This window comes from Enterobacter sp. 03-F-07-AD-ECC (assembly GCF_047530935.1).
In the GTDB taxonomy this organism is placed as follows: Bacteria; Pseudomonadota; Gammaproteobacteria; order Enterobacterales; family Enterobacteriaceae; genus Enterobacter; species Enterobacter cloacae.
The window spans coordinates 305948-363618 of record NZ_JBLKBZ010000004.1; the positions used below are offsets into that span (position 1 = coordinate 305948).

Genomic DNA, 57671 nt, shown 5'->3' on the forward strand with positions numbered 1-57671 from the left:
GGGGGGGCGGTGGGCGGCCGTCAGGCCGCCTTGGGCTTGCTGCGCGACCAGATGAGGTCGTGCGTGTCATTCTCGCCTTCGATCAGGCGGGCATAGACCGTCGCCGGGAATGAAGGATCGTCGATGGCCACCGACAGGTAATCCCGCCCGGCCTCGCTGGTTTTCTTCCACGCCGCGCCGAAGTCGTGGCCGGCCGCTTGCAGGCGGAAGTCCGGGGCGCTTTCGTTCTCGCCCTTGTCGTTGGGAACCAGCTTGACCTTGAAGTTGAGGGTCAGGGTGCGGAGCTGGCCGGTGAAGCCGTCTTTCTCTGCGGTGAAGGTGCCGATGTTAGCCATGATGATTTCTCCTTTCGGGTTGAACAAGGTCGCGCCAGTGCGTCCTTGTTGTGATCCGTCCGGCGGGGATGGGCTGGCCGCACCGCTTGCGGTCGGAACGAAGTGGAGAACCTGGAAGCAAAAATAATTTGTCCCGCGAGGAATGCGCGCAGCGCAGGGGAAATTATTTTTGCTGGAAGGTTGCGGCCATGAAGCCCAAGGCGCAGCCGCGCCACCGCCAGGATTCACAACAAGACAAGGACGTACAGGCCGACCGCTCCCGAATGGAGACATGGCCGACTCGGCATCCCCGCGTGACGGCTTCACCGGCTTGCGCCCTGACGCGGGCCAGGTCAATGCCCCGACGACAAGGCCGGAGCGCCCCTGCCGCAGCTCGCGGCACATGCTTGAGGCGTGGCGTGGAGGCTCCATCGGGCGAGGCCGGGCGGTGTGTCGGTGAACCGTCCTTCGTGACATACAGGCAACGAACCGCCAGCGTCGAGGACGGCACGCTTTCGCACAACCTGCCGCAGCAAGCCGGGGCGTAGCCCCACAAGCCCCGCCCATTGCGGCGGGGCGCAGTCCAAACACCGGCGGCGGGGTGCGCCGCCGCACTTGTGGGCTTCGTGGTTTCTCGCGCACAAGGCCGCGTGTGCGCGGCCCCCGCCGCGCCCGGATTTTTGACCACCAGCCCCAGGGCGGAACGGACTGGGGCTGGCGTGAATGATGGGTTAGTCCTTGGTTTCGATAATCCACCACACGGCACGCGGCAAGGCGCGGCCCGTGATGGGGTGAAAGTCGGTCAGGTCGGCTCGGGCTGTCCAGCCGCGAGGCGGACGGTAGCCGCGCACGTCGCCTTCGCCGTGCCAGCGGCGGGCGCGTACCGTACCGGGGGCATAGGTCGCCGCCATGCGTGGGCGGCTGGTCGTGGTGCGGGTCATTGGGGTTTCTCCTTGCAGCGAAGCGCCCCGGTCGAGGCCGGGGCGCTTGCCTTCCGTGCGGGTCAAGCGGCCAGTGCTTCGGCGGGTTCATCCGCCATTGCCTCGGCATCCTCCGGGGCGTTTTGCTCCGGGCCTTCTTCCTGCACGGCATCCTGCGGGCCTGCGGCCTTGAAGATGGCGGGCATCCAGCCCGTGCCATCGGCCAGCCGCTCGGCCTCGCTGGCAATGTCGGCCTTCTTCAACTTCGCCAGCCGGGTTACAGAATCCGGTGCAAACACGGCCACGGCATCCAGAATCACGGCCTTGGAAACATGCTTGAAGTAGCCTTCTGCGGTCGGCTTCCACCATGCGGCCATGTCGAGGCCCACGGCCTGCGCCAGTTCTGCGCCGCGCTGGTGCGGCGTGGCGCGGGGTGTCACCACGTCCACCGTGGAAGCCACGCACACGGCCAGCAGCCGCACCAGTTCATCTTGCGGCTTCGCCAGCAGCACGGCGAACAGTTCGGCGCTGTCCTCCGGCAAGGCTTCGCCCGCCACCTGTTGCAGTTCGCGCAGCGCCACGGCGGCGGGCGATTCGGGCAAGTCCGGGGCCATGCCTTCCAGCCGGTCTTGCACTTTGAGGCTTACGCCCAGCGGCAAGTCGTGGCCGTAGTGGCTGCCCTGCAAAACGGTCTGCACCATGCCATGCACCACGGCGGCCAGCGCGGCTTGCGGATGCCGGGCGACTTCGATTTGCAGCGCGGCGGTGCGGTGGGCGCTCAACTTCTGCGCCAGCCGGTCGGACATGGCGGCGGCCTTGGGCTGCCTGTCGTCGTCTCCGTCCTCGCCTTCCTCGTCGTTCGCGGCTTCGCCTTCGCCGCCGAAACCCTGCCGAATCCTTTCCAGTGTGCGCAGCGCCTTGGCTTCGGCTTCGCGCATCAGGCCGCGATGAATGACGGCCTCGCCGTTGCGGTCGATGGTGACGATGGCTCCGGCTGCGGCCTTCACGTTCGCGCCGTAGTCTTGCAAGCCATCTTCTAGCGCTTGCAACTGCTCGCCCACGGCTTCGCCTTCCTCCTGCAAGGCATCGGCCTTTTCCTCGTCGTCGGCGTCCAATGCGGCATCCACGGCTTCGGCCAGTTCGTGCATCCGGGCTTGCAGCTTCTCGATGCGTGCGGCTTCGCGCTTGTTCGGTTCGCGGCGCTCCCTCGGGGCGCGTTGGAAGGTGTGCAGGTCGGCATGGGTCGCGCCCGGCGTGGCATCCACCCACGCCCAACCTTCGGCGCGAACATTGGCGGCAATGCCTGCCAGCCGGGTTTGCGCCAGTCGTTCCAGCAGCGCGGCATCGGTCAGATACACGCCCGCATCGCCTTCCGCAAACAGGTCGCGGCGGATGCCACCGCCTGCGGCTTCGTAGGTGTCCAGCCCTACGAACCGCACCAGCGGATGCCGGTAGGCGTCGATTTCGCGCTCGGTCAGGCGTTCGCGCAAGTGGGACGGATGCCGCTGCCACTGCGGGGCATCGTAGAACGCGGCTTCCTGTGCGGCGTGGTCATCGGTGATGGCAAGCGCCATCAACTGATCGAGCGTGACGGCATCGGCGCGATAGTCGGCCATCAGGCGCGGCGACACGTTCGCCAGCTTCAAGCGGCGTTGCACCACCAGCGGCGTGACGCTGAAATCCGCCGCAATGTCCTCGATGGGCCGGCCTTCGGCCACCAGCGCGGCGAATGCCTCGAACTGGTCGGCGGGGTGCATGGCTTCGCGCTGTACGTTCTCGGTGAGGCTGGCCGTGCGGGCGGTGCCATCGGCTACCAGCAGGCAAGGAACCTCCCATTCCTTGCTGATGCGGTGCTTTTTCGCCAGCAGCTTCAACGCGGCGAGGCGACGGCCACCGGCGACGACTTCGTAATGCTCGCCATCGGCGGATGCAATCACGATCAGGTTTTGCAGCAGGCCGACACGCTGGATGGATGCGGCGAGTTCGGGGATGGACATGCGCGGGGTCTTGCGCACGTTGCGGCCCGTGGGGCGCAACACCAGCCGCGACAGCGGAACCAGAATCAGGTTCTTGGTCGGGTCGGCAGCTTCCAGCGCGGGGGCTTGGATGGCGCGGGCTTCGGTAGTGGTAACGGCGTTCATGGTGTATCTCCAATCAAGTGAAACAAGGGAATGGAGGGGAACCGCCCCTCCGGCGGGTAAAAGATCGGAAGGGTTCAGGCTTTCAACTGGCGCAGGCCATCGGCCAGCATCCAGAGGGCGCGATTGAGGCGCACATCGGAATCAATGCCTTGCACCGGGCGGGTCTGCTGGCGGCGCCCGTTGGCGCTGCGGCCATGCAATCCGCCTTTGGTCAGGTTTTCTTGGGTGCGGTTGAACACGCTCCACAAGTCCGGGCGGCGGTCGTCGAACCGGCGCGGCATCAGGATTTGCGATTCGGTGATGGGCGCTGGCTTGTTGTCGGTGGGGTCGTACTTGAGGGCCAGCGCGGAACGGGCGAACACTTCGGCCTCGCCTTCGTCCAGCGTGATCGCGCGCATGGCATCGCGGGATTCCTTCACCCGCTCGAAGCCGCTCAACACCTCGAAAGCGCCTTCGATGACGGAGCCGGCTACGTCGCCTTTGTGGGGCACGCGCACGTCCGCCACGGTGTCGCCGCAGACAAGACCATTGCTGCACACGAACCGGAACATGCCGGCCAGCATCTGATAGCTGCTGGTGCCGTCATGCGAGTTCAGCAGCACGATTTCGTTAGCCTCCGCGCCGTTGATCTGGCTGGCGTGGCGCAGGCGAATCATGTGTTTCGTGTGCTCGCGCTTGCCTTCATCGCGCACGCGGGTCTGCGTCACCATGAAGGGCTGGAAGCCTTCTTTCCGAAGCTCGGTCAGCACGGCGGCGGTGGGGATGTAGGCGTACCGCTGCGAACGGCTCTCATGCGGGGCGTCCGCGAAGATGGACGGCGCGACACGGTGAATCTGGTCATCGGTCAGCGGGTATTCGCTGCGCAGTGCCGGGGAACGGGAAGCGAAACGGGATGCGAGTTGCATGGTCTTTCTCCTGACAAAAAGAGGTTTGCTGTTCACACCGCACACCGGATTCCTAGATTCGGAGCCCAGCCTTTCAGCTGTTCGGTGCGGTCGGCACGAGGAACCCGGTTAGCCCTGTTGCCACCGTCTTTCCTGAGTTCATCGCCCGCGACGGTCAGGAGCGCGCGAACGGGTGCCGTCAAGGAGGCAAGCGCAGGGTTGGTGCGGCCCGCAGGCGCAGCCGAGGACACGGCCCTGCGTGCCTTGACGGCACACGGGCGCGGGCTACAGTCGCAGACAAGGTGATGAGGTCAGGGAAGACGGCTGGACATGGCAACGGCCATCCCTATGTGCCGAACCGCACGGCAAGCGAAGCGCGCAGGCCCGGATCTAGAAGCCGGGCCGGAGGCGTCAGCCGAGCGGAGCGAGGGAACGATGGAAGCCCGTCAGGGGCGAGACGCCGCAGGCGGCTCGATGCGCAACGCGCACGACAGCGCGACCGGCCATGTCTTCTTGGCCGGGGACGCCCTGACTTCGATGCTCGATGAACATCACGCCCAGGACAGCCCTCATGCACAAGGCATCGAGAAATTGCTTCTGCTGCTGGGACTGCGATTGGCTTCTGGCCGATCCGGCGCAGCCGGTTCGGCGGTCTTCCAGGGGCGCCAAGCATCGCGCGGCGGGGATAGCCCGCAGGGCTTTCCCCTGGAGGCAAGCGAAGCGCCGCGGGCGCGAAGGCATCGGCATCGGGCGCAGCAAAAAGAATGGCGCGTCGCCCGAAAGGACGACGCGCCGGGTTGTTAGCGCGATCAGCTCGTCGCCGGCGACACCATCGCTTCAAGCTGCTCTATGACGCCCGGCTTAACGAAGACGCAAGGCTGGTTGGCCTCGATCGGCACGTTGAACACCTTGGCGAACACATGATGCTTCAGGTGCGCCAGCCGGCCCGTGCGATAAGCCTGCTCGGGCTTCAGGCGGCCACCCGGCGAGCCGCTGCGCTGCGGGTCGCATTCGACTAGCGCGACGAAACCATCGTCGGCCAGCTTCTGGTGCTCGGGGCATAGGCCCCAGCCCGTCTTCGTATGGTGCTCCATGCTTGCACGCAGGCGCTTGTCGAGCAGGATGGTGCCGGTATCGAACGCTTTGCCGCAGACCAGGCAAACGTGCTGTTCGAGGGAAACATGTGATTTATCGTTCATGACGATCTCCGGTTACACAGGCGGAATTGCCCGGAACCGTCACCAGCACGGCGCAGCGCAAGCGGTCAGGGGTCAAGGACGGCCGGGAGGCCGCAAGCGTGCTTGCACGCGCAGCCCTTGACGGCGAGAACGCCGTGATACGGTGAAGGGAACAGCAAGACCGCCTCACACCACCACCTACGCACACCTGTCTTCAGCAAGCGCAGGCCCGCGAGGGCCGTAGCTGCGCCACCGGGCGCAGCAAAAAAGGGGCCGCAGCCCCCCTGTGTCAGATCAGGCCACGCTCAGCGAATGACGTAGTGGCCTCGCCGCCGACGACGATGTGATCCAGCGTGCGCACGTCCACCAGCGCCAGGGCTTCCTTGAGGCGTTGGGTCAGCAGCTTGTCCGCCTGGCTCGGCTCGGAATTGCCGCTCGGATGATTGTGCGAAAAGATCACGGCCGCTGCGTTGTGTTGCAGTGCCGTTTTCACGACTTCGCGCGGATACACCGATGCCTGGTCGATGGTGCCGCGAAACATCTCCACGTATTCGATCAGACGGTTCTGGCTGTCGAGGAACAGCGTAGCGAAAACCTCATGCTCGAAGTTGGCCAGCTTGGTGCGCAGGTAGTCCTTGACCAGCGCCGGCGAAGTGAACAGCGTCCCGCGCGGAGTTTTCTGGTCGATAACGTACCGCGCAGCTTCCAGAATTTGGTCGGCAGTCGCCGGCAGATAGCGCCCCTGGTCGTCACGCACCAGCAGCGAGGAATCGAGAGACAGAGAAAGTTGCGACATGATCATGCTCCGGTTGCTCGGGCGGAATTGCCCGGAACCGGCCTCAGCACGGCGCAGCGCAAGCGGTCAGGGGTCAGCGACGGCCGCCAGGACGCAAGCGCGCAAGGCGCGCGCAGCCCTTGACGGCGAGAACGCCGTGATACGGTGAAGGGAACAGCAAGACCGCCCACACCCCGCCCGCAGAGACGACGGATGGGCAAGCGCAGCGCGCAGGCCCACAGGGCCGGAGGCGTCAGGGATCAAAGCCGGATGGCCATGACTCGGTACGAGGCATGGGGCGTAGCCCGCGAGCCCGACGGCGGAACGCCGGGACGCTCTTTTGTCGCTAAGTTCCTATGAAATGTGGAGCTTCAACTCGCGATCTATAGGTAACGACGTGACCACACGCATTTAGAGCATCGTCAGCAGGTTGGAGATGAAAATTGCTTTGTCCATAGAGCCGTCGATTCAGTCAAGAACCGCTGTTGCGCAGTCAGCGCTTCCCTCAAATCATTGCCCAAATCGTGGTGCCCCTGACTCAATAGTTCTGCCATCACGGACTCGGCGATTTGCGAACCCCGGGGGAATGCCAAAAGCGTGCCTTCGGCCAGTACAGGCGGGAACTCCATGTTCGAACCAGAACCTACCAAGCTCTTCACAGTCCATAGCATCTGTCCGGCCAAATCCTTGGGGAGCAATACCAGATGAAATCCATCGAGCAGCCATTGCACAGTCAAATGGTTGAGCTGGTAGAGATAGAGTTTCGAGGCGAGGTGAATGCGCGCGCCAATGCGCTTAGCGACATGCACGGCGCCCGCAAGATGGTGAGATCCGCCACTGTTGTCAAGGAACAAACGGCCATCCCAAGCTCGCACGCTAAACGTGTCGGAGCCACGTCCGTGCAGTAGCCGAATTTCGCCATGAGAACAAAGCTCTTTTAAGCTCGCATCATCCAGTCCGAGCGGGGGCTTTCCTTTTCTGGCATATCGATTCTGCTCATCAATATAGTAGGCACCAAAGACATCCACACTTTCGTGTGGCATATCTGCCGACTTGCTTGCGGAGATGCCCTCTATATCGCTTGCGTCGCATTCAAAGTGAGGCACCATCGTCACTTGCACTAGCGATCCATGAGGACTTTGGAAAGCCTCCTTAGCGCCCGAGGCTAAGCCCGAAAATCGGCTCCGCAAAGTAAAGTTGCTGCGATTAAGATTGTCCAGGATGTCCCATCGACGGCGTGAGTCATCAAAAATCTTCGATTTTGCGGTGTTGAGGAGCACATTTTTTCCTGCCGACTCCTTGAGCCCCAATAGCTCACGCCAAGCTTCACACCGCTTCCGTACAAGCGCCGGCGGTCGATTCCAAAATCTTCGCCACCACGGCCATGTGTGGAGTTCAAGCACAGAAATTGGAAACTCAGAGAGCGACATCGCATGCATAGGTTGCAAGTACCTGGTAGTTAGGCAAGCGCAGGCCCGCAAGGCCGGAGGCGTCAGGAATCAAAGCCGGGTGGCCGCGACTCGGCATGAGGCGCGGGGCGCAGCCCGCGAGTCCGACGGCGGAACGCCGGGACGCTCATAACGTAGGCGGCAGAAAGCCAATGAACAGCACGTCACGCTCAAACTGCCCGCTCAACTCTCTTGCTCTTCGGGGTACTCTGCTTGAGGAATTGATACCCAGCCATCGCGGGTAATGCCCGCCCCAATGCGGAGATTCTTGCTTTCGGTTGCCGCCCAGTGCCCACCCCGGTGCAATACAGCGCGAATTACGGACTTCCGCGGGTGATCCTCATCGGCTTTGGCAGAACTGCAAATGGCATTCCAGGTATGCTTGTCCGGCATGCTGTCCAATCGTGGACCAACCAGTTGATCCAGAATTTCAGTCGAGACATTGTGTCGCCCGCCATGATGAGGCACCTGGAAATACCGAATGCCTGGCAACGCGAGTCCGGCAAAAGGCGCGTAGTCAATAACCTCTTGCAGCGCTTCACGCCCGGCATCGCCAGTAAGCATGACACGATGACCGTTCAGAACAGCCGACTGGACCACACTCATTTCATTTTCACGGCTGGTAGGCTCCGGCGGAAAATATTCCTCGCCCCACAGGGACTTGATGTAGGCGGTCGCGGCCTTCACCACCCGGAATATGCTGCTCAGCGCGCTATCCAAAGCACTTTCTTCAACAGCTTCCGGTGTCTTCGCGGAGTCCACGATCAGGTCGAAGTAGCGATCTAGTGTGGGTGCCATCACCATGAAGGGACCGATGTTCTGCCCCTGAAGAGGGGCATGGATTGGAATTCCCTTCTCCACCGCAAGATCCTCAAGAATTGCCGTGGCATCGTAGATGGAGCGCAATTTCCGTCTCAGTGCTTCAACTGATTCATAGGTCTCGAATCGATCAATCAACTGATCTGCATAGATCCACGGCCTGTTGATCCAGAGATTTTTGACTGTGCATTGCTCCAGGACTTTTCGCAGCCCATTGGCGTGATCGCGATCGGGGTGTGTGAGGATCACATGGTCGATGACTGTTGTTCCATAGTACGTCTTCAGGTGCTCGACGAGCTGATCTCCCGTATCCAGATACCCACCGTCAACGACGTGCACGCCCTCTGTGCCATTCACCGAATAGCGTAGCGTGATTGCATCCCCGCTTTTCGCTGTTTCGACGCCAAGAAAATCGATCTCGAAGTAGTCAGCCATACATCCCTTTCGTTTTATGCCAAGAAAGTGCCGGCGGCTTTGCCTTTACCAGCGATCCACCGCACACCTGAGTCCTGTCGGAGTCCATACCAACGACACGGCGGGAAGGCCGCCAGCATCCTCGGCGATGCCGCGCAACGTATTTCGGTCTATGCCCGAATGTGCGCCGCCTTTCGGGTGGCTATGCCAAGTGCCGATGAAGGCCAGATACCCCAAAGAGGTTCCATTCGCTGTGCGCAAATTTTGAACAAGCCCATTCGTCCCAAGGACGAAGCGGGCGGCCTCCCGAATGCTGTCAGGCGGCGCATCCACGAGGCCAGCAATGGTGATGGTTCGATTCTCAAACGAGATACGACCGACCAAGGCTCCACCTGTTTCCAGAGCGCCCCAGCGCAGCGCATCAGCATGGATCGCTTGCACGACAGGGTGCAGAATCCGAATGTTCCAGCCACCATCGTCTGCTACGTTGAGCACAGTGGTCGGGCCGAGGCTGGTGCTGGTCCATGCCATGCCGAGGCCTTCGGTATCCGAGACCCCGGCGCAAAGCGTCGCCTCCTTCGGGAGTCCGCCAACGAGCCAGCGTTCCAGTTGCAGGCCAGCTAATGAAGCAGAACGCGAAACAACGGCATCGGACATTGGCATCGTCAGTGAACGGCAGTTGTCGCCCACAAAAATACGCGTCGGCTCAGACGTATCGCCAGCAATCGACGCCCGCAGTTCCGGCACAAACCGACAGCACTCGAACAAGAATGCCGTAAGATCGTCAACCCGACCGGCGCGACCAGGCCCTTCAAGCAAAACCGCGACACAGCGCCCCTGGCCATACATGACGATCCGTGCCAACCGCGCAGGGGATTGGTTCAGCGCCGTTGATTGCGTTTCTGCGGCCAACACCTGAAGTGAGGCTGTCGCATCCACGATGAGGGCCGCATCCTGCGGAACGGTTGCAGCAAACTGCGCAGCATCGACCAAGAGAGTCACTGCGTCGGTGTCGAACGCTTGCGATTGAAGATGCGACAGCGACTCAAAGGCCGTCTTCATCAGCGCCGACTTCCGAGGTGGGACCAGCACCGATGCCCGCTCAATGAGTGCATGCCGGGCCGCGTTGTGAGGCGACATGGACTCGTTATCGACGAAGGTCATTGAGCCGAAACCCGCTCGCCCCAGTTGCATCGCGATTTTCGACCCCACGCTTCCGCAGCCGAGCAAGACCAGCGGCTGCGATGTGGCCGCAGATGGAATGCCGGACGTTCTTGCCAGCAGTTCGGGAGACAACGCATGTGCGTGAAAAGCCGGGTGAACCGTGGCGTTTCGCTCCAGGAGCGATTGAGCGTTGAGTTCATAGCGCACCACGTAGGGCAATACCTCGATACTTCTCCCCGGTGAGCCCACAAGCGACGCTGGCCTTTGAACAGTCAGAATCACAATCGCATACAAGCCATGCGTCCAGCCACGCGAGTCTTGCTGCATATCCAGAATCGAACGTCCATAGTAGCCGTCCAAGCCTTGAGCCAAAGCGTCACGATCGACGCCGAGTTCCGCTGCTCGATCAAGCAACGTCGCGAGATCGACAACCGTCTCGGGTTGATAGTGGCCGACCACATGCGGGTTGCCGTCGGTTATTGGAGCCCGCGCAATGAAGGCTGCGGTATGGCCATTTCCCCATTTACCCAACTTGTCGTTGTGAACCTCCTGATAGAACACAGGATCGACTTGAGCAGTCAGTTCGGCATTGACGATGGCGTATAGCCCGCCATCAATCGTCACGTAGCCTGCGGGAACCACCAAAATCGTGCCGTCAGCGGGAGCGGCGGCCGCGACATTCTCGGCACTGAATACAAGGGTCGAAGGACAACTGTCTCGACGAGTCGGCTCCCACCCCTGTTCAAGGTCCAGCAACGTCCCGGCTGCGGCCTTGTGCAACCAAACGATCAACTGATCGACGATGGCGTCCAGACCAAACCGATGCAGCAGCTCGTCCAACGATCCCTCGAACAGACAAGGCGAGACCAACTCGCCTTCGCGATGAGGATTGATGTGCGGCAAGTTGAGTGGGAAGTCCGCACGCAAGAAAGGCTTGGGTGCAGACATGGGCCAGTCACTGCCGAATACCAGAACGCATGTCTCGACCGAGCGCACTCCGGTCCCGGATACGCCATTGCGCCGAGACCTGCTCGGCAATTCAACAGCAACATCGACTTCAATCTGCGTCGATTCACCACTTTTCCTTGGCTCGCCAACGCGGACAAGGCCCCTGTGCCGCTGAAGTTGATGCAGTGCGTCCGCGATGGTGCCCGTCATGATGCCCCGTGTGGCATGGGCGCGCGCGCGGAGGTCACCACGGCAGCGGCCTTCGATCCGGACTCCTTCTTCGAGGGAGGTTGCACACCCTGAGCGGTTACGGTGAAAACGAGGGGCTCCACGGATTTTTCGCTCGGATATTCGCCCGTGCAGTAAAAGTCGCCTTTTACTTCGTCCACGATTGCTACGTATTCACGCTTTGCGCGGATGCAGGGCGGATCGCTGTCGTCGTCTGCGATCGGCTTGCAACTGGCGACGATGACGGCGCCGTCACGGGTCTGCGAAAGCGCCTTGCGAGCATCAGCATCGAGCTTGGCTTTTTCACGGTAGTCGGACCAGCTGTCATAGGACAGCGAATGCCAGGAACAATGATGAGGCGCCTGCATGATGTCGTACTCAAGCACATCTGCTTCAGCCTTGTGGCGTTGCCACTGGCGGTTCCAGATGAACACCTCAGCATCGCCACCAGTAAGGAATTTCGCACCATCCGGCGTCTGCGCGTCAGCCGCCAACGTGATGTTCAGAATAACGCTGGACTGGTTCTTGACCAGGCACTCTTCCTCTTCCTCGTCATCCTGGGCGTCCAGTGGAGCCAAAAGAAACGCAGAAAAGAATGCGGAACTCTTGCCATTGATCGTTGAAAAGCGCGTGTCCACCTTCCGCACAATCGAAGTGAGATCATCGGTTTTTCCGTCGATGTCCTCGCCCATGATCTGAATGCGGTCACCGTTCCCGACGGCGAAATTCTTGTCACGGTTCAGTTGCACGCGCCGACGCGCCTCCGTGTTGAATGCCTTGGCGTCGTCGCTCAAGGTGTGCGTCTTGCTGGCGCGTCGAAACACGATCGGGGACGACCACATCTCGCGGATCACGATTTTCTTGTCCTTGTCGTCCTTCTTGTCGTCCGGGTACTTGTCGAGTGGCCCTAGGTAGAAGTGTCGCTTCAACCCTCGGCAATGGTCTTGATCCGGGTGGCTCAGCAGGAACGCATCGACATACGGCCTGCCGTTCTCATCCTTCTTCAGTCGTTCGCGCAAATCCTTGGCGACATCGCGCGCCTCCCCGTCAGGGTCGTCGGCGTCTTGCCTGATGTTTACGTCGATCAGCAGAGTCGTCGCGTCGAGATCGCCGAACTTGATGAGGGTCATGTCCCCGTTGTCGACGGGAAAAAACGTGATGGTTGTAGGCACTGGGGTCTCCGGGTAGACGACCGAAGGATGATCGCGTATAGTTAATGTACGACGATTTTTTATATCCGTCTACTTTTTAGGCGTGACTGATGCAAAAACCTTCCTTTCCTGCCGCCGAACCTGCTGAGCCTAAGGGGCTAAGTTGGGGGCTGGAGAGCAGACTTCAATTCATCGATTTCCGTCTGCGCTGGGAGCGGCGCATCAACCGGATGGATCTCACCGAGCACTTTGGTATTTCGGTCCCGCAGGCATCGCTGGACATTTCCAAGTACATGGAGTTGGCGCCGAGCAACCTGACTTACGACCGCAGCTCCAAGACCTACACGGCAGCGCAGAGTTTTCACCCGCTTTACCAACGAAGCTCGGCGCAACGCTATCTAGCAGAACTGCTAGCGACAAAGATGGGAATTGTCGAGCCGACGGCCAGCTTCATCGGCTCCGCGCCGGAGACAGATTGGGCCCCGTCCCCTTGGCGCACGATCAATGAGCAGACCGTCGAAGCAGTGGTGCGCGCAATCCGCCAGCAGGAATCCATTCTGGTGAGCTACCAGTCCATGACGTCGTTGGATGAATCGGTTCGCTTGCTGTCTCCCCACGCCCTTGGCAATGACGGTTTTCGCTGGCACATGCGCGCGTTTTGCCACAAGCGCCAGCGCTTCAGCGATTTCGTCCTTGCTCGAATCCTGCGCATCGATGGCTTCGAGGCGACCCAAGTGGACTCCAACCAAGATTCGCATTGGCAAACTGTATTGACGCTGGTACTTGCACCGCATCCCGATTTGCCTGCAGCCAAGAAACGAGTCTTAGAGTTGGACTACGGCATGGAAGATGGAGAGGTCAAACTTCCATGCCGCCAAGCGTTTCTGTACTACACGCTGAGACGTTTGGGTTTGCATACCAAGGAAGCACCCGACCCTCTCGCGCAGCAGATCACTTTAAAGAACCGCGATGAAATTCAACCCTATATTGATGCCTTGTCGGCCCAAAGCTGAACGCCCATGACAACTATTTTTGAACTGGTCAAAGACCCCTATGAGCGCAAGGCGCGCGTAATCCCAGGACTTCTTGTAGCGTTACCGCTGCTCGTTCCTTTGTTGTGCGTCTACGGCGCAAAGCACCCGGTACTTACAGGCGTGATCGGCTTGCTTGGTGGCTGCGGTGCCATTTATGCGCTTGCGAGCGTAGCTCGCGGGCGCGGGAAGAAGCTTGAAGAGATCCTGGTTGCAAGGTGGGGCGGTATGCCGACAACCATCGCGTTACGCCATCGCGACAAGTTTCTCGATGGTGTCAGCAAGCAGCGCTACCACACGGCGATCACGGCCAAGCTGGGCATCGCCATGCCAACGGCAGAAGAAGAATCAGCAAGCCCTGACAAGGCAGACGACATCTACATCGGTGCCACTAAGCGGCTTCGCGAACTCACGCGTTCCAACAAGCAGCTCTTGCTGAAAGAGAACATCGCCTACGGATTTCACCGCAATATGCTGGCAATGAAGCCTGCCGGCATCGTGTCGTGCCTCCTGGGCATCGTCTACGGATTGCTGATTGCAAAGATTCTGCAGGTAGTACCTCCTCATTTTAACCTAGAGCACCTTGCCGATCCGGGGCTTGCCGCAGGCTTGACACTGCTCATTTCGCTGGCATTACTTGCCGCTTGGCTGCTGTATTTCGATCAGGGCGCGGTCAGACGGATGGGGTTCGTCTATGCAGAACGCTTGTTTGAGTGCTTGCCGTCTTTGCCTTCTTCGGCCCCGCGGAAAAGAGCCTCAAAACCGACTACGGACTGAGATTCAATGCTCTTTGCAAATAGGCGCGTAACTCCGCAGGAATGCTTGCCTATCGGCTGACTTCCGACGGGGGATGGTCACGCCTCTTGGCTGGCAGCCGCGTGATTGCGATGCAGGTCCGAAACCACCGCGATCAATCTGTTGATCGGTTCAGCCAGCCGCTTCGGCAAGACGCGATGCTGGGTATGGGTTTTCAAGTCGGCGATCCAGCGATGCGCAACCCACACGTCTTCTTCAGGGTGGTGGTTGTCTACGCCGTTGCAATACTTGTAGCCAACGAGCGAATCAGTGTGCGACAGCAGGATGCGCGCCATCGTCATGTGGAAGCGATGGGCCTGGAGATCCGCCGGGCCTTTGGGACGCGGCAGGGTCAGTCGTAGGCATCGCTGGCCGTTGAACTCGCTCCAGTCGGGGCCAACGACTTGTCCCGCGCGTTCCAGCATCTTGCGCGACTGTTCGTTCTTGCCATTGACCAAGGCAACGGCGACCGTACCCTTCGGGTACTCCAGCTTTTCGGCGAGCAGGTTCATCCAGCGCACCAACTTGTTCAGGGTCTCATCGTCGGCAAACACAAGGAACTGATGGCGCTGCTCGTCGTCCAGAAACGCCGGCAATTGCGCGTAGAGGGGGTACAGCAGGTCGTGGAGATAGATGTAGGTCTGCCGGCGTCCTTGCTCGTGGCTCCGCGTGGTCGCAGTCAATACCTGCCGTGCCCACTCGGGCGTGAGTTCGTCCAGCGTCATCTCGGTGATGTCGATGGAGATGAGCGGGAATCCGAGCGACTTCCCGATAAGAGCCTTGCGCCCGTCGAAGGCGTGGCCGAGTTCGATTTCAACGCCGCCCAGCACCATCGGTTCAGCCTGGACCGGGGGGCCGAGCACGGCAACGTCGAGCCGGAATTTGCTGCCGAATGGCGTCTCCAGGGGATGCTCGGTTGCCACCTGGTCGGCGCCGAGCAACAAGTTGCCTTCCAGCGGATAGTCCGACGCATCCATATCCTTGAACGCCCACGGCATCGCAAGCCCGGCATTCAAACGTCGTGAGAGTTCGGCCGCGACAAGTTCTTTCGCCCGCCGGTGTTCAGGACTTTCCTGCACGGCGCGCCATCGGCTGGCTTCTTCATCGTCGAAGTGCGCTTTGGGGTTAAAGGTGTGCTGGGCAGGAAGTACGCGGAAATGGGATCGCCGACGCAGCTTCCCGCTTTCAAAGGAGGGGCTGACCCATGTCACCATCTGGCGCTCTGCGCCTGGAGACACCAAGGGCCACAGCTTGCGCGCATGTTCCCGGCTGCGAACGTCGCGCGCGGCAATCGTGGTCTGGAAAATCCCTTTTCGAGAGAAGACAACGATCGCCTCGTCCATTCCTGTCTCTCACTTACGGCGATACGGCCGCTAATTTCGTGGTGCCATCCAGCTTGCGGTGAATCAGCGATACCAGCGTCAGGATGTCCAGTGCGTCCTGTTCGGACATGGGCCAATTCGTCTTGGGCGCATGGGCCAGCGGATTGCGCACGGCGCCAAATAAGCCGATCAGCAGGTTGGCAAAGCCTTTCTGCTCGCTCTTTTCGGACTCGGTGGTGAGCGGTCCCAAGGCGAGAACGGGTTGCTGGCCTGCGAATGCCTTGTTCACCAAGTCCGCGCCGTCGCCGTTCAGGCCCGACAGCAGGCGAATCCGCTCCGCAACACCTTTCGTTGCCTCGAACACGGCATGGAAGTAGTTTTCCTCCAGCAACTCGGCGCGGCAGTAGTTCAGCACTTCCGCATGGACGACGCGGCTTTCCAGTGCGGCCTTGAGTCGTCCCGCGCGGGCGCGGGCGGCATCAAGCGTCGTGGCCTTATCGGCGTGAGCAACCTTGCCGTCATCGCGCACGTAGAAACCGGAGAAGGCAAGGACGACATTGAGTTCGTCGCGCCGCCAAGCGAACGTCGCGGGATCGCGGGCGTAGTTCACCGGGTTCATCGCGCGGTTGATGAACATGATGAGATGGTTGCCGATCTGGTGGTGGTTCTGCGCACCGGCCAGCGCATTGAACAACCGCTTCCACTTTGTCATGCCGGGCGACGTGTCGGCAACCTCGATTTCCTGCAGCAGCCGCTCGATCTGTGTACCGCTCAGACCGCGTTCGGTATCGGCGAGCACGCGGCAGGCGGCTTCAAGATGCTGTGAGTTGAAAGGGGTAATTCGCGTCGCCAATGCCTGTCTCCCTCGTCAGGCATCAGATGATGGCCTGCAGGCCCTTGTCGGCGATGACGTTGAGCAGTTTGAGCGCTGGCCCCGTGGGATGGGTTTCGCCTTGTTCCCACTTGCGCACGGTCGAGGCCGACGTGTGTAGATGAAGAGCGAACACCGGCTGGCTAAACTTCAAGGCTTCACGCAGCCGCTTGATATCGAAAGCACTGAACTCCCGCACCGGCGGCGGGCAGATTGCGTCGAACTCGCGCATCGTTACCTTGCCGATCGCTCCCGCTTCGTGGAGCGCGGCCAGATCGCCACGCAGGGATTCAATGATCTTGCTCACAATGCACCTCCAATAACACGCCTGACTGCAACGCCTTCGACAATGCTTCGGCGGACAGTTCCAGGAACACCTTGCCGGCGAATTGCAGTGCCTTCTTCTCGTCCTGCGTAATGTTCGCCTTGTCGCTCTTGGGGAACCCATGCAGGAACACATAGCGGCTGCCGATCCGGGCCGACAATAACGTGCGGTAGCCGCCACTCTTGCCACCACCAGGGCGGGCAACCCGTTTCTTGTAAAGGAAGCCGCCCAAGTCCGCGTCAATCAGACCGCTTTCCATCTCCTGAACCGCTTTGCACAAGGCGGCATCGGACAGCTTTTCGCCCGCCTGCCACCGCGCAAAATCCTTTCGTTTGAGGATGCGCGTCATCTTGACCTTCAAACTATACCCGAAACGGGCACACTTTTCCAGTGCTTAGTACGATACGCAGGCGGTGATGGCCACTGAGCCAATTGTCGTAGCGGTGATACGACAATTGGGGCGGCAAGGTGGATTGCTGGCCTCTGATCATGCGGTCACCTCTTTCGGTTCTTGATGCATGCTGACGACCGACTTGCGTCGATTCGCCACCAGTTCGGCGGCTTCCCGCACGGGCTTGTCCTCGGTGTGGACGTAGCGCATGAACATCACCACGGTCTTGTGCGCCGTCAGGGCCATGCCGACCTTGACCGGGATACCCGAATTGGCAATGTCGGTCGCCGAGCGGTGGCGGATGCCGTGCGTCCCCACATGCGTTGCCCCCGCCGCTTTGAGCGCACGGCTCCAGCCGCCGTAATACTCGCCCGTGGTCAGGTGTTGCCCTGGATGGCGCGGCGACGGCAGGACGTAAGGATTGCCTTCCTGCCTCGGCGCCGTCGAAAGCAGCCGGTAGGCTTCCTCGCTGATGGGCTTGGACATACCGCCGGTCTTGCTGTCAGGCCAGACGACGCGGCGGTTTTCCAGATCGATCCATTCCCATTTGAGCGAGACGATTTCGCCACGGCGGCCGGCAAACTCGAATTGCAGGCGGATCGCCAACGGGATGACGTAGTTCTCCAGCCCCTCGGCCTCGATCTTGTCGAGCTGCCGGAAAAGTTTTCCCATGTCCTCGTCGCTGATAAGGTGGGTGGACTTGCCGGCAGGGAACATTGGGACATGGCGGCAGGGATTGGTGCCGTCAGGCCGATAGCCCCACACCTCAGCCAAATTGAACATCTTGCGCAGGATGCTGAACGCCTTGTTCGCCTCGGTCTGCTTGTAGGAAAGCTTTTCCATCAGTCCGGCAATGTCAGGCCGCTTCACGTCGTGGACCTTCTTGCGGCCCAACAACGGGATGATGCAGCGGTCGATGACACCTTGATAGCCGACTCGGGTGCTGGGCTTGTTGCGCTTCTTGGAGTGGTCCTCCATGAACTTCTTGCACAACTCTTCGACGGTGGGCGCTTTGCGTGCTTCCGTCTTGGCTGCGCCGGGATCACCACCCCGGCGTACCTGGGCCAGCCATTCTTGCGCGAGCGAACGGGCCTGTTCGACGGTCAGTTCCCCGTACTGACCCAAGGCGGGCTTGCGGCGCTCGCCAGCGTTCGTCCGGTACTGGAGCATGAACACCTTGCGGCCCGACGGGGTAATCTTGCACAAGAAGCCGGGAACCAACGTATCCCGGAGTTCGACGGCCTGCGCCTGGGGGTGTGCCGCATCGACAGCGGACTTGGTGAGTTTGATTTTTGCCATGATGACTCCTTGGAAAGACCCGGTTCCCAGGAGCCTTCTAGGGGCCAGTAGAGGGAAAGTCAGGTCAAGTTTCGGAAAGCACCGGCATATGATGAACTCGCCTAAGTCATTGATAAACCTGCTGTATCAAGCCTTGGCGTAGTCCAGCGCAGTACCGGGCTGGAGTCATGGTGAAATAAAAAAGCCGGGTATGGCGGCTTCGCCATACCCGGCCTACGTTACTACATCAACACGATTACTGGTATTCGCTCATTGGTACGCAGGAGCAGAACAGATTACGGTCACCGTAGACGTCATCAAGACGTTTCACGGTTGGCCAGTATTTGTTTGCCACACCGGCCGGGAAGACCGCCAGTTCACGGCTGTAACCGTGATTCCATTCCGCCACCATTTCATGCTGCGTGTGCGGCGCATTGACCAGCGGGTTGTCTTCCAGCGTCCATTCGCCGTCCTGCACGCGGTCGATCTCCATGCGGATGGCCAGCATCGCATCAATAAAGCGGTCCAGCTCGGCTTTGCTCTCGGACTCCGTTGGCTCCACCATCAGCGTACCCGCAACCGGGAACGACATGGTTGGCGCATGGAATCCATAGTCGATAAGACGTTTGGCAATATCCAGCTCGCTAATGCCGGTCTGCTCTTTCAGCGGACGAATATCCAGAATGCACTCGTGCGCCACGCGGCCATCACGACCGGTGTAGAGCACCGGATAGGCTGACTTGAGGCGGGTCGCGATGTAGTTAGCGTTCAGGATCGCCACCTGGCTTGCCTTCTTCAGCCCTTCCGCGCCCATCATGCGGATGTACATCCAGCTGATTGGCAGGATAGAGGCGCTACCAAACGGTGCCGCTGACACCGCGCCCTGACGGGTCAGCATCCCTTCTATCTGCACCACGCTATGGCCTGGAACAAACGGTGCCAGGTGCGCTTTCACGCCGATTGGCCCCATACCCGGGCCGCCACCGCCGTGCGGAATGCAGAAGGTTTTATGCAGGTTCAGGTGCGAAACGTCCGCGCCGATGAAGCCCGGCGAGGTGATGCCCACCTGCGCATTCATGTTCGCACCGTCGAGATAGACCTGGCCGCCAAACTGATGCACCACTTCACACACTTCACGTATGGTCTCTTCGTACACGCCGTGAGTCGACGGGTAGGTCACCATGATGCAGGAGAGCTTATCGCCCGCCTGTTCGGCTTTCGCACGCAGGTCAGCGAGGTCAATGTTGCCGTTCTTATCGCACGCCACCACGACCACTTCCATCCCCGCCATCTGGGCGGAGGCCGGGTTGGTGCCGTGGGCAGAGCTTGGGATCAGGCAGATATCACGGTGGCCTTCGTTACGGCTCTCGTGATAGTGGCGGATCGCCAGCAGACCGGCGTACTCACCCTGCGCACCTGAGTTTGGCTGCATGCAGAGCGCGTCATAACCCGTCAGTTTCACCAGCCAGTCGGAGAGCTGGTTGATCATCAGGTGATACCCTTCCGCCTGTTCGGCAGGGCAGAACGGGTGCAGCTCGGCAAACTCAGGCCAGGTGATAGGGATCATCTCCGCCGCCGCGTTCAGCTTCATGGTGCAGGAACCCAGCGGGATCATCGCCTGGTTCAGCGCCAGATCCTTGCGCTCCAGAGAGTGCATGTAACGCATCATCTCGGTTTCGCTGTGGTAGCGGTTAAAGACCGGGTGCGTCAGGATCGCATCGTTACGCAGCATGCTTTCCTGAATTGAACGGCTGTCGAGCGCGACCTCTTTGTCCAGCGTATCAATATCCAGACCGTGCGCGTCGCCCAGCAACACGTTAAACAGGTTGACGATATCTACACGGGTGGTGGATTCATCGAGGGTGATGCCGACCGCGTTATGGATGTCGCTGCGCAGGTTGATTTGCGCCGCATCAGCACGCGCCAGCACCGCCGCTTTGTCCGCCACTTCAACGCACAGGGTGTCGAAGTAGTGAGCGTGACGCAGTTTGAGGCCTTTCTGCTGCAGAGCGCAGGCCAGAATATCGGCCAGACGGTGAATGCGGCTGGCGATGCGTTTCAGGCCAACCGGACCATGGAACACCGCATACAGGCTGGCAATGTTAGCCAGCAGAACCTGCGAGGTACAAATGTTGGAGTTCGCTTTCTCGCGGCGGATATGCTGCTCACGCGTCTGCATCGCCATGCGCAGCGCAGTGTTACCGGCAGCGTCTTTTGACACACCGATAATACGGCCAGGCATGGAGCGTTTGAATTCATCTTTTGCCGCAAAGAATGCCGCGTGCGGGCCGCCGTAGCCCATCGGCACGCCGAAGCGCTGCGCAGAGCCGAAGACGATATCCGCACCCTGTTTGCCAGGCGCCGTCAACAGTACCAGTGCCATAAAATCAGCGGCGACGCTGACAACGACTTTGCGGGATTTGAGTTCGGTCATCAGCGCGCTGTAGTCATGCACTTCGCCGGTGGTGCCCACCTGCTGTAGCAGCACGCCAAAGACATCCTGGTGATCCAGTACTTTGTCGGCATCGTCGACAATCACGTCGAAGCCAAAGGTTTCCGCACGAGTGCGTACCACATCCAGCGTCTGCGGATGAACATCCGCCGCCACGAAGAAGCGGTTGGCGTTTTTCAGCTTGCTCACGCGTTTCGCCATTGCCATGGCTTCTGCCGCGGCGGTCGCTTCATCCAGCAGAGACGCAGAGGCGATGTCGAGACCGGTCAGATCCAGGGTCACCTGCTGGAAGTTCAACAGCGCTTCCAGACGGCCCTGGGACACTTCCGGCTGATAGGGGGTATACGCGGTATACCAGCCCGGGTTTTCCAGCATGTTGCGCAGGATCACCGGCGGTAACTGCACGTTGGTATAACCCATGCCAATGTAAGACTTATAGCGCTTGTTAAGGGCTGCAATGGCCTTTAATTCTGCCAGCGCAGCAAATTCAGTCGTCGCCTCGCCCACCTGTGGTGGCGTGGCAAGCTGGATGTCTTTTGGCACGATCTGGCCGATCAGTGCGTCTAATGAATCCGCGCCAACTGTCTTCAGCATCTCCTGCTGTTGCTGAGCATCCGGCCCTATGTGACGTTCAATGAAGGCGCCACGGTTTTCAAGCTGGCTTAAAGTCTGTGTCATGAGCGATGGTTCCTGAAACGTGCAGTGAATATAAGTTCCCTCTCCCACCGGGAGAGGGTTAGGGTGAGGGGAAGATGGGCACCCTCACCCCTGTCCTCTCCCGAAGGGAGAGGGATAATGGCTTACTCGTCTTCTAACAGGGCTTCGTATGCGGTGGCATCCAGCAGCGCAGCAACCTGTGATTCGTCGCTGGCTTTGATCTTGAAGATCCAGCCGCCTTCATACGGTTCGCTGTTGACCAGTTCCGGGGAGTCGCTCAGCGCGTCGTTGACGGCAATGATTTCGCCGCTCACCGGTGCATAGATATCGGATGCCGCCTTAACAGATTCCGCGACAGCGCAGTCATCGCCCGCGCTAACGGTCGCGCCCACTTCCGGCAGGTCAACAAACACCATGTCGCCCAGCAGCTCTTGCGCGTGCTCGGTGATCCCAACGGTATAAGAGCCGTCCGCCTCTTTGCGCAGCCACTCGTGTTCTTTGCTGTATTTCAGTTCTGCTGGCACATTGCTCATTGAAGTTCTCCTGATAAAAATGATTAGGCGACCGGCTTACCGGCGCGAACAAAAATCGGTTTGGTCACGTGGACCGGCATTTCGCGGTTGCGGATCTGTACCACCGCCGTTTCGCCAATGCCGGCCGGCACGCGTGCCAGTGCAATACTGTAGCCCAGCGTCGGGGAGAAGGTACCGCTGGTGATCACGCCTTCACGCGGATTGCCGTCTGCATCGGTAAAACGTACCGGCAGTTCGCCGCGCAGCACGCCTTTTTCCTTCATCACCAGGCCAACCAGCTGTTCAGTGCCCTTTTCGCGCTGCATCTCCAGCGCTTCACGGCCAATAAATTCGCGGTCAGCCGGTTCCCACGCGATGGTCCAGCCCATGTTAGCGGCCAGTGGAGAGACGCTTTCGTCCATCTCCTGACCATAAAGGTTCATGCCCGCTTCCAGACGCAGCGTATCGCGCGCGCCCAGTCCTGCTGGATTGACGCCCGCTTCCACCAGCGCACGCCAGAAGTCGGCGGCTTTTTCATTCGGCATGGCAATTTCATAGCCCGCTTCACCGGTATAGCCGGTGGTGGCGATAAACAGATCGCCCGCCTGCACGCCGAAGAACGGCTTCATGCCAGCGGTGGCTTCACGCTGCTCGTTGTTGAACAGCGTGGCGGCTTTCGCCTGCGCGTTCGGCCCCTGCACGGCGATCAGCGACAGATCATCACGGACGGTGATGTCGATGGCATACGGTTCAGCGTGTTGGGTAATCCAGGAGAGGTCTTTTTCGCGGGTGGCGGAGTTTACAACGAGGCGGAAGAAATCTTCAGTGAAGTAGTAGACGATAAGGTCGTCAATCACGCCGCCAGAGGCATTTAGCATGCCGGTATAGAGCGCTTTACCTGGCGTCTTCAGTTTTGCGACGTCGTTTGCCAGCAGATAACGCAAAAACTCCCGGGTGCGGCTACCGCGCAGGTCGACAATTGTCATGTGGGAGACGTCGAACATACCGGCATCGGTACGCACTGCGTGGTGTTCATCAATCTGGGAGCCGTAATGCAGCGGCATCATCCAGCCATGAAAGTCCACCATACGTGCACCGCATAACACGTGTTGTTCGTACAAAGGAGTCTGTTGAGCCATCTTTTCCTCGTTGAAAAATTCACCGTGAATCCCGGTATCGGCCCCGTCATTCGGCGCCGACGCAAACGTTCTCTTTTACCTGAACTTACCACCGAAACCGACGGTTAACCATAAGGTAAAACAGGTCATCACATTAGCTTATGACCAAAAAACGCTGAAAAGCCTACAGAGTTATTCACTAGTAAAATGCGATTCAACCCGCATAAAATTAACAACGATCTAACAATATTTAGCACATGGTGATATTTCATGCGGAAAAACGGGCCAAATTTCCGTAACGTAAAAATAGCCAGATTAGATTATCTAATGCGAAAAATGGCGTGAAATTAGATTATTTCAAACGAGGATATTTACCCGGCGCAGAGGCCGGGTAAATAAAGTGTGACGGGGATCGAGATTAACGTAACCAGTCGGGAAGATCGTTAAGACCCATCGCCTGACGAAGGAGTTGAGGTTTTACGCCCGGAAGGGTGTCGGCCAGTTTCAGGCCGATGTCGCGCAGCAGTTTTTTCGCCGGATTTGCCCCGGCAAACAGCTCGCGGAAGCCCTGCATGCCTGCCAGCATCACCGCCGCGCTGTGCTTGCGGCTGCGTTCGTAGCGACGCAGGTAGAGATGCTGGCCGATGTCTTTACCTTCGCGGTGCAGACGGCGCAGCTCATTCACCAGCTCTGCCGCATCCATAAAGCCAAGGTTAACTCCCTGTCCGGCCAGCGGATGAATGGTATGCGCCGCGTCACCCACCAGCGCGAGACGGTGCGCCGCAAACTGGCGCGCGTAGCGGCCGGTCAACGGGAATACCAGGCGTTCGCTCTCAAGGGTGCACAGACCAAGACGGTTATCAAACGCCATGCATAGCGCCTGATTAAACGCCTCTGGCGTCGCCTCGCGCATCAGCTGTGCTTTTTCCGGCACCAGAGACCAGACGATCGAGCACAGGTGCGGATCGCTCAGCGGCAGAAATGCCAGAATACCGTCGTTATGGAAAATCTGGCGCGCAACGCCGCCGTGCGGCTCTTCAGTACGGATGGTTGCTACCAGCGCATGATGACGATAATCCCAGAAGGTCAGGGGAATATCCGCCTTGTTACGCAGCCACGAGTTTGCGCCATCCGCGCCCACCACCAGCCGCGCGGTGAGCATGTCGCCGCTCTGCAGGGTGAGAAACGCTTCGTTTTCGCCCCATGCCACCTGCTGGATTTGCGCGGGCGCCATCAGGTTGATATCGCTGCAGGATTGCGCTTTTTGCCATAACGCATGGTGAATGACGGCATTTTCGATGATATGACCCAGATGGCTATAGCCCATGCTTTCATCATCAAACGCGATATGGCCAAAGCTGTCTTTGTCCCACACTTCCATTCCGTGATAGCAACTGGCACGCTGCGCCACGATATCTGACCAGACGCCAAGGCGCGTCAGTAGTTTTTCGCTGGCGGCATTGATTGCCGAGACGCGCAGTTCCGGCGGCGCATCGTGCGCAACGGGCTGAGGCAGATTTTGCTCCAGCACGGCCACGCGCAGACCGCTGCCCTGTAAACCACAGGCCAGCGCCAGCCCTACCATTCCGCCGCCCACAATGGCGACATCAACATTTTGCACGATGATAACTCCTTAACGCGCGACCCAACCAAGGGTCCGCTGCGCCAGCACGTCACGTGCCGGAATGAATAATTCCATCGCCATCAGCCCAAGGTTGCGGCCTGCAACCAGCGGTGCCCAGCGATTGGCAAACAGATGTACCAGGCCATCGGTGACGCCGATAGTCGCTTCTTTATCGGCCCGGCGTCGCTTCTGATAATGGCTGAGCACCGGATACGCGCCGCAATCTTTTTGCTCATGCCACGCCTGAGACAGAGTCTCTGCCAGGCTCATTACGTCGCGTAGCCCAAGGTTGAAGCCTTGCCCGGCGATTGGGTGCAACGTCTGCGCGGCATTGCCGACCAGCGCCACGCGATGGGAGATGGACTGAGATGCCGTGGTCAGCGACAGCGGGTAAACAGCGCGTTTTCCCGCATGGGTAATACGCCCCAGCCGCCAGCCAAAGGCTTTTTGCAGTTCGGTACAGAAACGGTCGTCGGACCAGGCCTCAACGTCAGCCGCTTTATCCTGAGGATGGCACCACACCAGCGAGCAGCGTCCGTTTGACATCGGCAGCATGGCCAGCGGGCCGTGCTGAGTGAAACGTTCAAACGCCCTGCCGTTGTGTTCTCCCGCCGTAGAAACGTTAGCAATAACGGCGACCTGTCCGTAAGACTGGGCGCGCCATTCCACGCCGCACTGGGTGCCAAGCGCAGAACGTGAACCATCGGCGGCGACCAGAAGCTGGCCATCCAGAACCGTGCCGTTTTCCAGCGTCACGCTGACCGCCGCTTCGCTGCGGCTGAAGCTGGCGACGCGTGCCGGGCAATGGAGCGTTACACTCGGGGCATCCTGCAATAAACGGAACAGACGCAGCCCGACGTCGTGAAGTTCAACCACCCGACCTAAGGCATCAATGCGGTAATCCTGCGCATCCAGCGTCACAAACCCGGCATGGCCACGATCGCTGACGTGAACGGTGTTAATTGCCGTCGCACAATCCGCAATCGCCTGCCAGATGCCAATTCGAGCGAGCTGCTGGCAGGTCCCCTGAGCCAGGGCAATGGCGCGGGCATCAAACCCGGGATGGTCGGACGCCTCTGGCGCCACGGCCTCCACCAGATGGACCGGAAGTTGCCCTTTCGTCAAATGCGAGATGGCCAGCGCCAGCGTAGCTCCCGTCATCCCCCCACCAACGATAATCACGCTCATGGGCGTGCCGCTGCCATCAGCGCCTCAATGTCATCGGCGTTTTTTACCACGCCCGCGGTCAGGTTTTCGTTACCGGTTTCGGTGATGACAATGTCATCTTCGATGCGAATACCAATTCCACGGTACGCTTCCGGCACGTCGGCATCCGGCGCAATGTAGAGCCCCGGTTCAACGGTCAGCACCATACCCGGCTCCAGCACGCGAGAACGTTCTGAACCATACGCACCCACATCATGCACATCCAGCCCCAGCCAGTGGCTCAGGCCGTGCATAAAGTAGGGGCGATGCGCATTTTCAGCAATCAGGGTATCCACATCACCGTTCAGAATCCCGAGCCTTACGAGGCCAGTAATCATGATGCGCACCACTTCGCCGGTTACTTCCTGGATGGAGGTGCCGGGGCGATAGAGCTTCAGCGCGGTTTCAAGAGATTCAAGAACGATGTCATAAATTTCGCGCTGCGCGGGGGTGAACTTACCGTTCACCGGGAACGTACGGGTGATGTCGCCCGCATAGCCCTGATATTCACAGCCTGCATCAATCAGCACCAGATCGCCGTCACGCAGTTCACTTTCGTTTTCGGTGTAGTGCAGAATGCAGCCGTTTTCACCGCCGCCGACAATGGTGTTGTAAGAGGGATAACGCGCGCCGTGGCGGTTGAATTCGTGGTGAATCTCGCCTTCCAGCTGATATTCAAACAGGCCGGGATGGCACTTCTCCATCGCCCTTGTGTGTGCCAGCGCGCTGATTTCGCCTGCACGACGCATCACGTCCAGCTCTTCCTGCGATTTAAACAGGCGCATCTCGTGGACCACCGGGCGCCAGTCCGTCAGCGTGGCCGGGGCGGAGAGATTCTGCCGGGAGCCTTTACGCAGCTTATCCAGCGCGGTGAAGACTATCTCATCGGCGTACGCATACTCACCCTGCGCGTGGTAAAGCACATCCAGCCCGTTCAGCAACTGATAGAGCTGCTGGTTGATTTCGCTGAACGCCAGCGCACGGTCCACACCCAGTTTCGCGGGCGCGGCCTCTTGCCCCAGGCGGCGACCAAACCAGATCTCCGCGGTGAGATCCCGTACGCGGTTGAAAATCACGCTGTGGTTGTGGGTGTCATTGCTCTTGATCAGCACCAGTACCGCCTCCGGTTCATTGAACCCGGTGAAGTACCAGAAATCGCTGTTCTGGCGATAGGGGTATTCACTGTCGGCACTGCGCGTCACTTCGGGCGCGGCAAAAATCAGCGCAGCGCTTCCGGGCTGCATTTTTGCCAGCAGCGCCTGACGACGACGGGAATACTCTTGATGCGAGATAACCATGACACCCTCCTGTGCGTTATTTTTCTTAATGTAAGGTTGGCTTACGAACTTCCGGTGCGGTTGGCTGCGAGCGGGTGAAGTTATCGTGGCACAGCAGTGCCGCCACGCGAACGTACTCGATAATCTCTTCGAGAGACATCTCCAGCTCTTCCTGATCTTCTTCTTCGTCGTAACCCAGCTGCGCGATGTTACGCAGATCGTCGATCGCTTCACCCGCTTCGCCGGTCACTTTATCAAGCTTAGGCTGCGTTACGCCCAGCCCCAACAGATAGTGGTTTACCCAACCGGCCAGCGCATCGGCGCGATCGAACACGCTGACATCGTCGCCTTCAGGCAGATAAAGCTGAAAAAGGAAGCCATCGTCCTCCAGCGAATCGCTGATTGCCGAGTGCATTTTTCGCAGCGCTTCCGCCAGTTCATGACCAAACGCCAGCCCTTCGTTCGTCAGGTCGTGGATCAGCGGCTGCCATGAGCTGTCGCTGTTTCCGCCGCATAGCATGCCACTGATCAGACCGTGCATTTCGGCAGGGGTTAAACCCACACCCTGCTGGTTCAGTAACTGGTTTAAATCGTTGTAACCAGGCATTTCGTTCTGTATAGACATGAGCTTTCGTCATCAAAGGGAGGAATATTCATGATATGCTACCACTTTGGACCCTGGTGATACCAGAAAAGGGCTTGTATCTTCACATCAGGGTAGCTATAGTGTCGCCCCTTCGCAGCCCCTGGGGCAGTAAGCGAAGGCAGCGCAGTCAATCAGCAGGAAGGTGGCATGTCTGCACAACCCGTCGATCTCCAGATTTTTGGCCGTTCACTGCGAGTGAATTGTCCTCCTGAACAAAGGGATGCTTTGAATCAGGCTGCGGACGATTTGAATCAGCGGTTGCAAGATCTTAAAGAACGCACTAGAGTCACAAATACTGAGCAGCTGGTTTTTATCGCCGCGTTGAACATCAGCTATGAACTGACTCAGGAAAAAGCGAAGACCCGCGACTACGCGGCAAGCATGGAGCAGCGCATTAAAATGCTCCAGCAGACCATAGAACAGGCGTTGCTTGATCAAGGTCGCAATCCCGAAAGACCGGGACCAAAGTTTGAATAACACTTCTCAGTTGACTATGGTAGAGTAACTTTGAAGACAAAATTTCTCTGAGATGTTCGCAAGCGGGCCAGTCCCCTGAGCCGATATTTCATACCACAAGAATGTGGCGCTCCATGGTTGGTGAGCATGCTCGGTTCGTCCGAGAAGCCTTAAAACCATGACGACACATTCACCTTGAACCAAGGGTTCAAGGGTTACAGCCTGCGGCGGCATCTCGGAGATTCCCTCACTCTTCTTCTACCACTACCATGACTCAATTCCCTGAAGTTTGTGCCTCACGCCAGGATATTCGTCAACTCATTCGACAACGTCGCCGGGCGTTAACCCCTGAACAGCAAGCGTATTTTGCCCAGCAGGCCGCGGCACGCATGATGGCGTATCCGCCTGTAGTAATGGCGCATACCGTCGCGCTGTTTCTCTCTTTTGATGGTGAGCTTGATACGCAGCCACTCATTGAACAACTCTGGCGAGCCGGAAAGCGGGTTTATCTGCCGGTGCTGCATCCCTTTAGCGCAGGGAACCTGCTGTTTCTGCACTACCACCCGTACAGCGAACTGGTTGTGAATCGTCTGAAAATCACCGAGCCGAAGCTGGATGTGCGCGACGTGCTACCGCTGTCACAGCTGGACGTGCTGATTACGCCGCTGGTGGCGTTTGATGAACAGGGCCAGCGTTTAGGAATGGGCGGGGGGTTCTATGACAGAACGTTGCAAAACTGGCAGCAGTACGGGTTGCAGCCGGTGGGTTATGCGCATGATTGCCAGGCGGTAGACGCCTTGCCGGTCGAGAAGTGGGATGTGCCGTTGCCGGCGGTGGTGACGCCATCGAAGTTGTGGGAATGGTGAAACAGGCGTGCAGCCTGATGCCCTCACCCCAGCCCTCTCCCACCGGGAGAGGGAGAAAACATAAAAAACGGTAACTATCGTTACCGTTTTGCATTTACCTCACACCCTCAGTACAGCAGACGCGCGCGAATCGTCCCCGGAATGGCCTTCATGCTCTGCAGCGCTTTCTCGGCCACATCTTCATCTGCTTCGATATCAATAACCACATAGCCCATCTGCGAGTTGGTTTGCAGATACTGCGCGGCAATGTTGACGCTCTGCTCAGCAAAGATCTGGTTGATGGCGGTCAGCACGCCCGGACGGTTTTCGTGAATGTGCAGCAGACGACGGCCACCGTGCAGCGGCAGCGACACTTCCGGGAAGTTAACGGCAGAGAGCGTTGAACCGTTATCGGAGTATTTGCTCAGTTTACCCGCCACTTCCAGACCGATATTCTCCTGCGCTTCCTGAGTAGAGCCACCGATGTGTGGCGTCAGGATCACGTTGTCGAACTCGCACAGCGGAGAGTTAAATGGATCGCTGTTGGTTGCAGGCTCCGTCGGGAAGACGTCGATAGCCGCCCCCGCCAGATGCTTACGCTTCAGGGCATCGCACAGCGCGGGAATGTCGACAACCGTACCGCGTGCGGCGTTGATCAGCAGGGAACCCGGCTTCATCAGCGCCAGCTCTTCCGCGCCCATCATGTTTTTGGTTGAGGCGTTTTCCGGCACATGCAGGCTTACCACGTCGCTCATGTTCAGCAGGTCAGAAAGATGTTGAACCTGAGTGGCGTTCCCCAGAGGCAGTTTGCTTTCAATGTCGTAGAAGTAAACATGCATGCCCAGGGATTCAGCCAGGATACCCAGTTGGGTACCAATGTGGCCGTAACCAATGATACCCAGTTTTTTACCGCGCGCTTCATAAGAGCCCGCGGCCAGTTTGTTCCACACGCCGCGGTGGGCTTTGGCGTTGGCTTCCGGAATACCGCGCAGCAGCAGCAGCAGTTCGCCAATCACCAGCTCCGCCACGGAACGGGTGTTGGAGAACGGGGCGTTGAAGACCGGGATACCGCGTTTTGCGGCAGCATTCAGGTCAACCTGGTTGGTACCGATGCAGAAACAGCCGATAGCGACCAGCTTTTCCGCCGCAGCAATAACATCTTCAGTCAGGTGAGTACGGGATCGCAGGCCGATGAAGTGGGCATCACGGATGGACGCTTTCAGCTCTTCAGTATCCAGCGCGCCTTTGTGAAATTCGATGTTGGTGTAACCTGCCGCGCGAAGGCTATCGAGTGCTTTTTGATGCACGCCTTCTACTAGCAGGAATTTAATCTTGTCTTTCTCCAGTGATACCTTTGCCATTTACCCGACCCTGTTTTTTTGTCTGAACTGATGTTGTGCTGGATTGAAATCCTCTTAGCCAACATATCAAAAAAAACTATTGCAGCAATATGAACGTTTGCGTCGGCACTCTGAAGAAAAGTCATACAGCGCAAAATAGCAGAGTAAAATGCTGTAAATATTTGTGAATGCGGAAGGTTCAGCAAGAGAGGGGCAAAAAACGTGACACAAGTCACCGAATTTAGCTTTTCAAAATTTTTTTAGCGGGGGGAGTACTCCCCCCGTCAGATCATTTTACGATGGTTTTCACGCCATCAGCCGTGCCGATCAGCGCAACATCCGCGCCACGGTTGGCGAATAACCCTACTGTTACCACGCCCGGAATGCCGTTGATGGCGTTTTCGAGCGCGATCGCATCGAGAATTTCCAGGCCATGAACATCGAGGATCACGTTGCCGTTATCGGTGACCACACCCTGACGGTATTCAGGACGTCCGCCCAGTTTTACCAGCTCACGTGCCACGGCGCTGCGCGCCATTGGGATCACTTCAACCGGAAGCGGGAATTTACCCAGAATATCAACCTGCTTGGAGGCATCCGCGATACAGATAAATTTATCGGCCACGGAGGCGATGATCTTTTCACGCGTCAGCGCTGCGCCGCCGCCTTTGATCATCTGCATATGCCCGTTGATTTCATCCGCGCCATCAACGTAGATCCCCAGACGGTCCACTTCGTTCAGATCGAAAACGGTAATGCCGAGGCTTTTCAGCTTTTCCGTGGAAGCATCGGAGCTCGAAACCGCGCCCTCGATCTGCCCCTTCATCGTGCCCAGCGCATCGATAAAGTGTGCCGCCGTAGATCCCGTACCCACACCGACGATAGTACCCGGTTGCACGTACTGGAGCGCGGCCCATCCTACTGCTTTTTTCAGTTCATCCTGCGTCATGATCGTTTTGCCTGTGGTATGAAAACTTAGGGCGCATTATAGAACACGTGAGGTGGAATTCGTCTGCCACAAAGGGAAAATTGTGTCATAGTGCAGATTAAGCAAAATTAAGGAGTAAGCCAGAGCAATGAAACGTCCGGACTACAGAACACTACAGGCACTTGATGCAGTTATTCGTGAACGCGGTTTTGAGCGCGCAGCGCAAAAGCTGTGTATTACTCAGTCCGCCGTATCACAGCGTATCAAACAGCTTGAAAACATGTTCGGGCAGCCACTGCTGGTGCGTACCGTGCCACCGCGTCCAACAGAGCAAGGACAAAAGCTCCTCGCCCTGCTGCGTCAGGTTGAACTGCTGGAAGACGAATGGCTGGGTGATGAACAAACGGGTTCTACGCCGTTGCTGCTGTCGCTGGCGGTGAACGCCGACAGTCTGGCAACCTGGCTGCTGCCCGCCCTCGCCCCGGTTCTGGCCGATTCCCCTATCCGTCTGAATCTTCAGGTTGAAGATGAAACCCGCACCCAGGAACGCCTGCGTCGCGGTGAAGTGGTCGGGGCAGTCAGTATTCAGCCTCAGGCACTGCCAAGCTGCCTGGTCGATCAACTGGGCGCGCTGGATTACCTGTTTGTCGGTTCAAAAGCCTTTGCGGAGCGCTACTTCCCCAATGGCGTCACCCGCGCCGCGCTGCTTAAGGCACCTGCCGTGGCGTTCGACCATCTGGACGATATGCATCAGGCTTTCCTGCAACAAAACTTTGACCTGCCACCGGGCAGCGTGCCTTGCCACATCGTGAACTCGTCTGAGGCCTTCGTGCAGCTTGCGCGTCAGGGAACCACCTGCTGCATGATCCCGCACCTGCAGATTGAAAAGGAGTTGAAAAGCGGTGAGCTGATTGATTTGACGCCGGGGCTGTATCAGCGCCGGATGCTTTACTGGCACCGTTTTGCGCCGGAAAGCCGCATGATGCGCAACGTCACCGACGCGCTGCTGGCATACGGGCACAAGGTGTTGAGACAGGATTAATCGCTTGAATTCCCTCTCCCACAGGGAGAGGGTTAGGGTGAGGGCAAATTACTGCGCCTTAGCCGTCTCAGTTTGCTGAGTTTGCGTCGGCTCCAGCTGGAACACCACATCAACCTGATCGTCGAACTGAATGGTCGGCTGCTCATAACTTTCCTGAGCAGATACCGGCGCCGCATCGGCTTTCATCATCCGTACCATCGGGCTTGGCTGATAGTTAGAGACGTGGTAACGCACGCTATACACCGGGCCGAGCTTACTCTTAAATCCAGCGGCCAGCTGCTGCGCCTGATGCATCGCATCGTCAATTGCCGCTTTACGCGCTTCGTCTTTGTATTTCTCCGGTTGCGCAACGCCCAGTGAGACGGAACGAATTTCGTTCAGACCCGCCTTCAGCGCGCCATCCAGAAGGGAATTCAGCTTATCCAGCTGGCGGACGGTCACTTCAACGCTACGCACAGCGCGATAGCCTTTCAGGATACTTTTGCCGTTCTGGTAGTCGTAATCAGGCTGAGTACGCAGGTTCGCAGAGCTGATGTCTTTTTTGGCAACACCGTTCTGCTCCAGGAAAGAGAGGTATTGCGCAACACGATCGTCAGCCTGCTTCTTGGCGGAAGCGGCATCCTTCGCGGCCACGTTGACTTCAATTGCCAGCGTCGCAACATCCGGTACCGCATCCACGCTGGCGGTGCCGGAAGTGACGATGTGCGGACCATTTGGCAATTCATTCGCCTGAACAGACACCGCACCCAAACTTACTAATGCCGCCAGGGCCATCACGTTAAACTTCACTGTCATTCCTCCATGTTGCGAAGAGTGCCCCAACAATAGGGCGCATGCCAGCAAGCTTAGCGGGTCCTGCTCAGTTGTCCATAAGACAACGCTTAGTTGAACAATCCCTGAACATGATGAATCCCCTCTTTCGCCAGCTGAAAGGCAATGACCCACATCACCACGCCCACCAGCGTGTTGATGATCCGCTGGGCTTTGGCGGTACGCAAACGGGGTGCCAGCCACGCCGCCAGAATGGCGAGGCCAAAGAACCAGAGGAAGGAGGCACTCACCGTGCCCAGGGCAAACCAGCGCTTCGGCTCAACGTCCAGTTGCCCGCCCAGGCTCCCGAGCACCACAAACGTGTCGAGATAGACGTGCGGGTTAAGCCACGTTACCGCCAGCATGGTGACGATGATCTTCCAGCGCCCCTGCTTCATCACTTCTGCGCTCGCCAGCTCCAGGTTACTGCTCATGGCCGTTTTTAACGCACCGAATCCGTACCACAGCAGGAAGGCGACCCCGCCCCAGGTCACCAGCGTCAGCAGCCAGGGTGACTGCATCAGCAGCGCACTCCCGCCAAAAATCCCGGCACAAATCAGCAGTAAATCGCTTACCGCGCACAGCAGGGCAATCATCAGATGATACTGGCGGCGAATCCCCTGGTTCATGACAAACGCATTTTGCGGACCGAGGGGAAGGATCATGGCTGCGCCTAACGCAAGACCCTGAAAATAATACGATAACATGACATTAATCTCGCTGAGTTGTCTTTGGAGCAGACTATACTGCGAGAAGAACATTAGAGGAAATTGATAATATTAATTGGGTATTAGCATAGCTAATAAAATAAAAGCCCGGTGGCGCTAGCGCTTACCGGGCCTACGGGTGACGTTATTCGGCTTCTTTTACTTTTTTGACGTTTACATCCATCTGCGGATACGGGAAGCTGATGCCGTTGGCGTCAAACTCGCGCTTAATGCGCTCCAGCACGTCCCAGTACACGTTTTGCAGATCGCTGCTTTTGCTCCAGATACGCACCACGAAGTTAATAGAGGAAGCACCCAGCTCATGCAGGCGCACGGTCTGCTCTTTGTCCTTCAGAATGCGATCATCGGAGGCGATGATGTTAGCAATCAGCGATTTCACCTGATCAATATCGGAATCATACGCCACGCTGATAATTAACTCGTTACGGCGCACCGGCTCGCGAGAAAAGTTAATAATGTTGCCCGCGATGATTTTCCCGTTCGGGACCACAACGATACGCCCGTCAACGGTACGCAGAGTGGTAGAGAAAATTTGTACCTGCAGTACGGTACCGGCAATGCCGCCCAGATCAACATACTCACCGGAACGGAATGGACGGAAGGTGACCAGCAGAACGCCTGCCGCCAGGTTCGAGAGCGAGCCCTGTAACGCCAGACCAATAGCCAGACCCGCGGCACCAAGCACGGCGATCACCGATGCGGTTTGTACCCCCACGCGCCCCAGTGCAGCAATCAGCGTAAACGCGATGATGCCATAGCGCACCAGCGCAGAGAGAAAGTCAGCCACCGTAGCGTCAATGTGTCGCGCTACCATCACCCGGTTGACCGCATTCGATACAATACGCGCCACGATCATCCCGATGATGATGATGGCAATCGCCGCGACGATATTCACGGCGTAGCTCAGCAGCAGCGCCTGGTTGCGCACCAGCCAGTTACCGGCGTTATTGATGCTGTCTACAACATCGAGTTGTTCCATTTATTCTTCCTTTTGTTAAACCAAAACACAAATCCATCCCCCATGGAGACAGGCAGGTCCGTAAAGGGTAAACAAAAAGCGCAAGTTTTGCCAAACAGATCACAAAAACCGCTCTGACAGGGTCTTGAAAAAGCATAAAAAAAGGCCCGCGTTTGCGGGCCTCCTGTTGCTGTCAGCAGCTCAAATTACAGAACGTCGATCGCGTTCAGCTCTTTGAATGCCTGCTCCAGACGGGTCACCATGGACGTCTGCGCTGCGCGCAGCCATACGCGTGGATCGTAGTATTTCTTGTTCGGCTGGTCTTCGCCTTTCGGGTTGCCCAGCTGGCCCTGCAGGTAAGCTTCGTTCGCTTTGTAGTACTGCAGGATACCGTCCCAGGTTGCCCACTGGGTGTCGGTATCGATGTTCATTTTCACTACGCCGTAGCTTACGGAGTCTTTGATTTCCTGAGCAGAAGAACCGGAACCGCCGTGGAAGACGAAGTTCAGGCTGTTGTGCGGCAGGTTGTGTTTCTTGGACACGTATTCCTGAGAGTCACGCAGGATGGTTGGGGTCAGAACCACGTTACCTGGTTTGTAAACGCCGTGTACGTTACCGAAGGACGCTGCAATGGTGAAGCGTGGGCTGATTTTGCTCAGCTCGGTGTAAGCGTAATCAACGTCTTCTGGCTGAGTGTACAGAGCAGAAGCGTCCATGTGGCTGTTGTCCACGCCGTCTTCTTCACCGCCGGTGCAACCCAGTTCGATTTCCAGGGTCATGCCCATTTTGGACATGCGCGCCAGGTATTTGGAGCAGATCTCGATGTTCTCTTCCAGAGACTCTTCAGACAGGTCGATCATGTGAGAAGAGAACAGTGGCTTACCGGTAGCCGCGAAGTGTTTTTCACCCGCGTCCAGCAGACCGTCGATCCACGGCAGCAGTTTCTTCGCGCAGTGGTCAGTGTGCAGGATAACTGGAACACCGTAGTGTTCAGCCATCTGGTGTACGTGGTGCGCACCAGAGATAGCGCCCAGGATTGCAGCACCCTGAGGAATGTCAGTTTTCACGCCTTTACCTGCGATGAACGCAGCGCCGCCGTTAGAGAACTGTACGATAACCGGTGCTTTAACTTTTGCAGCGGTTTCCAGTACGGCGTTGATGGAGTCAGTACCCACGCAGTTAACTGCTGGCAGAGCAAAGTTGTTTTCTTTAGCTACCTGGAACACTTTCTGAACGTCATCACCAGTGATCACGCCAGGTTTTACGAAATCAAAAATTTTAGACATGTTGCTTAGTCCTGTATCTTCGGCCGTTAGAAAAGGTGCGAGCTCTTAAAGCGCGCTGAAAATTGGGCAGGTTTCCCTGCCCTTGAATGGCTTACTTCTTAGCGCGCTCTTCGAGCATTGCTACTGCTGGCAGAACTTTGCCTTCCACGAATTCGAGGAATGCGCCGCCACCAGTGGAGATGTAGGAGATTTTGTCAGCGATACCGAACAGGTCGATTGCTGCCAGGGTGTCACCACCGCCTGCGATAGAGAACGCTTCGCTGTCTGCGATAGCGTTAGCAACAATTTCAGTCCCTTTACGGAAGTTCGGGAATTCGAACACGCCAACAGGACCGTTCCACAGGATAGTTTTTGCGTTTTTCAGGATTTCAGCCAGTTTCTGTGCAGAAACGTCACCCAGGTCCAGAATCTGCTCTTCATCTTTGATGTCGTTTACAGATTTCAGGGTAGCAGTCGCCGTTTCGGAGAACTCAGTGGCAACGCGAACATCGGTCGGAACCGGGATATCACAGGTACCCAGCAGGCGTTTGGCTTCGTCAACCAGGTCTGCTTCATACAGGGATTTACCGACGTTGTGGCCCTGAGCGGCAACGAAGGTGTTCGCGATACCACCGCCAACGATCAGCTGGTCAGCGATTTTAGACAGGGAATCCAGAACGGTCAGTTTGGTAGAAACTTTAGAACCACCCACGATGGCAACCATTGGACGAGCAGGTTCTTTCAGTGCTTTACCCAGCGCATCCAGTTCCGCGGCCAGCAGAGGACCAGCGCACGCAACGTCTGCGAATTTACCGATACCGTGGGTAGACGCCTGCGCACGGTGTGCAGTACCGAATGCATCCATTACGAATACGTCGCACAGCGCCGCGTATTTTTTGGAGAGTGCTTCGTCGTCTTTCTTCTCGCCTTTGTTGAAGCGAACGTTTTCCAGCACCACCAGCTCACCGGCAGCCACTTCCACGCCATCCAGGTAATCTTTCACCAGGCGAACCGGGCTGGACAGTTTGTCTTTCAGGTAATTAACAACCGGCAGCAGAGAGAACTCTTCGTTGTACTCGCCTTCAGTTGGACGACCCAGGTGGGAGGTCACCATCACTTTCGCACCCTGCTTCAGAGCTAGTTCGATGGTTGGCAGAGATGCACGGATACGCGCGTCACTGGTCACTTTGCCATCTTTAACTGGCACGTTCAGATCCGCACGGATGAAAACGCGTTTACCAGCCAGATCCAGATCGGTCATCTTAATTACAGACATGGTGAATCCTCTCGTTGATTCTTAAAGTTTTGCAGACGCACGATGCGTCTTACCTGAAACCTTTGGCAGCCATTGCTAACGTGGTGTCGAGCATTCGGTTAGCAAAGCCCCATTCGTTATCACACCAGACCAGCGTCTTGATAAGGTGTGCGCCACTGACGCGCGTTTGCGTGCCATCAACAATGGCGCTGTGCGGGTCGTGGTTAAAATCCACTGAGACCAACGGTAATTCCGTATAGTCAACTATACCATGAAATGCCCCCTGTGCCGCTTTTTGCAGCAACAGGTTGACTTCACAGGCTTTTACCGGTTTTTTCACCGTCACGCTGAGGTCAATTGCGGTGACGTTTATCGTCGGTACACGCACGGCAATCGCTTCAAAACGGTCATTAAACTGCGGGAAAATTCGGGTGATCCCGGCAGCCAGTTTTGTGTCCACCGGGATAATTGACTGGCTCGCAGCACGCGTGCGTCGTAAATCCGGGTGGTAGGCGTCGATGACCTGCTGATCGTGCATGGCGGAGTGAATCGTGGTCACGGTGCCGGATTCAATGCCATATGCATCGTCTAACAGTTTAATGACCGGAATAATGCAGTTGGTGGTGCAGGAGGCGTTGGAGACAATACGGTGTTCGGCTTGTAGCTCATGCTGATTGACGCCGAAAACGACCGTTGCGTCGAGGTCGTTACTGCCGGGATGAGAGAACAGGACTTTTTTCGCGCCGGCGGTGAGATGCGCTTCGCCGTGTTCGCGGTTGCCATATACGCCGGTACAGTCAAGCACCACATCCACACCCAGTTCACGCCACGGTAGCGCGGCAATATTGCGCTCATGCAGTACGCGGATCGTATCGTCACCGACAAACAGCTGATCCCTTTCCTGGCGCACGTCCCAGGCAAAGCGTCCGTGGCTGGTGTCATATTTCAATAAATGCGCCATGCCCGCAGCATCCGCCAGTTCATTGATTGCCACCACGGTAATTTCCGCCCGACGCCCGGATTCATATAAAGCACGAACCACGTTGCGCCCGATGCGACCGAAGCCATTAATCGCTACGCGTACGGTCATAGATCTCCTGCAAAGCTGTCCCTGAGTTCGAGGTGGCTGAAAGAGTAATCCAGCTACGCCCGAAGGGGAATCTTTGCTATCACAAACTGCGATTGATTGGTCAATTGTCGAACATTTAATCGACTGAAACGCTTCAGCAAGAATAAGCGAATCGGGGAATAAAAGGAATGTCTGTCCAGATGAATAAGCGAGCTATATGACTTGCGTCACATTTTAGATGGAATAATTTACAGAGCAGTTACATGTCTGAGGAATAGTGCCTACAAAAAAGCCGGGTGGCGCTTACGCTTACCCGGCCTACTTTCGAGCCATTTGTAGGCCCGGTAAGCGTAAGCGCCACCGGGCAAAACGGCAATTACAGCAGTTCTTTAGCCTTAGCGACAACGTTCTCAACGGTGAAGCCGAACTCTTCGAACAACTGCTCTGCCGGAGCAGATTCACCGAAGGTGGTCATACCGACGATAGCGCCGTTCAGGCCCACGTATTTGAACCAGTAGTCAGCGATACCCGCTTCAACCGCCACGCGTGCGGAAACGGCTTTAGGCAGTACGGATTCACGGTAAGCAGCATCCTGCTTGTCGAACGCATCGGTAGACGGCATGGAAACCACGCGCGCTTTAACGCCTTCGGCAGTCAGTTTGTCCCAGGCTGCAACAGCCAGCTCAACTTCAGAACCGGTTGCGATGAAGATCAGCTCTGGCTGTCCCGCGCAATCCTTCAGCACATAGCCACCGCGGGCGATGTTCGCCAGCTGCTCTTCGGTACGATCCTGCTGCGCCAGGTTCTGACGGGAGAGGATCAGCGCGGTTGGACCGTCCTGACGCTCAACGCCGTATTTCCATGCCACTGCAGATTCCACCTGGTCACATGGACGCCATGTGCTCATGTTCGGGGTGACACGCAGGGAAGCAACCTGCTCTACCGGCTGGTGAGTTGGACCATCTTCGCCCAGACCAATGGAGTCGTGGGTATAAACCATCACCTGACGCTGTTTCATCAGCGCAGCCATACGCACGGCGTTACGTGCATATTCCACGAACATCAGGAAGGTAGAGGTGTACGGCAGGAAACCACCGTGCAGGGAGATACCGTTCGCGATAGCGGTCATACCGAATTCACGTACACCATAATGGATGTAGTTACCGGCCGCATCTTCGTTGATTGGCTTAGAGCCAGACCACAGGGTCAGGTTAGACGGTGCCAGGTCAGCGGAGCCGCCGAGGAATTCTGGAAGCCATGGGCCGAACGCTTCGATCGCATTCTGAGACGCTTTACGGCTGGCGATTTTAGATGGGTTCGCCTGCAGCTTAGCGATGAACTCGTTCGCTTTCGCGTCGAAGTCAGACGGCATTTCACCTTTCATACGACGGGTGAATTCAGCCGCTTCCTGTGGGAAGGCTTTAGCGTAAGCCGCGAACTTCTCGTTCCAGGCCGCTTCTTTCGCCTGACCCGCTTCTTTGGCATCCCACTGGGCATAGATTTCAGATGGGATTTCGAATGCAGGGTGTTTCCAGCCCAACGCTTCACGGGTCAGCGCGATTTCCGCGTCGCCCAGTGGCGCACCGTGGGAATCGTGGGTGCCCGCTTTGTTCGGAGAACCGAAGCCGATGATGGTTTTGCACATCAGCAGGGATGGTTTGTCAGTGACCGCACGCGCTTCTTCTACTGCACGTTTAATCGAGTCAGCATCGTGGCCATCAACGCCACGCACAACGTGCCAGCCGTAGGCTTCGAAACGTGCCGCAGTGTCATCAGTGAACCAGCCTTCAACATGACCGTCGATGGAGATACCGTTGTCGTCGTAGAACGCAACCAGTTTGCCCAGCTTCAGGGTACCTGCCAGGGAGCACACTTCGTGAGAAATGCCTTCCATCATGCAGCCGTCGCCCATGAACGCGTAGGTGAAGTGGTCAACAATGTCGTGACCAGGACGGTTGAACTGCGCCGCCAGAGTCTTCTCAGCAATCGCCATACCCACCGCGTTCGCAATACCCTGACCCAGTGGGCCGGTCGTGGTTTCAACACCGGCGGTGTAACCCACTTCCGGGTGACCCGGGGTTTTGGAGTGCAGCTGACGGAAGTTTTTCAGCTCTTCGATAGGCAGATCGTAGCCAGTGAGGTGCAGCAGGCTGTAGATCAGCATTGAGCCGTGGCCGTTAGACAGCACGAAACGGTCGCGGTCAGCCCATGCCGGGTTCTGCGGGTTGTGGTTCAGGAAATCACGCCACAGGACTTCGGCGATATCAGCCATACCCATAGGGGCCCCTGGGTGGCCAGATTTGGCTTTCTGTACTGCGTCCATGCTCAGCGCACGAATAGCATTAGCAAGCTCTTTACGTGAGGACATTTTAACTCCAGATCGGACTGTTAAAGGCATGCCCTTGACGACAGCGCGTTTTGGGCTACGCCGGAAAAAAGTGCCAACAATGTAACCCAAGCGGCATGCCATGTACATGGAGCATTCTTTTGCCGCTTAAGAAATCTCTGGATCATGCTCGCATGTTGCGCAATCTGCTCGCCCGGGCCCGTCGATATTCCTTATACTTAGCCCGACCCCGGCTTCGCTGTCGGTGTACTTTTCGGATTTTATTCAGATTAACGAGTACGGAAGCAACCTCATGAAAATGCGTGCATTAGTGCTGGCCCTGGGTACAACGTTCCTGCTGAGCGGTTGTCAGAATATGGATTCTAACGGCCTGATGTCCTCAGGCGCAGAAGCTTTTCAGGCCTATTCCCTGAGCGACGCGCAGGTTAAAGCCCTGAGCGACCAGGCCTGTAAAGATATGGATGGAAAGGTTACGATTGCCCCGGCCAACAGTCCCTACACGCAGCGTCTGAATAAAATTGCCTCTGCGCTTGGCGATAACATTAACGGTCAGCCGGTAAACTATAAAGTGTACGTCGCGAAAGACGTGAACGCCTTTGCCATGGCGAACGGCTGTATCCGCGTTTACAGCGGGTTAATGGACATGATGACCGACAACGAAGTGGAAGCGGTGATCGGCCATGAAATGGGCCACGTTGCCCTCGGCCACGTGAAGAAAGGGATGCAGGTCGCCTTAGGCACTAACGCCATCCGCGCGGCGGCGGCTTCTGCGGGCGGTATTGTGGGCAGCCTGTCCCAGTCACAGCTTGGCGATGTGGGCGAAAAGCTGGTTAACTCCCAGTTCTCTCAACGTCAGGAGTCCGAAGCGGATGACTACTCCTACGATCTGTTGCGCAAACGCGGTATCAATCCAGCAGGTTTAGCCACCAGTTTTGAAAAGCTGGCTAAACTGGAAGCCGGACGTCAAAGCTCCATGTTTGACGATCACCCGGCCTCAGAAGCGCGTGCACAACATATTCGCGACCGTATGGCCGCAGACGGAATTAAATAATTTTGGAAGGAGGCAAATTTGCCTCCTTTTTATTTCGCATGAATTGCTAACTTAACCGCACATATCGGTAACACCCACAAAAGCCCCGTCACACCTGCTCTTAACCATTGAAATGTCTGGTCACATAATTATTGCAATCGGTTACTTTTCGGGTAATTATCGAATCCGCAGTAATTCAAATTAATATATTAAGACAGAGACGTTCCCTTCGTGAAAAAAGAATTATCGTTAGTTGCGTTAAGCATATTTGTCACATTACCTGCCGTTGCAAGCCAACAATCAGACAGCCAGGGTTTTATTAATGACAGCCATTTAGATCTGTTTTTACGCAATGCGTATATCAGCCGTGATTATCATCAGGGCCAGCAAGATAAAGCAGAATGGGGTCAGGGTATCATCGCCACCTTTGAATCAGGTTATACCGAAGGAGTGGTTGGCTTTGGCGTAGATGGCATTGCGCAGTATGGCGTGCGTCTGGACGGTGGCCGCGGTAAGAGCGGCGCAGGTGGCATTGACTTCTTTAAACAGGAAGACGACGGACGCGCAAAATCCGATCTGGCGAAATTTGGCGCGACCGCCAAAATGCGCATCTCGAATACCGTACTCAGCTACGGTAATCAGCGTCCCGAGCTGCCAATCATTAACGCCGACAGCTCCCGCCTGCTGTTTGAAAGCTACACCGGCACCATGCTGACCTCTAAGGAGATCGACGGTCTGGAAATCAACGCCGGTTATTTCACCGACGAGCAGCGTAAAAGTGACGATCGCCACGACAGCGGCCTCAAGGGTTTCTCCTTCGGCGGGGCGAGCTACCAGTTTAATGACCAGTTCAGCGGCGCGCTGTACGCCTCCCATAATGAAGAGGTGATGAACAAGCAATATCTGGGCATGAATTTCAAACAGCCGTTCAGCACTGGCCAGCAGCTGGTACTCGATTTTAACGGCTACAACTCGCGTCTGGATCAGGGCTACGCAGACAGCCTCGACACGGGCCGCAGCAACACCATCTGGAGCCTGGCGGCGAGCTACATCTGGGATATCCATACGTTCAAAGTGGCGTACCAGCAGAGCAGCGGAAGCACCGGCTACAACTATGGCGGCTACCGCGACCAGGGCGGTGTTGGTGACGGCGGCAACACCATCTGGCTGGCGAACTCCTACTGGTCTGATTTTAACGGTGAAGACGAACGTTCATGGCAGGCGTCTTACGGGCTGGACTTTGGCGGTCTCGGTTTGCCGGGTCTGAGCTGGACCACCGCCTACGTGCGTGGCGACAACATTAAAACCGCTGAAACCAGTAACGGCAAAGAGCATGAATGGTTTAACCAGATCCAGTATCAGGTGCAGGACGGCCCGGCGAAAGATCTGAAGCTGAAACTGCGCTATTCCGTACTGCGCGTCTCCAGCAACGCCAGCGATTACAACGTGGGCGGGGATGAGATCCGCGCTTACGTGGAATACCCGTTTAACGTGTTCTGAGTTTGTCCCCTCACCCTAACCCTCTCCCAAAGGGAGAGGGAACGCGATCACCCTCTCCCTTTGGGAGAGGGCCGGGGTGAGGGAAAAACAGCTAGTAAAGCGTTTTCTGCGGCGGCCCGGCAAACTTCAGCGCGCCAATTTGTCCCATCCGCACTTCCACTACCGACGGTCCCGGCATCGCCAGCGCTTCCGTCATCACCGCATCAAAATCCTCTGCCCGCTCAACGCTCCATGCCTGCAGGCCAATCGCCTGTGACAGCAGGGTAAAATCCGGCGTATGCAGCTCGTTATAGTACTGACGGCCACCGAAATATTTGTCCTGTATACCGCGCATCACGCCGTAGCCGCCGTCATTCATGATAAGCAACGTCACGTTGGCCTTCTCCTGCGCCAGTGTCGCCAGTTCGCCCAGATTCAGGCTCAGACCACCGTCCCCCACCAGCCCCACCACTTTGCGCTGTGGGTTGGCAATCGCGGTGCCAATCGCCATCGGCAGGCCCATGCCAATTGCCCCGGCCAGAGAGTGAATATTCATCAGCGGCCCCCTGGCGCGGAACAGTCGGCTGCCCCACAGGCTGCCGGAAACGGTAATATCGCGCACCAGCAGACCATCTTCAGGTAGCGCTTTCTCTATGGCATCGTTGAGTTGCGCATAGACGCCGCACTGTTCACGCAGCCCATGTTCTGCCTGTGTCACCGCCTCCTTAACCAGACCATCCCACTGAGCATTCCCCCATTCACGCCCCTGTGCTTTTTCAGCCAGCGCGCTCAGCAACGCTGAGCAGTCGGCTACCAGCGTGTTATCCATCAGATAGTTACGGCTTGCCGCCGCCGGGTCGATATCGATCTGTACGCGCGGAGAAGGCAGTTCGAGCGTCCATGAACGGGTCTCATTGCTGCGCAGACGTGAACCGGCGATCAGCGTAAAGTCACACTGCGTGATCAGCGCTTCAACCGATGGCGAATTGTGGAATGCCCGCAGGCTGGCGCGATGGCTGTCCGGCAGCACGCCGCGCGCGTGAGTGCTGGAGATCACGGTGATACCTGCATCCGCCAGCTTTTTCACTGCGTCCGCGCAGCCCAGCGCACCGCCGCCCAGCCACAGCAGCGGCTGTTTCGCCTGCTTGAGTTGCGCCCAAAGCGCATTAACACTCCCGACATCTACCGGCGAAACCGACGCCGGTTTCACCGGAGCGGTCACCAGCGACAGCGGAATTTTCGCGCCCTGAATATCAATCGGGATCTCCACGGAGACCGGCCCGCACGGCGGTGTCTGCGCCTCCTGAATCGCTTTATGCAAAATCGCTATCGCCTGACTGGCATTGCTGATGCGATACGCCCGTTTTGAGCTGGCCTTCAGGAAAGTCAGCTGGTCGCGGGTTTCATGGATAAACCCGGTGTCGGCATCCAGCCAGGCTTTTTCTACCTGCCCGGTCAGGTGCAGCAGCGGCGTGCAGGCGTTCATCGCCTCCACCAGCGCGCCTACAGCGTTACCCGCGCCCGCGCCGGTGCTGGTCAGCGCCACGCCAAGGCCGGAAAAACGTCCGTGGGCATCAGCCATGGTGACAGACCCCGCTTCGCCGCGTGCCGGTACAAAGCGGATGTTGCCGCGCTGCCCTACTGCATCCGCGATGGGCAGGTTGTGAATGGAGATGACGCCGTAGATGGCCTCAACCTGATACTGCTCCAGCGTTCTGGCGATGGCGTCGCCGACGGTTATCATTTCGCTCATTGCTCACCCTTTCTCAGTCGCACCAGTGGTTGACGCTGTTACCCGTCGCCAGATAAATGCTCTTTTGCTGCATCCAGGCTTTCAGCCCCTGAATGCCCTTCTCGCGGCCCAGACCGCTCTCTTTAAAGCCCCCGAACGGGGTCGAAATCGCAAACACTTTGTAGGTGTTGATCCACACCGTGCCGGCCTCAAGCTGTTCGCTTAAGCGCAGCGCGCGCCCGGTATCGCGTGTCCAGATCCCGGCGGCCAGGCCGTAAACCGAGTCGTTGGCCTCGCGGATAAGCGAGGTTTCATCGCGAAACGGCATCGCCACCAGCACCGGGCCAAAGATCTCCTCCTGGCAGACACGGGCGCTGTTGCTCAGCCCTTCGATAATCGTTGGCAGGAAGAAGCTGCCGCTTGCCAGCGTGGGATCGGCCGGGATCTCCCCACCGCACAGCACGCGGCCCCCTTCACGCTTTGCCAGCTCAACGTACGCCTGTACGCTCTGACGATGTTTTTCATTGATCAGCGGCCCAACGTGGACACCGTCGGTAAACGGATGTCCGACGCGCAGACCGCGGGTTAACTCCAGCAGCCGCGCCATCAGCGGGGCGTAAAGGCTCTCGTGGATAAACAGCCGTGAACCGGCGATGCACGCCTGCCCCGCCGAGCTGAAAATGCCGTAGCAGATCCCGCGCGCGGCCTGCTCGATATCCGCATCCTCCAGCACGATAGTCGGCGATTTTCCGCCCAGCTCCAGCGATGCCGGGATCAGTTTTTCCGCCGCCACGTGGGCCAGGTGACGGCCCGTGGTGGTACCGCCGGTAAAGGAAATTTTGCGTACCTTAGGGTGGCGTGCCAGCGCGTCGCCAATCACCGAGCCTTTGCCCGGTAGCACGCTCAGCAGCCCGGCGGGCAGCCCGGCCTGTTCAAATATCCGCGCCAGCTCCAGCGCCATCAGCGGCGTGGCTTCGGCGGGCTTGAGGATCACCGCGTTACCCGCGGCAATGGCCGGAGCGACCTTCTGCATCTCGCTGGCAATCGGCGAGTTCCACGGCGTGATGGCCGCCACCACGCCGAGCGGCTCATAGCGGCTCAGGGTCAGTAAATCCGGCTGGCGCGGCGTCGGAAGTTCCCCTTCCAGCAGCTCGCAGGCGGCGGCAAAGTAGCGCGCCGTTCCCGCCGCGCTTATTACCAGCCCGCGGGCCTCCGCCAGCGGCTTGCCGTTATCGCGGCTCTGCATCTGCGCCAGCTCGTCGACGCGGGATTCAATGAGATCTGCCACCTTGTGCAGGATCTTCGCCCGTGTATGCGGCAGGCTGTGGCGCCAGGCGGGATCGCGCCACGCGCGCTCGCCGGCCTCGATCACGTCATGCAGATCGTCGGGACTGGCCGCATTCAACGTCGCGTTGATCGACCCGTCTGCCGGGAAATAGCTCTGCATCGGGTTGCCGCCACCGTGTCGCCACTGGCCGCCGATAAATATCTTCAGATCGTCCATCGTCACTCCTCAGCTCATGGCCAGCTCGCGGCAGGCGCGTACCGCGCTGAGTGCCGCCAGGGTGGAGGTTTTCGGGTTAGAGGCAAGCGGCAGGCCGCTTAGCTCCAGATGGAATTCACCAAACGCGCCTTCAACGTGCAGCGTGTGGGTGTTACGTTTCGTTGACGGGTCGACCATCAGCTGTACGCGCGTGTCGTCCATTCCCACGCCGCCGAGTGCCACGGTGGCCGCCACGTTGGCGTTGGCCGGAAACAGTCGTGCCGCCTCGCGGGCGCTGCCTTCAAAAAAGACCTGCGCAGCAGTTACCGAATTAAGATCGATAAGCTGCTCGGCATAGCTGCCGCGCCAGCTGGCCGGGCTTTTACGCGACTGGTAGGTCACGCGCGCCAGCCCGCCCTCTTTCGCCGCCGCCAGCCCGTCGATACCGGCTACCGCCCCGGAGAGCAACGTCAGTCTGCCGCCGGCGTTGAGCAGGCGCTGTTCGAGCGCGCTGTCCGCCAGTGCGCCGGTCGAAATAACCGCCAGATGCCAGCCGCGACGTAAAATGTCCTCACCGTACTGCGCTACCGCCTGCTGGCTGGCACACTCCAGCACCAGGTCGGGCGTTTGCGCGCATTCCAGCGGTGAGGTCAATGCCACTACCGCATCACCAAGCTGCGCGTGAATCGCCGCATGATGGGCCTCGCGCGCCACAATCCAGCCGATAGCCACGCCAGCGGGCAGGCGCTCAATCACCGCCTGCGCCATGGCGCCAAAACCAATCAACATAATCTTTTTCATGATGTGTCCTTACAGATGGCGGCAAAAGCCGCCGGAAACGTCCAGTGCCGCACCGGTGGTAAACGAAGCCAGCGGCGAGGCGAGGAACAGCAGCGCCTGCGCGGGCTCCTGCGGCTTGCCGAGGCGCGCCATCGGAATACCGCGTTTGCGGGCGATCTCCGCCGTCCACTCCGGCCAGCTCTGGCTTTTGTCTGTCCGGTTTTCAAAGCGACGCTGCCACTGCCCGGACTCCACCATGCCAAGCAATATGGAATTCACTCGGATGCCTTTGCCCACCAGCTCTTTTGAGAGCGTCAGCGTCATATTCAGCAGCGCGGCGCGGGCGGCAGAGGTGGCAATCATGTGCTCCTCCGGCTGCAGCGCCAGCAGGGAGTTCACGCAGGTGATGGAAGCGATGTCGGACTGCTCCAGCAAAGGCTGAAACGCCTGCACCGGGTTGATCACGCCAAACAGTTTAAGTTCGGCTTCATGCAGCCACGCCTCGCGCGGGGTGTCATGGAAGTGCGCCACGTATCCCTGCCCGGCGTTGTTGATCAGCATGTCCACGGCACCAAAGCGCACCTGAACGGCATCCGCGAAGGCCTGCATCTCGTCAGCGTTCAGCACGTCGCAGCGATAAGAGAAAACCTCCCCGTCGGGGTATTCGTTATGCAGCGCGGCATGGGCGCTGGCGAGGCGATCCGGATCGCGGCCACAGAAGGCCACTTTTGCCCCCTCGCCCAGCAGCAGGCGTAGCGTTTCAAAGCCAATACCAGAAGAACCGCCGGTGACGACCGCTACGCGTCCGTCAATTTGTGCATTCATCGCGCACCTCTTCGTTAATACGTAAAAGCTGTTGGTTAAAAAACGCGTCGTTATCGAGATAGCTGGCATGTCCCGCCTGGGCAATAGCGATAAACGGCATGCCGTAGCGCAGCGCCAGCCCCTGCACCAGCTCGCGTTGCGTGATCGCATCCTGCTCGCCGCACCACACTTCAAAATTGCCTGAATAGCGCTTCAGCCAGCCATGAATATCGTCGTGCGCCAGCATCCACGCGGCGGCGAGGTAGCCCTCGGGGCGAAGCCTGCGCATGCCCGCTGCCACGGTGGCGATATCCGCTTCACGCGCGCCGGGACGCAGCAGTTTTGCGGCGCGGGTTTGCGCGAGGATTTCGCCGCCGAGTGCAATCTGTTGCTCACGGCTGCGCCAGACCTGCTCGCGCTGCTCCGGCGCGGCCTGGCCGTAACCCTGCGCAGCGTCCGCCAGCACCAGATGCAGCACACGATCCGGATATTTCGCCGCAAAGGCGCTGGCAACCAGTGCCCCGAGTGAATGGCCCACCAGCACCGCCTGCCACACGCCAGCCCGGTCAAGCATCGCCGCCAGCGCATCGGCGTAATCCCCCGCGTTCGCCCGTTCCGCGGCCAGCATCGGGCTTTCGCCATAACCGGGCATGTCCCACGCCAGCACGCGAAAACCGTTCAGCGCCATCTGCTTGTGCCAGGAGGCTGCGCCAGAGCTGATCCCGTGCAGCAGCATCAGCGGAATGCCGCTTCCCTGTTCACGAAAACCCGTCATCATGCCCCCTTAGTTCCGCTTCACTTTCGAGAGCGGATGGTCCGCCGGGTAGGTCGGAATTTCAGGCTTGTTGGTGCCCAGCATGACGCACATCAGCGCCTCTTCTTCGCCGTGGTTAAACAGCCCGCGATAGATCCCCGGCGGAACGGAGATCAGGTCACGCTCGCGCAGCACGGTTTCGGTGTAGTTATCGCCGTCCTGGATCATCAGCGTGATCTGCCCTTTGAGCATGAAGAACACCTCTTCCACATCGTCGTGCAGATGCAGCGGCCCTTCGCACTTCGACGGCAGTACCATGGTGGAAAAGGTAAAATGCTCCGCCTGTACGGTGTTGGTGTCGCTCGCCACGCCGGTAGCGCCGGTGCCGATATAGCGCATCTGCGCGCGGCGGTATTTCGGGTCAAAATCGGCCTGGAACTTCAGCGCGTTCCAGTCGTATTTACGGCCCTCAAAGCGCGCAATACGGGACTCGACCCACTCTTCCATCGTCAGGTGGTCAGGTTTGATGCCAGATGGGTTGGTTACGGTTGAATCAGTCATGACACTCTCCTCAGTAACGTCTCAGCAGCGGCAGTAACAGGACGCAGCCCACCGCCGCCATCACCGCCAGAAAAATCAGCCCGGAATCCATGCTGTGGGTGAAGGCGATAAGCGCGCCCATCACCGCTGGCGACAGCGCGCCCGCAAAGTTTCCCAGCCCGTTGAAAATGCCGCCCGCCGTGGCGCTCACCCGTGGATGGGTGGCCTTTGCCAGCAGGGCGAAAATGTTGGGTGCACCGGTGCCCCACATGAAGGTGCTGAAGCTCATCGCCGCGATGATGGTCAGCGGGGTATCGAGGTGCATTACGGCCGTGAGCCCGACAGCGGCCCCCGCCATGGAGATAAAGCAGGCCGCCGCGCGCTTATCGACCCGGTCAGAGAGCCATGCGCCAATCACTTCCCCCGCCAGCATGGCGATGAATGGCATCGACGACAGCCAGCCCGCATGTTCCAGGTGAATGCCCTTCCCCTTGATCAGGTAGCCCGGCAGCCAGCCGTTAATGCCCCACAGGTAGGTCAGGAAAGCGATGTTAAAGATGCAGATGATCCAGAAGTGCGGGCTGACAAACAGCTCGCGCCGTGCGGCACGCCGTTCGTCCCGGGAGGTCTGTGACGTATCGCTTTTCGCCTCCAGACGGATCCCGCGCAGACCGACGCGCACGAAGATCAGCACCGGTACGGTCAGCATCGCCATCACGAAGAAGGTGCTCTGCCAGCCGAAGGTGTTCAGCAGCCAGAGTGAGAGCGGGAAGCCAATCGCCGCCCCTACCGGCGTGCCCAGCAGCCAGAGCATGGTGGCGCGCGCCTGCAGATGCTGTGGGAAGTTGTGGCGCACAATGGCGAAGGCCAGCGGGAACAGCGGCCCCTCCGCCACGCCCAGCAGAATGCGCAGCACGATCATCAGCGTGTAGTTATGGGTAAAGCCCATCGCCACCATCAGCACGCACCACACCACCATCATCCCGGTGAGCAGGCGCAGCGGGGCGATTTTGTCCCCCAGCCCACTGAGAAAGACCGATGAAAAGCCGTAGCTCAACAGGAAGGCGCTCATCAGAATGCCGAGGCGCGTGGTGTCAAAATCGATGCCCATCGCCTGCTGGAAATGGCCATCAGAAAACAGCGCGGCAATGCTGATTTTGTCGAAAAACGCCAGCAGCACGCAGGCCAGCAGCGACAGCGGGATGGCCCAGCGCACCGCTTTTTCAGGCGAGCGGGTCCCCTCACCGCTCGCCTCAACGGGCGCGGTGTTGGTCTCTAATGTGGTCATGTCTCCCCCTACGGGTGCGGGTTAGCTATCGCAATGACATCAGTGAAAAAGTCGGGTCGGCGAGCGGCACGTCTGATAAATCCCGCCCGGCCGCCATCCAGCGCTTCGCCAGCTTGACGGTGCGCGCATCGTTGAACGCCACCAGCTGCGTCAGGCGCCCGTTTTCGTCCAGCGAGAAGTACAGCGCGTCTTCACGCACTATGGTGCGGCTGCCCGGCTGCGGAATGCCGAGGATCTGGATGTTGTGCTGGTATTGATCCGACCACAGCCACGGCGCGTCGTCATAGCCTGCCGCATCGGGGTTAAGCATCGCTTTTGCCGCCGCCACCGCCTGATTCTGGGCGAAGGCCCAGGACTGAATACACAAGCCGTAATGATGATGCTGTGCCACATCCCCGGCAGCGAAGATGGACGGATCCGACGTGCGGCCCTGCGCATCCACCACGATCCCGCGTTCGGTTTGCAGCCCCGCGTCGCGCGCCAGTTCCAGATTGAGATCGACGCCGATCCCTACCACCACCGCATCAAAGGTTTCACGTTTGCCATCACAGTGAATGACCGGCAGGCCGTTATCGTCCTCCAGCTCCAGCGCGCCGCAGCCGGTTCGGATCTCCACGCCCTGCTCACGGTGAATGGTCTCTAAGCGCTGCGATACCTCGCCGCTCACCGAGCGCATGCACAGCGCAGGCTGCTGCTCGAACAGGGTGACCGCGACGCCGCTTTTGCGCGCAGAAGCGGCAATCTCCAGGCCTATCCAGCCGCCGCCCACAATCGCCAGCTTTTGACTTTCCACAAGCCGACGTTTCAGGCGCTGCGCGTCCTGCCAGTGGCGGAGGGTGTAGACCTGCGGATGCACAGACCATGCCTCGCCCGGCAAGCGCGCCCGCCCTCCGGTGGCAATTAACAGTATGTTGTAACTAAGAAGCTCGCCGTTGCTCAAACGCACCGTTTTCGCATTGCGGTCAATCAGCTCCGCGCGCAGCGGACGGTACCAGGTCAGATTCAGCGCCTGCTGAGCCTCTTCAGTAAAGAGTCGCGGAAGCGTCGCGTCCGTCTCCAGCAGAGCCGCTTTCGACAGCGGTGGACGTTCATAGAAATCCCACGCCTCTTCCGCCACCACGCAGATCTCACCGTCAAAGCCCTCGTCGCGCAGGGTTTTCGCCGCCCAGCCTCCCGCCTGACCGCCACCAATAATGACAATGCGCGACGTCATACCACCTCCGGTTTTTTCTGCTGGCGGCGCGTGTCGTGATCGATCCCGCCTTCCACCGCCCACTCGGTAAAGGAGACCAGCGAATGCTCCAGCTCGCGCGGCTGCCAGTTTTCCGTCAGGTAGTCGTCATTGGTGTAATACTCGAACGCCCCGCCGGTCGGGCTGTTGACGTACCAGAAGTAGGCTGACGACACCGGATGGCGGCCGGGTCCGATAAACGTGCTCCAGGCGTTTTTGTTCATCGCAATCCCGCCGCCGATCACTTCGTGAATATCGCGCACGGTAAAGGCCACGTGGTTCAGGCCGCGCTTGCGGTTCGGCAGCTGCAGCAGGAACAGGTTGTGATGCCCCCCGCGCACGCCGCAGCGCAGAAACACGGCGCGGTTGATGTAGCGGTCAGAGACCTGGAAGCCGAGCACCTCGCGGTAAAATGTCTCCACCGCCGCGAGCTCCTCCACGAAGAACACCACGTGCCCCACGTTAATAGGCTGGGCGCGATCGTAAACCGGGCTGGGGGTGTCGATACGGCGAGCGTCGCCCCACTGGTTGATCGGCTCAACATTCAGTTTCACGTCGCTCTGCTGGCTGACCTGCACACGCAGCGTCATGCCGTTCGGGTCAAGACACTCCAGGGCATCACCCACTTCGCGAAAGCCGGGCTGCTGCGCAAGCTTCGGGCGCAGCGCATCCAGATCTGACTGTGCGGCAACCGCCCACGTCATGCGGCGCAGGGTGTTGCCCGCTTCAAACGCCGGGGGCAGGTCGGGGCTGTCGATCGGGTTAAGTTCCACGCGCGCGCCGCTCAGGGTGGTAAAACGCTGGCCGCTGGCATCGCCCGTCAGGCCAAAATCACGCATAAATTTGGCGCAGTGCGTCAGGTCTTCAACGCCAAATTCCAGCTTTTCAATTCCGGTTACACTCATCGTTCGTTGCCTCATCTGGCCCAAATTGGGCGTAAAACATGCCCGACGCAGCAAAGCGCCTGACGTTAACTCACTGATTTAACTGGCCTGTGATAAATACCCTAAGAAGCCAGAAATTTTGTCCGCCGCCAGACGAACCTCGTTTTGCAGTCGCTCGCGGTCGGCTTGTGGGATCTCTTCCGACGGCACCAGAATGCTCACTACCGCCGCCACGCGATGGCTTCGGTCAAACACCGGATAAACGATGGAGGAGATACCGTGGCGGAAGAAGGATTCACCGATCACGTACCCCCGGGCTTTGTCCTGCTGCACCATCTGCCACAGGGCTTCACGATCGTAAAGCTGACCCGGTGTGTTGCCCGGCAGGCGCTCCTGCGGGAACAGCTGTTCGAAATCGGCGCGGGAAATATCGGTCAACAGCATACGGCCAAGCGAGGTGCAGTGCACCGGCAAACGGGTACCAATGCTGACCTGGTTGATGCGTGATCCGGCGGCGCTGACGCGGGCGATGTAGATGATGTCGCGCCCATCGCGGATCGCCAGATGGCTGCTGCACTGGCTTACGTCGCGCAGTTGTTCAATCACCGGCTGACCCACCTGCGCCACATCCAGCGAGGCGATGTACTCAAAACCCAGACGCAGCACGTTCATGCCGAGCGAGAAGGTATTGGTACGGGTGTTGCGCTCCAGAAAGCCCATATACTCCAGGGTCTGCACCACGCGGTAGGCGGTGGCCTTCGGCATATCCACCAGCCGGTGCAGCTCGGCAAAGGTCAGTTCGCGATGCTGCTCGCCAAAGGCTAACAGCAGCTGCAGGCCACGCTCCAGCCCCGGTACTAGATACTTCACTTCCTGATCGTTTGCCATCATCGCCCTACCTTAGTTAAAGACAAAACCGCCGTTAACCGGGATCAGCTGCCCGGTGATAAAACGCGACAGATCGCTTAACAGCCAGACCACGCTGCCGGTGACATCTTCCGGCTGCTGTGCCCCTGTTAACGCCCGGCCGTTTTCGTAGAGTTGGTGTCGTTCGGCGGGAACATATTCCGTTGCCTCGACGCGGGTCAGTCCCGGCGCGATGGCGTTGATTCGAATACGCTTTTCACCAAGCTCGCGCGCCATTGAGCGGGTCATGGCAATCACGGCCCCTTTGCTGGCGACGTAGGCCATCAGGCGCGGCGCGCCCCAAAGTGCTGTGTCGGACGCCACGTTCACGATCCCTGCGCCATCGCGCAGCAGCGGCACGGCGGCGCGCGTCACCAGCCAGGTGCCTTTGACGTTGACGCGCATTACCCGGTCCCACAGATCCGGGTCGTAATCGAGCATGTTTTTGCCGCCCACGCCGGTCGCCATCGCCGCGTTATTTACCAGCCCGTCAATCTGTCCCTGCTCGCCAACCGCATTAAACACCTGCTCAATGGAGGCCGGATCGGCGAGATCGATAACGTGCGATTCGATCGTATAACCCTGTGCCCGCAGAGCGTGTGCGCTTTCGGCCAGCTCGCCTTCAAGAATGTCGCACATCACCACCGCGGCACCCTGCTCCGCGCAGGCGCTGGCGAAGTGATAGCCCAGCCCGCGCGCGGCGCCGGTCACCACAATGCGTTTTCCGCTCAGCAGCGCATTCATCAGGCCGCTCCCTGCTGCGCTTCACGCATCGCCAGTTGCTCTTTAGCGGCCTTTTGCATCATGCGGCGCAGGCGCGAGAGGCCGACATCGTGCTGGTACAGGTATTCGTGGTCGCGGGCGTTTGGCGCCAGGCTTTCCAGCACCACGCGGTCCTGCTCCAGCACCTCCCAGTGCAGCTTTTCCAGGCGGTTGCGGTACATGAAGCGCCACATATCGCGCTGCCAGCCCTGTACGCGGCGGATACGCCAGAAGAAGACGCGGCAGTTGTCGTTATCTTCCGGCACCACCATGCCAACGATGAAGAAGTGGCCACCCGGTCCGAAACGCTTCTTATAGGGAATGGAGAGTCGCATCCAGCAGGTGCCGCTATTGCCCAGCTCCACCCAGTCGAAGTTAACGCCGCTCTGCCCTTTTTTCTCGAAGATAAAGCCGGTCTTCGTCGGCTGCAGGACCATGTCGGCCTTGCGATCCCCTTCCGCCATCGAGTGCGAGGAGGAGTGGAGATACGTACCGTGCATCGGATCCATCACGTTTTCCAGCGCGTACTGGTAGTTACATTTCCAGGCTGCGGTGCAGAGGAAGTTGCTGAAATGTTCCGTGTCGGCGAGTTCATCCGGGAAGGTCAGCTCGTCCGGCTGCTGATCGGCGGTGACGCCAAACCACAGGAAGATGGCACCGTGCGCCTCCTGCACCTGATAGCTGCGCACGCACTGCTGGCCGACCAGCGGACATTTGTCCACGGCGGGCACGTCTTTCACTTCACCGTTTCCCGCCACTTCCACGCCGTGATACCAGCAGGCGATGCGGTCGCCGAGGTTCCAGCCCATCGACAGACGCGCGCCGCGGTGCGGACAGCGGTCTTCCAGCGCCTGCACCTGACCATCTTTATTGCGCCAGACCACAATCTGTTCGCCCAGACGAGTAATGCCCACGGGCGCAGACTGCACTTCCCAGCTCGCCAGCACCGGATACCAGAGGCCACGCAGACCTTTATCGAGATAGTTTTGTACGGTAGTTGTCATCGCGTCGTCCTCAGTAGCCGTTAACCTGTAATAATGCCTGGAAGCTGGCGTCGCTCCACGGCTCGCCCTGCTGGTCATGCATGCGCACCGCGTTCAGCCCGTTGACCAGCTCCGGCAAGGTTTCAACGCCCTGCTCAAAGAGATCTTCCAGCGTGGCGATAAGGCTCATTTCCCAGTTTTCCGGCACCCGGCTGCGGGTCTGCCAGATCAGGTTCTGATACTCACCCGGTTTATGAATGGCGCCGTTCCCGCCCTCTGCCGGGGGCGTAAACTGGCGGCTTTCGGGCAGCGCCGGGTTGAAGTTCAGGATGTCGCTCATGCCACGGTCTCCTCGACAAAAGTAATCTGGATTTGGTTTTCAAATACCCGAACCGGGTAGCGGTTGAGGTTTCGGCCTCCGGGGCCTTGCAGGCACTGGCCGGTTTTGACGTCGAACACCGCCTCGTGCAGCGGGCATTCCACTTTGCCGTCCTCGACAAAGCCCTGACTCAGCAGCGCATAGGCGTGCGGGCATACGTCTTCCAGCGCGTAATATTCGCCGTCGATTAAATAAACGCCGATCTCTTTACCTTCAACGTTGCCGCTAAAAGGGAAATCTTCCTGTACTTGTTCTGCGTCACATACGCCTATCCAGCTCATCACGATCCTCCAGGCTTTTGTTTCATATATGAAACTCTGTTTCTTATTTAATACGGTCAATATAAAAGCGATGAATGTTTCGTCAAGCGTCAATGTGACGAATTTGTTAATCAATCGACAATTAATAAGCTAAGTGTGCAAGGGATCACGAAAAAATGCAGCGATATGAAATTTTCATTATTAAGGCGTGAATGAATACGTTTTAGTGATGAACTCAAAGCGCAAATAAAAAATATTGACTTCTTTTCTTTTTCTTCCTTAAAAATAAACAACTGAAAAAGCACCGTGTTTCACCCATGAAACACATTTAAAAACACATCTTTAAAAACAATAAGTTTCACTGGTGAACCATTTTACATCCGTGACAATCACATTGATAAAAATATAAATGCGAGAACGCATAAGGCGGGCAATATGACGGCAAGATGGCAAGGCACAATTGCACTGTTATTTCTCATTATTATTTCCTACATTGACCGGGTAAATATCTCGGTGATGATTTTAAACCCGGAATTTGCCGAACATTTCCAGTTAAATGAAAACAGAATGTTACAAGGAATGTTAATGACCTGCTTTCTTCTGGGTTATGGATTATCGGCTTTATTATTAACACCGGTTATCGAAAGCAAACTGCATTATCGACATGGATTATTAAGCAGCATTGCGATTTGGGCTCTGGTCTGCGCCATTTCTCCCTTACTCGGATCGCTAATGGGAATGCTCATCGCCCGTGTGATTCTGGGGATCGCTGAGGGACCGCTCTTTTCACTGAAAACCCGCTTTATCAGCGATAACTTTCGTGCGGAAGAGGTTGGCAAACCCAACGCCGTGACCGCACTGGGCGTCTCACTCGGTCTGGCCGTGGGCTTTCCGCTGGTGACCTGGCTGATGGCCCATCTGGGCTGGGCCGGATCGTTTTATGCGCTGGCGGCAATCAACCTGGTGCTCGGTGGCGGCCTGATCTGGCGTTTCCTGCCGGCACCGCGCGGTACAGTAAAAATGCACAAACGGGGGCTCGCAGAGACAGTGATGCTTGCGTGGCAAACCCCGCTGTTGGGCTGGATCCTGCTGGTTGAAATCGCCACGCTGAGCTATCTCTGGGGGAGCAGCGCCTGGCTCCCGGCGTGGCTACGCGACGAACATCACTTCTCGCTGCACGCCACGGGCATGCTCGCTGCCATCCCCTTCCTGTTGAGCCTGGGCTCAAAATTCCTTGGCGGGGTACTGCTCGATAAAATGCGGCCGGAACAGGCACCGCTGCTGTTTGTCGCGGGCGGGGCGCTGACGGCGTTGTCCGTGATCGCGCTGATGCTCAGCCATCAGCCTGCCTGGCTGGCGCTGTTTATGCTGTCGGCTAACGTCTTCTGGGGACTTCAGGGCGCGGCCATTCCGGCGGTGATCCAACATCACGCCGCGCGGGAGG

General features: G+C 58.3%; 54 protein-coding genes and 1 other RNA gene (1 of these 55 cut by a window edge). 10 read left to right on the forward strand and 45 right to left on the reverse strand.

What is annotated here, in order from left to right:
* Positions 1-20: 20 nt before the first annotated feature.
* The 4 genes from ACMWKA_RS08805 to ACMWKA_RS08820 form a co-directional block, all read right to left on the reverse strand.
* Positions 21-335, reverse strand: coding sequence for a DUF736 domain-containing protein (locus tag ACMWKA_RS08805; RefSeq protein ID WP_004883051.1), 315 nt, complete (start codon positions 333-335; stop codon positions 21-23).
* A 710-nt stretch (positions 336-1045) separates the two neighbouring features.
* The gene (locus ACMWKA_RS08810; protein WP_023110658.1) at positions 1046-1255 is read right to left on the reverse strand and encodes a hypothetical protein; all 210 of its coding nucleotides are present in this window, start codon (positions 1253-1255) and stop codon (positions 1046-1048) included.
* A 62-nt stretch (positions 1256-1317) separates the two neighbouring features.
* The gene (locus tag ACMWKA_RS08815) at positions 1318-3375 is read right to left on the reverse strand and encodes a ParB/RepB/Spo0J family partition protein (RefSeq protein ID WP_014703524.1); all 2058 of its coding nucleotides are present in this window, start codon (positions 3373-3375) and stop codon (positions 1318-1320) included.
* 74 nt (positions 3376-3449) lie between these two features.
* Positions 3450-4280: a DUF932 domain-containing protein gene (locus tag ACMWKA_RS08820; RefSeq protein WP_023110659.1), complete on the reverse strand. Its 831-nt coding sequence runs from the start codon at positions 4278-4280 to the stop codon at positions 3450-3452.
* 414 nt (positions 4281-4694) lie between these two features.
* Here ACMWKA_RS08820 and ACMWKA_RS08825 point away from each other — a divergent pair, with 414 nt between their 5' ends.
* Positions 4695-5063: a hypothetical protein gene (locus ACMWKA_RS08825; RefSeq protein WP_014703521.1), complete on the forward strand. Its 369-nt coding sequence runs from the start codon at positions 4695-4697 to the stop codon at positions 5061-5063.
* A 5-nt stretch (positions 5064-5068) separates the two neighbouring features.
* Here ACMWKA_RS08825 and ACMWKA_RS08830 read toward each other — a convergent pair whose 3' ends face one another.
* From ACMWKA_RS08830 to ACMWKA_RS08855, 6 genes are all read right to left on the reverse strand, one after another.
* Positions 5069-5458, reverse strand: a complete 390-nt coding sequence (locus tag ACMWKA_RS08830; protein ID WP_014703520.1) for a hypothetical protein — start codon at positions 5456-5458, stop codon at positions 5069-5071.
* Positions 5459-5726: 268 nt separating this feature from the next.
* Positions 5727-6233 carry a JAB domain-containing protein gene (locus ACMWKA_RS08835; protein ID WP_014703519.1) on the reverse strand — a complete coding sequence of 169 codons (507 nt, stop codon included), beginning with the start codon at positions 6231-6233 and terminating at the stop codon, positions 5727-5729.
* Positions 6234-6634: 401 nt separating this feature from the next.
* Positions 6635-7492 (reverse strand): DUF6685 family protein, encoded by an 858-nt coding sequence (locus tag ACMWKA_RS08840; protein WP_045285107.1) that lies wholly within the window; start codon positions 7490-7492, stop codon positions 6635-6637.
* 351 nt (positions 7493-7843) lie between these two features.
* Positions 7844-8914 carry a ComEC/Rec2 family competence protein gene (locus ACMWKA_RS08845; protein ID WP_014703517.1) on the reverse strand — a complete coding sequence of 357 codons (1071 nt, stop codon included), beginning with the start codon at positions 8912-8914 and terminating at the stop codon, positions 7844-7846.
* Between the two features lie 45 nt (positions 8915-8959).
* Positions 8960-11215, reverse strand: coding sequence for a ThiF family adenylyltransferase (locus ACMWKA_RS08850; RefSeq protein ID WP_014703516.1), 2256 nt, complete (start codon positions 11213-11215; stop codon positions 8960-8962).
* Positions 11212-12405 carry a metallohydrolase gene (locus tag ACMWKA_RS08855; protein ID WP_076877480.1) on the reverse strand — a complete coding sequence of 398 codons (1194 nt, stop codon included), beginning with the start codon at positions 12403-12405 and terminating at the stop codon, positions 11212-11214. Before ACMWKA_RS08855 ends, ACMWKA_RS08850 begins: the two co-directional genes overlap by 4 nt.
* 89 nt (positions 12406-12494) lie before the next feature.
* Between ACMWKA_RS08855 and ACMWKA_RS08860 the strand changes: the two genes are divergently transcribed.
* Both ACMWKA_RS08860 and ACMWKA_RS08865 read left to right on the forward strand, forming a co-directional pair.
* Complete coding sequence (locus ACMWKA_RS08860; protein WP_060092248.1) at positions 12495-13397, forward strand: WYL domain-containing protein; 903 nt, start codon at positions 12495-12497, stop codon at positions 13395-13397.
* Positions 13398-13403: 6 nt separating this feature from the next.
* On the forward strand, positions 13404-14192 hold the full coding sequence (locus ACMWKA_RS08865; protein WP_076877479.1) for a hypothetical protein: 789 nt from the start codon (positions 13404-13406) through the stop codon (positions 14190-14192).
* Between the two features lie 77 nt (positions 14193-14269).
* Here ACMWKA_RS08865 and ACMWKA_RS08870 read toward each other — a convergent pair whose 3' ends face one another.
* The 12 genes from ACMWKA_RS08870 to ACMWKA_RS08925 form a co-directional block, all read right to left on the reverse strand.
* Positions 14270-15553: a hypothetical protein gene (locus ACMWKA_RS08870; RefSeq protein WP_014703511.1), complete on the reverse strand. Its 1284-nt coding sequence runs from the start codon at positions 15551-15553 to the stop codon at positions 14270-14272.
* A gap of 13 nt (positions 15554-15566) precedes the next feature.
* A complete protein-coding gene (locus ACMWKA_RS08875; RefSeq protein ID WP_014703510.1) occupies positions 15567-16385 on the reverse strand; it encodes a TIGR02391 family protein in 819 nt (272 codons plus the stop codon).
* Positions 16386-16407: 22 nt separating this feature from the next.
* A complete protein-coding gene (locus ACMWKA_RS08880; RefSeq protein ID WP_014703509.1) occupies positions 16408-16710 on the reverse strand; it encodes a helix-turn-helix domain-containing protein in 303 nt (100 codons plus the stop codon).
* A complete protein-coding gene (locus ACMWKA_RS08885) occupies positions 16694-17077 on the reverse strand; it encodes a type II toxin-antitoxin system RelE/ParE family toxin (RefSeq protein ID WP_014703508.1) in 384 nt (127 codons plus the stop codon). The genes ACMWKA_RS08880 and ACMWKA_RS08885 overlap by 17 nt, the downstream gene beginning before the upstream one ends.
* 138 nt (positions 17078-17215) lie before the next feature.
* The gene (locus ACMWKA_RS08890) at positions 17216-18418 is read right to left on the reverse strand and encodes a site-specific integrase (protein ID WP_316391999.1); all 1203 of its coding nucleotides are present in this window, start codon (positions 18416-18418) and stop codon (positions 17216-17218) included.
* Positions 18419-18653: 235 nt separating this feature from the next.
* Complete coding sequence (gcvP, locus tag ACMWKA_RS08895; RefSeq protein ID WP_414760129.1) at positions 18654-21527, reverse strand: aminomethyl-transferring glycine dehydrogenase; 2874 nt, start codon at positions 21525-21527, stop codon at positions 18654-18656.
* Positions 21528-21649: 122 nt separating this feature from the next.
* Complete coding sequence (gene gcvH / locus ACMWKA_RS08900; protein WP_013098622.1) at positions 21650-22039, reverse strand: glycine cleavage system protein GcvH; 390 nt, start codon at positions 22037-22039, stop codon at positions 21650-21652.
* Positions 22040-22062: 23 nt separating this feature from the next.
* Entirely contained in the window at positions 22063-23157 is a 1095-nt protein-coding gene (gene gcvT / locus ACMWKA_RS08905) for a glycine cleavage system aminomethyltransferase GcvT (RefSeq protein WP_414760130.1), read from the reverse strand.
* Between the two features lie 397 nt (positions 23158-23554).
* The gene (ubiI, locus tag ACMWKA_RS08910; RefSeq protein ID WP_013098624.1) at positions 23555-24757 is read right to left on the reverse strand and encodes an FAD-dependent 2-octaprenylphenol hydroxylase; all 1203 of its coding nucleotides are present in this window, start codon (positions 24755-24757) and stop codon (positions 23555-23557) included.
* A gap of 12 nt (positions 24758-24769) precedes the next feature.
* Positions 24770-25948: a 2-octaprenyl-6-methoxyphenyl hydroxylase gene (ubiH, locus tag ACMWKA_RS08915; protein WP_222168920.1), complete on the reverse strand. Its 1179-nt coding sequence runs from the start codon at positions 25946-25948 to the stop codon at positions 24770-24772.
* Positions 25945-27258 carry a Xaa-Pro aminopeptidase gene (gene pepP, locus ACMWKA_RS08920; protein WP_086528234.1) on the reverse strand — a complete coding sequence of 438 codons (1314 nt, stop codon included), beginning with the start codon at positions 27256-27258 and terminating at the stop codon, positions 25945-25947. Before pepP ends, ubiH begins: the two co-directional genes overlap by 4 nt.
* Positions 27259-27289: 31 nt before the next feature.
* On the reverse strand, positions 27290-27868 hold the full coding sequence (locus tag ACMWKA_RS08925) for a YecA family protein (RefSeq protein ID WP_013098627.1): 579 nt from the start codon (positions 27866-27868) through the stop codon (positions 27290-27292).
* 168 nt (positions 27869-28036) lie between these two features.
* On the opposite strand from ACMWKA_RS08925, the gene zapA reads away from it, so the two are divergent.
* From zapA to ACMWKA_RS08940, 3 genes are all read left to right on the forward strand, one after another.
* Positions 28037-28366: a cell division protein ZapA gene (gene zapA / locus ACMWKA_RS08930; RefSeq protein WP_006811891.1), complete on the forward strand. Its 330-nt coding sequence runs from the start codon at positions 28037-28039 to the stop codon at positions 28364-28366.
* A gap of 41 nt (positions 28367-28407) precedes the next feature.
* Positions 28408-28591: non-coding RNA, 6S RNA (ssrS, locus tag ACMWKA_RS08935), on the forward strand.
* A 23-nt stretch (positions 28592-28614) separates the two neighbouring features.
* The gene (locus ACMWKA_RS08940) at positions 28615-29211 is read left to right on the forward strand and encodes a 5-formyltetrahydrofolate cyclo-ligase (RefSeq protein WP_058683446.1); all 597 of its coding nucleotides are present in this window, start codon (positions 28615-28617) and stop codon (positions 29209-29211) included.
* Between the two features lie 107 nt (positions 29212-29318).
* Here the strand turns inward: ACMWKA_RS08940 and serA are convergent, their stop codons facing one another.
* Positions 29319-30551 carry a phosphoglycerate dehydrogenase gene (serA, locus tag ACMWKA_RS08945; protein ID WP_013098629.1) on the reverse strand — a complete coding sequence of 411 codons (1233 nt, stop codon included), beginning with the start codon at positions 30549-30551 and terminating at the stop codon, positions 29319-29321.
* Between the two features lie 268 nt (positions 30552-30819).
* On the reverse strand, positions 30820-31479 hold the full coding sequence (gene rpiA, locus ACMWKA_RS08950) for a ribose-5-phosphate isomerase RpiA (RefSeq protein WP_013098630.1): 660 nt from the start codon (positions 31477-31479) through the stop codon (positions 30820-30822).
* Positions 31480-31606: 127 nt separating this feature from the next.
* Between rpiA and argP the strand changes: the two genes are divergently transcribed.
* Complete coding sequence (argP, locus tag ACMWKA_RS08955; protein WP_008499727.1) at positions 31607-32500, forward strand: DNA-binding transcriptional regulator ArgP; 894 nt, start codon at positions 31607-31609, stop codon at positions 32498-32500.
* A gap of 48 nt (positions 32501-32548) precedes the next feature.
* Here argP and ACMWKA_RS08960 read toward each other — a convergent pair whose 3' ends face one another.
* From ACMWKA_RS08960 to tkt, 7 genes are all read right to left on the reverse strand, one after another.
* The gene (locus tag ACMWKA_RS08960) at positions 32549-33289 is read right to left on the reverse strand and encodes an oxidative stress defense protein (RefSeq protein ID WP_013098631.1); all 741 of its coding nucleotides are present in this window, start codon (positions 33287-33289) and stop codon (positions 32549-32551) included.
* Positions 33290-33381: 92 nt separating this feature from the next.
* Positions 33382-34017 (reverse strand): arginine exporter ArgO, encoded by a 636-nt coding sequence (gene argO, locus ACMWKA_RS08965; RefSeq protein WP_045902713.1) that lies wholly within the window; start codon positions 34015-34017, stop codon positions 33382-33384.
* Between the two features lie 145 nt (positions 34018-34162).
* Complete coding sequence (gene mscS / locus ACMWKA_RS08970) at positions 34163-35017, reverse strand: small-conductance mechanosensitive channel MscS (RefSeq protein ID WP_320712276.1); 855 nt, start codon at positions 35015-35017, stop codon at positions 34163-34165.
* A 185-nt stretch (positions 35018-35202) separates the two neighbouring features.
* Positions 35203-36282, reverse strand: a complete 1080-nt coding sequence (gene fbaA, locus ACMWKA_RS08975) for a class II fructose-bisphosphate aldolase (RefSeq protein WP_013098634.1) — start codon at positions 36280-36282, stop codon at positions 35203-35205.
* Positions 36283-36373: 91 nt separating this feature from the next.
* Positions 36374-37537 carry a phosphoglycerate kinase gene (gene pgk / locus ACMWKA_RS08980; RefSeq protein WP_013098635.1) on the reverse strand — a complete coding sequence of 388 codons (1164 nt, stop codon included), beginning with the start codon at positions 37535-37537 and terminating at the stop codon, positions 36374-36376.
* A 49-nt stretch (positions 37538-37586) separates the two neighbouring features.
* Positions 37587-38606 carry an erythrose-4-phosphate dehydrogenase gene (epd, locus tag ACMWKA_RS08985; RefSeq protein ID WP_057072393.1) on the reverse strand — a complete coding sequence of 340 codons (1020 nt, stop codon included), beginning with the start codon at positions 38604-38606 and terminating at the stop codon, positions 37587-37589.
* 355 nt (positions 38607-38961) lie between these two features.
* The gene (gene tkt, locus ACMWKA_RS08990) at positions 38962-40953 is read right to left on the reverse strand and encodes a transketolase (RefSeq protein ID WP_038420542.1); all 1992 of its coding nucleotides are present in this window, start codon (positions 40951-40953) and stop codon (positions 38962-38964) included.
* 271 nt (positions 40954-41224) lie between these two features.
* Between tkt and ACMWKA_RS08995 the strand changes: the two genes are divergently transcribed.
* Entirely contained in the window at positions 41225-41983 is a 759-nt protein-coding gene (locus ACMWKA_RS08995; RefSeq protein ID WP_414760131.1) for a M48 family metallopeptidase, read from the forward strand.
* Between the two features lie 210 nt (positions 41984-42193).
* A complete protein-coding gene (locus ACMWKA_RS09000; protein WP_013098639.1) occupies positions 42194-43462 on the forward strand; it encodes an OprD family outer membrane porin in 1269 nt (422 codons plus the stop codon).
* Positions 43463-43553: 91 nt separating this feature from the next.
* On the opposite strand, the gene ACMWKA_RS09005 is transcribed toward ACMWKA_RS09000, so the two are convergent.
* From ACMWKA_RS09005 to ACMWKA_RS09070, 14 genes are all read right to left on the reverse strand, one after another.
* Positions 43554-45194 (reverse strand): thiamine pyrophosphate-binding protein, encoded by a 1641-nt coding sequence (locus ACMWKA_RS09005; RefSeq protein WP_414760132.1) that lies wholly within the window; start codon positions 45192-45194, stop codon positions 43554-43556.
* Between the two features lie 13 nt (positions 45195-45207).
* A complete protein-coding gene (locus ACMWKA_RS09010) occupies positions 45208-46677 on the reverse strand; it encodes an aldehyde dehydrogenase (protein WP_414760133.1) in 1470 nt (489 codons plus the stop codon).
* Positions 46678-46686: 9 nt separating this feature from the next.
* Positions 46687-47457, reverse strand: coding sequence for an aspartate dehydrogenase (locus ACMWKA_RS09015; RefSeq protein WP_023621587.1), 771 nt, complete (start codon positions 47455-47457; stop codon positions 46687-46689).
* 9 nt (positions 47458-47466) lie between these two features.
* Positions 47467-48261 (reverse strand): SDR family oxidoreductase, encoded by a 795-nt coding sequence (locus tag ACMWKA_RS09020; protein WP_020687070.1) that lies wholly within the window; start codon positions 48259-48261, stop codon positions 47467-47469.
* Positions 48245-49015 (reverse strand): alpha/beta fold hydrolase, encoded by a 771-nt coding sequence (locus tag ACMWKA_RS09025; protein WP_414760134.1) that lies wholly within the window; start codon positions 49013-49015, stop codon positions 48245-48247. Before ACMWKA_RS09025 ends, ACMWKA_RS09020 begins: the two co-directional genes overlap by 17 nt.
* 9 nt (positions 49016-49024) lie before the next feature.
* Complete coding sequence (locus ACMWKA_RS09030; RefSeq protein ID WP_013098646.1) at positions 49025-49555, reverse strand: cupin domain-containing protein; 531 nt, start codon at positions 49553-49555, stop codon at positions 49025-49027.
* 10 nt (positions 49556-49565) lie between these two features.
* Positions 49566-50822: an MFS transporter gene (locus ACMWKA_RS09035; protein WP_414760135.1), complete on the reverse strand. Its 1257-nt coding sequence runs from the start codon at positions 50820-50822 to the stop codon at positions 49566-49568.
* Positions 50823-50847: 25 nt separating this feature from the next.
* On the reverse strand, positions 50848-52035 hold the full coding sequence (locus ACMWKA_RS09040) for an NAD(P)/FAD-dependent oxidoreductase (RefSeq protein WP_414760136.1): 1188 nt from the start codon (positions 52033-52035) through the stop codon (positions 50848-50850).
* Positions 52032-52958, reverse strand: coding sequence for a VOC family protein (locus tag ACMWKA_RS09045; protein ID WP_414760137.1), 927 nt, complete (start codon positions 52956-52958; stop codon positions 52032-52034). Before ACMWKA_RS09045 ends, ACMWKA_RS09040 begins: the two co-directional genes overlap by 4 nt.
* Positions 52959-53036: 78 nt before the next feature.
* The gene (locus ACMWKA_RS09050; protein ID WP_058650473.1) at positions 53037-53825 is read right to left on the reverse strand and encodes an IclR family transcriptional regulator; all 789 of its coding nucleotides are present in this window, start codon (positions 53823-53825) and stop codon (positions 53037-53039) included.
* 12 nt (positions 53826-53837) lie between these two features.
* On the reverse strand, positions 53838-54587 hold the full coding sequence (locus tag ACMWKA_RS09055) for an SDR family oxidoreductase (protein WP_045293245.1): 750 nt from the start codon (positions 54585-54587) through the stop codon (positions 53838-53840).
* Positions 54587-55609: an aromatic ring-hydroxylating oxygenase subunit alpha gene (locus ACMWKA_RS09060; RefSeq protein WP_013098652.1), complete on the reverse strand. Its 1023-nt coding sequence runs from the start codon at positions 55607-55609 to the stop codon at positions 54587-54589. The genes ACMWKA_RS09055 and ACMWKA_RS09060 overlap by 1 nt, the downstream gene beginning before the upstream one ends.
* A gap of 10 nt (positions 55610-55619) precedes the next feature.
* Positions 55620-55928, reverse strand: coding sequence for a recombinase-like helix-turn-helix domain-containing protein (locus tag ACMWKA_RS09065; protein ID WP_414760138.1), 309 nt, complete (start codon positions 55926-55928; stop codon positions 55620-55622).
* Positions 55925-56248, reverse strand: a complete 324-nt coding sequence (locus ACMWKA_RS09070) for a Rieske (2Fe-2S) protein (RefSeq protein ID WP_038983552.1) — start codon at positions 56246-56248, stop codon at positions 55925-55927. Before ACMWKA_RS09070 ends, ACMWKA_RS09065 begins: the two co-directional genes overlap by 4 nt.
* Positions 56249-56662: 414 nt before the next feature.
* On the opposite strand from ACMWKA_RS09070, the gene ACMWKA_RS09075 reads away from it, so the two are divergent.
* A protein-coding gene (locus ACMWKA_RS09075) for an MFS transporter (protein WP_013098655.1) crosses the window boundary here: on the forward strand, positions 56663-57671 show its 5' portion. The gene runs 203 nt beyond the window's last position; only the first 1009 of its 1212 coding nucleotides appear in the window; the start codon lies at positions 56663-56665; its stop codon lies beyond the right edge, outside the window.

Excerpts from the sequence above, each read along its gene's own strand:
- ACMWKA_RS08805 (WP_004883051.1), bottom strand. The coding sequence starts at position 335 with ATGGCTAACATCGGCACCTTCACCGCAGAGAAAGACGGCTTCACCGGC.
- ACMWKA_RS08810 (WP_023110658.1), bottom strand. The coding sequence starts at position 1,255 with ATGACCCGCACCACGACCAGCCGCCCACGCATGGCGGCGACCTATGCC.
- ACMWKA_RS08815 (WP_014703524.1), bottom strand. The coding sequence starts at position 3,375 with ATGAACGCCGTTACCACTACCGAAGCCCGCGCCATCCAAGCCCCCGCG.
- ACMWKA_RS08820 (WP_023110659.1), bottom strand. The coding sequence starts at position 4,280 with ATGCAACTCGCATCCCGTTTCGCTTCCCGTTCCCCGGCACTGCGCAGC.
- ACMWKA_RS08825 (WP_014703521.1), top strand. The coding sequence starts at position 4,695 with ATGGAAGCCCGTCAGGGGCGAGACGCCGCAGGCGGCTCGATGCGCAAC.
- ACMWKA_RS08830 (WP_014703520.1), bottom strand. The coding sequence starts at position 5,458 with ATGAACGATAAATCACATGTTTCCCTCGAACAGCACGTTTGCCTGGTC.
- ACMWKA_RS08835 (WP_014703519.1), bottom strand. The coding sequence starts at position 6,233 with ATGTCGCAACTTTCTCTGTCTCTCGATTCCTCGCTGCTGGTGCGTGAC.
- ACMWKA_RS08845 (WP_014703517.1), bottom strand. The coding sequence starts at position 8,914 with ATGGCTGACTACTTCGAGATCGATTTTCTTGGCGTCGAAACAGCGAAA.
- ACMWKA_RS08850 (WP_014703516.1), bottom strand. The coding sequence starts at position 11,215 with ATGACGGGCACCATCGCGGACGCACTGCATCAACTTCAGCGGCACAGG.
- ACMWKA_RS08860 (WP_060092248.1), top strand. The coding sequence starts at position 12,495 with ATGCAAAAACCTTCCTTTCCTGCCGCCGAACCTGCTGAGCCTAAGGGG.
- ACMWKA_RS08865 (WP_076877479.1), top strand. The coding sequence starts at position 13,404 with ATGACAACTATTTTTGAACTGGTCAAAGACCCCTATGAGCGCAAGGCG.
- ACMWKA_RS08870 (WP_014703511.1), bottom strand. The coding sequence starts at position 15,553 with ATGGACGAGGCGATCGTTGTCTTCTCTCGAAAAGGGATTTTCCAGACC.
- ACMWKA_RS08885 (WP_014703508.1), bottom strand. The coding sequence starts at position 17,077 with ATGACGCGCATCCTCAAACGAAAGGATTTTGCGCGGTGGCAGGCGGGC.
- ACMWKA_RS08890 (WP_316391999.1), bottom strand. The coding sequence starts at position 18,418 with ATGGCAAAAATCAAACTCACCAAGTCCGCTGTCGATGCGGCACACCCC.
- gcvP (WP_414760129.1), bottom strand. The coding sequence starts at position 21,527 with ATGACACAGACTTTAAGCCAGCTTGAAAACCGTGGCGCCTTCATTGAA.
- gcvH (WP_013098622.1), bottom strand. The coding sequence starts at position 22,039 with ATGAGCAATGTGCCAGCAGAACTGAAATACAGCAAAGAACACGAGTGG.
- gcvT (WP_414760130.1), bottom strand. The coding sequence starts at position 23,157 with ATGGCTCAACAGACTCCTTTGTACGAACAACACGTGTTATGCGGTGCA.
- ubiH (WP_222168920.1), bottom strand. The coding sequence starts at position 25,948 with ATGAGCGTGATTATCGTTGGTGGGGGGATGACGGGAGCTACGCTGGCG.
- ACMWKA_RS08925 (WP_013098627.1), bottom strand. The coding sequence starts at position 27,868 with ATGTCTATACAGAACGAAATGCCTGGTTACAACGATTTAAACCAGTTA.
- zapA (WP_006811891.1), top strand. The coding sequence starts at position 28,037 with ATGTCTGCACAACCCGTCGATCTCCAGATTTTTGGCCGTTCACTGCGA.
- ACMWKA_RS08940 (WP_058683446.1), top strand. The coding sequence starts at position 28,615 with ATGACTCAATTCCCTGAAGTTTGTGCCTCACGCCAGGATATTCGTCAA.
- serA (WP_013098629.1), bottom strand. The coding sequence starts at position 30,551 with ATGGCAAAGGTATCACTGGAGAAAGACAAGATTAAATTCCTGCTAGTA.
- rpiA (WP_013098630.1), bottom strand. The coding sequence starts at position 31,479 with ATGACGCAGGATGAACTGAAAAAAGCAGTAGGATGGGCCGCGCTCCAG.
- argP (WP_008499727.1), top strand. The coding sequence starts at position 31,607 with ATGAAACGTCCGGACTACAGAACACTACAGGCACTTGATGCAGTTATT.
- argO (WP_045902713.1), bottom strand. The coding sequence starts at position 34,017 with ATGTTATCGTATTATTTTCAGGGTCTTGCGTTAGGCGCAGCCATGATC.
- mscS (WP_320712276.1), bottom strand. The coding sequence starts at position 35,017 with ATGGAACAACTCGATGTTGTAGACAGCATCAATAACGCCGGTAACTGG.
- fbaA (WP_013098634.1), bottom strand. The coding sequence starts at position 36,282 with ATGTCTAAAATTTTTGATTTCGTAAAACCTGGCGTGATCACTGGTGAT.
- pgk (WP_013098635.1), bottom strand. The coding sequence starts at position 37,537 with ATGTCTGTAATTAAGATGACCGATCTGGATCTGGCTGGTAAACGCGTT.
- epd (WP_057072393.1), bottom strand. The coding sequence starts at position 38,606 with ATGACCGTACGCGTAGCGATTAATGGCTTCGGTCGCATCGGGCGCAAC.
- tkt (WP_038420542.1), bottom strand. The coding sequence starts at position 40,953 with ATGTCCTCACGTAAAGAGCTTGCTAATGCTATTCGTGCGCTGAGCATG.
- ACMWKA_RS08995 (WP_414760131.1), top strand. The coding sequence starts at position 41,225 with ATGAAAATGCGTGCATTAGTGCTGGCCCTGGGTACAACGTTCCTGCTG.
- ACMWKA_RS09005 (WP_414760132.1), bottom strand. The coding sequence starts at position 45,194 with ATGAGCGAAATGATAACCGTCGGCGACGCCATCGCCAGAACGCTGGAG.
- ACMWKA_RS09010 (WP_414760133.1), bottom strand. The coding sequence starts at position 46,677 with ATGGACGATCTGAAGATATTTATCGGCGGCCAGTGGCGACACGGTGGC.
- ACMWKA_RS09015 (WP_023621587.1), bottom strand. The coding sequence starts at position 47,457 with ATGAAAAAGATTATGTTGATTGGTTTTGGCGCCATGGCGCAGGCGGTG.
- ACMWKA_RS09020 (WP_020687070.1), bottom strand. The coding sequence starts at position 48,261 with ATGAATGCACAAATTGACGGACGCGTAGCGGTCGTCACCGGCGGTTCT.
- ACMWKA_RS09025 (WP_414760134.1), bottom strand. The coding sequence starts at position 49,015 with ATGACGGGTTTTCGTGAACAGGGAAGCGGCATTCCGCTGATGCTGCTG.
- ACMWKA_RS09030 (WP_013098646.1), bottom strand. The coding sequence starts at position 49,555 with ATGACTGATTCAACCGTAACCAACCCATCTGGCATCAAACCTGACCAC.
- ACMWKA_RS09035 (WP_414760135.1), bottom strand. The coding sequence starts at position 50,822 with ATGACCACATTAGAGACCAACACCGCGCCCGTTGAGGCGAGCGGTGAG.
- ACMWKA_RS09040 (WP_414760136.1), bottom strand. The coding sequence starts at position 52,035 with ATGACGTCGCGCATTGTCATTATTGGTGGCGGTCAGGCGGGAGGCTGG.
- ACMWKA_RS09045 (WP_414760137.1), bottom strand. The coding sequence starts at position 52,958 with ATGAGTGTAACCGGAATTGAAAAGCTGGAATTTGGCGTTGAAGACCTG.
- ACMWKA_RS09050 (WP_058650473.1), bottom strand. The coding sequence starts at position 53,825 with ATGGCAAACGATCAGGAAGTGAAGTATCTAGTACCGGGGCTGGAGCGT.
- ACMWKA_RS09055 (WP_045293245.1), bottom strand. The coding sequence starts at position 54,587 with ATGAATGCGCTGCTGAGCGGAAAACGCATTGTGGTGACCGGCGCCGCG.
- ACMWKA_RS09060 (WP_013098652.1), bottom strand. The coding sequence starts at position 55,609 with ATGACAACTACCGTACAAAACTATCTCGATAAAGGTCTGCGTGGCCTC.
- ACMWKA_RS09065 (WP_414760138.1), bottom strand. The coding sequence starts at position 55,928 with ATGAGCGACATCCTGAACTTCAACCCGGCGCTGCCCGAAAGCCGCCAG.
- ACMWKA_RS09070 (WP_038983552.1), bottom strand. The coding sequence starts at position 56,248 with ATGAGCTGGATAGGCGTATGTGACGCAGAACAAGTACAGGAAGATTTC.